Annotated in this window: 45 protein-coding genes and 1 tRNA gene; 31 read left to right on the top strand and 15 right to left on the bottom strand. The window is 72.0% G+C overall.

All coding sequences use genetic code 11. From position 1 onward, the window contains the following. Positions 1–432, top strand: a 432-nt coding sequence (locus tag ACIPLC_RS20055; protein WP_400474331.1) for a transposase, incomplete at its 5' end; no start/stop codon positions are given. Positions 433–574: 142 nt separating this feature from the next. Here ACIPLC_RS20055 and ACIPLC_RS20050 read toward each other — a convergent pair. Further along, positions 575–1,633, bottom strand: a complete 1,059-nt coding sequence (locus ACIPLC_RS20050; protein ID WP_400474330.1) for an IS630 family transposase — start codon at positions 1,631–1,633, stop codon at positions 575–577. Between the two features lie 105 nt (positions 1,634–1,738). Here ACIPLC_RS20050 and ACIPLC_RS20045 point away from each other — a divergent pair, with 105 nt between their 5' ends. Then, entirely contained in the window at positions 1,739–2,359 is a 621-nt protein-coding gene (locus tag ACIPLC_RS20045; protein ID WP_400474329.1) for a plasmid pRiA4b ORF-3 family protein, read from the top strand. A gap of 97 nt (positions 2,360–2,456) precedes the next feature. On the opposite strand, the gene ACIPLC_RS20040 is transcribed toward ACIPLC_RS20045, so the two are convergent. Further along, positions 2,457–2,927, bottom strand: coding sequence for a type II toxin-antitoxin system PemK/MazF family toxin (locus ACIPLC_RS20040; protein ID WP_400474328.1), 471 nt, complete (start codon positions 2,925–2,927; stop codon positions 2,457–2,459). Positions 2,928–3,114: 187 nt separating this feature from the next. On the opposite strand from ACIPLC_RS20040, the gene ACIPLC_RS20035 reads away from it, so the two are divergent. Then, on the top strand, positions 3,115–3,306 hold the full coding sequence (locus tag ACIPLC_RS20035; RefSeq protein ID WP_400474327.1) for a MerR family transcriptional regulator: 192 nt from the start codon (positions 3,115–3,117) through the stop codon (positions 3,304–3,306). Between the two features lie 199 nt (positions 3,307–3,505). After that, the gene (locus ACIPLC_RS20030) at positions 3,506–4,252 is read left to right on the top strand and encodes an MBL fold metallo-hydrolase (protein ID WP_400474326.1); all 747 of its coding nucleotides are present in this window, start codon (positions 3,506–3,508) and stop codon (positions 4,250–4,252) included. 186 nt (positions 4,253–4,438) lie between these two features. Here ACIPLC_RS20030 and ACIPLC_RS20025 read toward each other — a convergent pair whose 3' ends face one another. The 4 genes from ACIPLC_RS20025 to ACIPLC_RS20010 form a co-directional block, all read right to left on the bottom strand. Next, positions 4,439–5,725 carry an LLM class flavin-dependent oxidoreductase gene (locus ACIPLC_RS20025; RefSeq protein ID WP_400474325.1) on the bottom strand — a complete coding sequence of 429 codons (1,287 nt, stop codon included), beginning with the start codon at positions 5,723–5,725 and terminating at the stop codon, positions 4,439–4,441. After that, positions 5,722–6,762, bottom strand: a complete 1,041-nt coding sequence (locus ACIPLC_RS20020; protein ID WP_400474324.1) for an LLM class flavin-dependent oxidoreductase — start codon at positions 6,760–6,762, stop codon at positions 5,722–5,724. The genes ACIPLC_RS20025 and ACIPLC_RS20020 overlap by 4 nt, the downstream gene beginning before the upstream one ends. 461 nt (positions 6,763–7,223) lie before the next feature. Further along, entirely contained in the window at positions 7,224–8,501 is a 1,278-nt protein-coding gene (locus ACIPLC_RS20015) for a PTS transporter subunit EIIC (protein WP_400474323.1), read from the bottom strand. A gap of 849 nt (positions 8,502–9,350) precedes the next feature. Next, the gene (locus ACIPLC_RS20010; RefSeq protein WP_400474322.1) at positions 9,351–10,652 is read right to left on the bottom strand and encodes a PTS transporter subunit EIIC; all 1,302 of its coding nucleotides are present in this window, start codon (positions 10,650–10,652) and stop codon (positions 9,351–9,353) included. 399 nt (positions 10,653–11,051) lie between these two features. Between ACIPLC_RS20010 and ACIPLC_RS20005 the strand changes: the two genes are divergently transcribed. From ACIPLC_RS20005 to rdgB, 4 genes are all read left to right on the top strand, one after another. Then, positions 11,052–11,285, top strand: a complete 234-nt coding sequence (locus ACIPLC_RS20005; protein ID WP_063349220.1) for a glucose PTS transporter subunit EIIB — start codon at positions 11,052–11,054, stop codon at positions 11,283–11,285. Between the two features lie 139 nt (positions 11,286–11,424). Beyond that, complete coding sequence (rph, locus tag ACIPLC_RS20000) at positions 11,425–12,150, top strand: ribonuclease PH (RefSeq protein WP_400474321.1); 726 nt, start codon at positions 11,425–11,427, stop codon at positions 12,148–12,150. Between the two features lie 160 nt (positions 12,151–12,310). Next, the gene (locus tag ACIPLC_RS19995; RefSeq protein WP_400474320.1) at positions 12,311–12,700 is read left to right on the top strand and encodes a hypothetical protein; all 390 of its coding nucleotides are present in this window, start codon (positions 12,311–12,313) and stop codon (positions 12,698–12,700) included. A 31-nt stretch (positions 12,701–12,731) separates the two neighbouring features. Next, positions 12,732–13,337: an RdgB/HAM1 family non-canonical purine NTP pyrophosphatase gene (gene rdgB, locus ACIPLC_RS19990; RefSeq protein ID WP_400474319.1), complete on the top strand. Its 606-nt coding sequence runs from the start codon at positions 12,732–12,734 to the stop codon at positions 13,335–13,337. A gap of 69 nt (positions 13,338–13,406) precedes the next feature. On the opposite strand, the gene ACIPLC_RS19985 is transcribed toward rdgB, so the two are convergent. Beyond that, positions 13,407–13,490: transfer RNA gene (locus ACIPLC_RS19985), tRNA-Leu, on the bottom strand. 321 nt (positions 13,491–13,811) lie between these two features. Here ACIPLC_RS19985 and ACIPLC_RS19980 point away from each other — a divergent pair. Continuing rightward, complete coding sequence (locus tag ACIPLC_RS19980) at positions 13,812–16,313, top strand: chitinase C-terminal domain-containing protein (RefSeq protein ID WP_400474318.1); 2,502 nt, start codon at positions 13,812–13,814, stop codon at positions 16,311–16,313. Positions 16,314–16,422: 109 nt separating this feature from the next. Here the strand turns inward: ACIPLC_RS19980 and bcp are convergent, their stop codons facing one another. Then, positions 16,423–16,899: a thioredoxin-dependent thiol peroxidase gene (gene bcp, locus ACIPLC_RS19975; protein WP_063349225.1), complete on the bottom strand. Its 477-nt coding sequence runs from the start codon at positions 16,897–16,899 to the stop codon at positions 16,423–16,425. 146 nt (positions 16,900–17,045) lie between these two features. Here bcp and ACIPLC_RS19970 point away from each other — a divergent pair, with 146 nt between their 5' ends. The 3 genes from ACIPLC_RS19970 (at position 17,046) to ACIPLC_RS19960 (ending at position 19,268) form a co-directional block, all read left to right on the top strand. Then, a complete protein-coding gene (locus ACIPLC_RS19970; RefSeq protein WP_400474317.1) occupies positions 17,046–17,387 on the top strand; it encodes a DUF3618 domain-containing protein in 342 nt (113 codons plus the stop codon). A gap of 229 nt (positions 17,388–17,616) precedes the next feature. After that, positions 17,617–17,919: a co-chaperone GroES gene (locus ACIPLC_RS19965; RefSeq protein ID WP_079136310.1), complete on the top strand. Its 303-nt coding sequence runs from the start codon at positions 17,617–17,619 to the stop codon at positions 17,917–17,919. A 170-nt stretch (positions 17,920–18,089) separates the two neighbouring features. Next, the gene (locus ACIPLC_RS19960) at positions 18,090–19,268 is read left to right on the top strand and encodes a winged helix DNA-binding domain-containing protein (RefSeq protein WP_400474316.1); all 1,179 of its coding nucleotides are present in this window, start codon (positions 18,090–18,092) and stop codon (positions 19,266–19,268) included. Between the two features lie 75 nt (positions 19,269–19,343). Here the strand turns inward: ACIPLC_RS19960 and ACIPLC_RS19955 are convergent, their stop codons facing one another. Then, positions 19,344–21,683: a transglycosylase domain-containing protein gene (locus ACIPLC_RS19955; protein WP_400474315.1), complete on the bottom strand. Its 2,340-nt coding sequence runs from the start codon at positions 21,681–21,683 to the stop codon at positions 19,344–19,346. 256 nt (positions 21,684–21,939) lie between these two features. On the opposite strand from ACIPLC_RS19955, the gene ACIPLC_RS19950 reads away from it, so the two are divergent. The 12 genes from ACIPLC_RS19950 to ACIPLC_RS19895 all read left to right on the top strand — a co-directional run bounded on the left by ACIPLC_RS19950 (position 21,940) and on the right by ACIPLC_RS19895 (position 34,220). Continuing rightward, positions 21,940–22,809, top strand: a complete 870-nt coding sequence (locus ACIPLC_RS19950; RefSeq protein WP_400474314.1) for an ABC transporter permease — start codon at positions 21,940–21,942, stop codon at positions 22,807–22,809. Beyond that, a complete protein-coding gene (locus ACIPLC_RS19945) occupies positions 22,802–23,629 on the top strand; it encodes an ABC transporter permease (RefSeq protein ID WP_400474313.1) in 828 nt (275 codons plus the stop codon). The genes ACIPLC_RS19950 and ACIPLC_RS19945 overlap by 8 nt, the downstream gene beginning before the upstream one ends. 25 nt (positions 23,630–23,654) lie before the next feature. Then, the gene (locus tag ACIPLC_RS19940; protein WP_400474312.1) at positions 23,655–24,614 is read left to right on the top strand and encodes an ATP-binding cassette domain-containing protein; all 960 of its coding nucleotides are present in this window, start codon (positions 23,655–23,657) and stop codon (positions 24,612–24,614) included. A 202-nt stretch (positions 24,615–24,816) separates the two neighbouring features. Beyond that, on the top strand, positions 24,817–26,049 hold the full coding sequence (locus ACIPLC_RS19935; protein WP_400474311.1) for a glycosyltransferase family 2 protein: 1,233 nt from the start codon (positions 24,817–24,819) through the stop codon (positions 26,047–26,049). Between the two features lie 107 nt (positions 26,050–26,156). Next, on the top strand, positions 26,157–27,452 hold the full coding sequence (locus ACIPLC_RS19930; RefSeq protein WP_400474340.1) for a nucleotide sugar dehydrogenase: 1,296 nt from the start codon (positions 26,157–26,159) through the stop codon (positions 27,450–27,452). 216 nt (positions 27,453–27,668) lie between these two features. Continuing rightward, the gene (locus ACIPLC_RS19925; RefSeq protein WP_400474310.1) at positions 27,669–28,964 is read left to right on the top strand and encodes a DUF445 domain-containing protein; all 1,296 of its coding nucleotides are present in this window, start codon (positions 27,669–27,671) and stop codon (positions 28,962–28,964) included. Between the two features lie 64 nt (positions 28,965–29,028). Next, a complete protein-coding gene (locus tag ACIPLC_RS19920; RefSeq protein ID WP_400474309.1) occupies positions 29,029–30,096 on the top strand; it encodes an adenosine deaminase in 1,068 nt (355 codons plus the stop codon). A gap of 160 nt (positions 30,097–30,256) precedes the next feature. Beyond that, entirely contained in the window at positions 30,257–30,820 is a 564-nt protein-coding gene (locus ACIPLC_RS19915; RefSeq protein WP_400474308.1) for a toxin-antitoxin system HicB family antitoxin, read from the top strand. 103 nt (positions 30,821–30,923) lie between these two features. Beyond that, positions 30,924–31,760, top strand: a complete 837-nt coding sequence (locus ACIPLC_RS19910; protein ID WP_400474307.1) for a DUF4097 family beta strand repeat-containing protein — start codon at positions 30,924–30,926, stop codon at positions 31,758–31,760. After that, the gene (locus ACIPLC_RS19905; protein WP_400474306.1) at positions 31,760–32,686 is read left to right on the top strand and encodes an ATP-binding cassette domain-containing protein; all 927 of its coding nucleotides are present in this window, start codon (positions 31,760–31,762) and stop codon (positions 32,684–32,686) included. The genes ACIPLC_RS19910 and ACIPLC_RS19905 overlap by 1 nt, the downstream gene beginning before the upstream one ends. Continuing rightward, positions 32,683–33,453 (top strand): ABC transporter permease, encoded by a 771-nt coding sequence (locus ACIPLC_RS19900; protein ID WP_400474305.1) that lies wholly within the window; start codon positions 32,683–32,685, stop codon positions 33,451–33,453. Before ACIPLC_RS19905 ends, ACIPLC_RS19900 begins: the two co-directional genes overlap by 4 nt. A 167-nt stretch (positions 33,454–33,620) precedes the next feature. Beyond that, positions 33,621–34,220 carry a hypothetical protein gene (locus ACIPLC_RS19895; protein ID WP_400474304.1) on the top strand — a complete coding sequence of 200 codons (600 nt, stop codon included), beginning with the start codon at positions 33,621–33,623 and terminating at the stop codon, positions 34,218–34,220. A gap of 50 nt (positions 34,221–34,270) precedes the next feature. Here ACIPLC_RS19895 and ACIPLC_RS19890 read toward each other — a convergent pair whose 3' ends face one another. The 3 genes from ACIPLC_RS19890 to ACIPLC_RS19880 all read right to left on the bottom strand — a co-directional run bounded on the left by ACIPLC_RS19890 (position 34,271) and on the right by ACIPLC_RS19880 (position 35,984). Beyond that, positions 34,271–34,675, bottom strand: a complete 405-nt coding sequence (locus ACIPLC_RS19890; RefSeq protein WP_400474303.1) for a hypothetical protein — start codon at positions 34,673–34,675, stop codon at positions 34,271–34,273. 267 nt (positions 34,676–34,942) lie between these two features. Further along, positions 34,943–35,128: a DUF397 domain-containing protein gene (locus ACIPLC_RS19885; RefSeq protein ID WP_400474302.1), complete on the bottom strand. Its 186-nt coding sequence runs from the start codon at positions 35,126–35,128 to the stop codon at positions 34,943–34,945. A 4-nt stretch (positions 35,129–35,132) separates the two neighbouring features. After that, a complete protein-coding gene (locus tag ACIPLC_RS19880) occupies positions 35,133–35,984 on the bottom strand; it encodes a helix-turn-helix domain-containing protein (RefSeq protein ID WP_400331549.1) in 852 nt (283 codons plus the stop codon). A 178-nt stretch (positions 35,985–36,162) separates the two neighbouring features. Here ACIPLC_RS19880 and ACIPLC_RS19875 point away from each other — a divergent pair, with 178 nt between their 5' ends. From ACIPLC_RS19875 to ACIPLC_RS19850, 6 genes are all read left to right on the top strand, one after another. Next, positions 36,163–36,525 (top strand): ATP-binding protein, encoded by a 363-nt coding sequence (locus ACIPLC_RS19875; RefSeq protein WP_400474301.1) that lies wholly within the window; start codon positions 36,163–36,165, stop codon positions 36,523–36,525. Further along, complete coding sequence (locus ACIPLC_RS19870; RefSeq protein ID WP_400474300.1) at positions 36,522–36,779, top strand: hypothetical protein; 258 nt, start codon at positions 36,522–36,524, stop codon at positions 36,777–36,779. Before ACIPLC_RS19875 ends, ACIPLC_RS19870 begins: the two co-directional genes overlap by 4 nt. Before the next feature lie 178 nt (positions 36,780–36,957). Continuing rightward, a complete protein-coding gene (locus ACIPLC_RS19865) occupies positions 36,958–37,806 on the top strand; it encodes a helix-turn-helix domain-containing protein (RefSeq protein WP_400474299.1) in 849 nt (282 codons plus the stop codon). Positions 37,807–38,060: 254 nt separating this feature from the next. After that, positions 38,061–39,218: a methyltransferase domain-containing protein gene (locus ACIPLC_RS19860; protein ID WP_400474298.1), complete on the top strand. Its 1,158-nt coding sequence runs from the start codon at positions 38,061–38,063 to the stop codon at positions 39,216–39,218. A gap of 169 nt (positions 39,219–39,387) precedes the next feature. Beyond that, entirely contained in the window at positions 39,388–40,539 is a 1,152-nt protein-coding gene (locus tag ACIPLC_RS19855; protein WP_400474297.1) for a PQQ-binding-like beta-propeller repeat protein, read from the top strand. A gap of 129 nt (positions 40,540–40,668) precedes the next feature. Then, entirely contained in the window at positions 40,669–41,511 is an 843-nt protein-coding gene (locus ACIPLC_RS19850; protein ID WP_400474296.1) for a putative adhesin, read from the top strand. An 82-nt stretch (positions 41,512–41,593) separates the two neighbouring features. Here ACIPLC_RS19850 and ACIPLC_RS19845 read toward each other — a convergent pair whose 3' ends face one another. Beyond that, on the bottom strand, positions 41,594–42,583 hold the full coding sequence (locus ACIPLC_RS19845; RefSeq protein WP_400474295.1) for a zinc-binding alcohol dehydrogenase family protein: 990 nt from the start codon (positions 42,581–42,583) through the stop codon (positions 41,594–41,596). A gap of 109 nt (positions 42,584–42,692) precedes the next feature. On the opposite strand from ACIPLC_RS19845, the gene ACIPLC_RS19840 reads away from it, so the two are divergent. Then, the gene (locus ACIPLC_RS19840; RefSeq protein WP_400474294.1) at positions 42,693–43,052 is read left to right on the top strand and encodes an ArsR/SmtB family transcription factor; all 360 of its coding nucleotides are present in this window, start codon (positions 42,693–42,695) and stop codon (positions 43,050–43,052) included. Positions 43,053–43,102: 50 nt separating this feature from the next. Here the strand turns inward: ACIPLC_RS19840 and ACIPLC_RS19835 are convergent, their stop codons facing one another. Together ACIPLC_RS19835 and ACIPLC_RS19830 are read right to left on the bottom strand one after the other, a co-directional pair. Beyond that, on the bottom strand, positions 43,103–43,870 hold the full coding sequence (locus ACIPLC_RS19835; RefSeq protein ID WP_400474293.1) for a DUF4232 domain-containing protein: 768 nt from the start codon (positions 43,868–43,870) through the stop codon (positions 43,103–43,105). A 385-nt stretch (positions 43,871–44,255) separates the two neighbouring features. Continuing rightward, positions 44,256–45,023 (bottom strand): CDP-alcohol phosphatidyltransferase family protein, encoded by a 768-nt coding sequence (locus ACIPLC_RS19830; RefSeq protein WP_400474292.1) that lies wholly within the window; start codon positions 45,021–45,023, stop codon positions 44,256–44,258. Between the last annotated feature and the right edge of the window lie 64 nt (positions 45,024–45,087).

The following is a 45,087-nucleotide window of genomic DNA, read 5'->3' as shown; positions in this document are numbered from 1 at the left end:
GCCAAGCCTGTGCAGTGGCGCGAAGGGTCCCGCCCCGGCACCGGACGCACCGGCCACAAGCGCATGTACTCGCGCTTCGTGGCCCTGCGGATCCGCCCCGCCGGACGGGAGATCCGCGACGCCACCGAGGGCGTGGAACTCGCCGAGTGCTGGGTGCTGGCCGAATGGCCCGCCAAGGAGTCCGAACCGGTCCAGTTCTGGCTCTCCGACCTGCCCGCCGACACCCCGCTGACCACCCTGGTCCGGCTGGCCAAACTGCGCTGGCGCATCGAGCACGACTACCGCGAGATGAAGCAGGCCCTGGGCCTGGCTCACTTCGAGGGCCGCACCTTCAACGGCTGGCACCACCACGTCACCCTGGTCTCCCTCGCCCACGCCTTCTGCACCCTGCGCAGACTGGCCACCGCCCCAAAAGACACGGCGCCGGCCTGAGCCTCTACCAAGTCGTCCGGGAGCTGCAGTTACTCCTCGCCACCTGGGCCGGCGCCTGCCCCACCTGCCATCGCGACATCCGCATACCCACACGGACCTGACCAAGCACTACTAGTGCAGCGCCACACTGATCCTGCGAGGGTCAGGTGGCCTTGAGCGGGGTGCCGTCGTAGGTCCATCGGAAGGGGCGGGCTTCGTTGTCGTAGGCAAGGGTGAAGTCGCGGACCTGGTCTATGAGGTCGTCCCGGGAGGTGAACTCGCCGCGTCGTAGTAGTCGGCGGGCCAGGATCGAGAAGAAGATCTCGACCTGGTTCAACCACGAGGCGTGTTTGGGCGTGTGGTGGACGATGAACCTCGGGTGGGCCGCGAGCCAGGCCCGCGTGGCCTTCGAGACATGTGACGATCCGTTGTCGAGGACCAGATGGATCGTCAGGGCAGGGTCGATACTCCCGTCCAGAAGCCGAAGGAACCGGATAAAGGTGACGGAGTCGTTGCGGGCGATGTCCTCGACCAGGACCTGTCCGGTGTGCACGTCCAGGGCCGCGACGATGGACGCGGTGCCGTGGCGCCGGTACTCGAACTCGCGGCGCTCGGCGTCACCGGGCCGTGCCGGCCTGGTGGGATGGCGACGCGAGCGGGCCTGCATGGCGGTCTTCTCGTCCACGCTGAGCACGACCGACCCCGGCGGGCGGTGCAGGTAGAGGGCGCACACCTCGGCGGCCTTGGCGTGGAAGTCCGGGTCGTCGGGGCGGGTGAGCCAGCCACGCACGAGGTGGGGTTTGAGGTCCAGGTCCGCCAGGATTCGCCCGACCTGGGAGGCGGAGATCCCATGGGCGGCAAGGGACTTGGCGATCGACCTGTGGGTCCATTGACTGTCGGGGGCCGGTTTGACGGAAGTCACCGTGGCGACGATCGCAAGGTGTACCTCGGGCCCGTACCGGCGTGGGCGGCCGGGCCTGCTGCGGTCCTCCAGAGCGGCCATGCCCTCGTGGTGGAACCGCTTGCGCCAGCGCCTGACGGTAGCGATGTGCAACCGGTGGCTGCGGGCGATGGCCGCGTTGGAGACACCGTCGCCGGCGGCCAGGGCCACCGCAGCTCGCTGGATGCGCCGCAGAGGGGCGGTGCGCGAGTGGACCAACTGCTCCAGAGCCGCCCGCTGGTTCTTGTCCCAGACCACTGTGAACGGGCTGTGCGCCGACATGACCCCACCCCTGGATTCGACGAGCGTCGGTCATTGTCGCGCGGACGGATGGGGTCGGCGGCGGACAGCCCCGCGGGGGCCGGGGCCGGTGGCAGGATGACCGCCATGGCGAACACCCGGCGCGCGAAGCCGATCTCCCGCTCCCGGACGACACCCGGAAACGTCGTCCACACGATCAAGGTCACCCTGCGTGGTTCCCGGCCCCCGATCTGGCGCCGCCTGGAAGTGCCGTCGGGCACCACGCTGCAGCAGCTCCACCACCTCATCCAGGCAGCCTTCGGCTGGGAGGACTGCCACATGTGGGCCTTCGAGACCCCGCAGGACCGGTACGGGGTGGCCGACCGGGAACTGGGAATCCGCAGCGCGGTGTCCAGGCGGCTCGACCAGGCCGCCCCGAGCGTCGGCGACCGGCTCGGCTACACCTACGACTTCGGTGACGACTGGGAGCACGACATCCTCGTCGAGGCCGTCACCGACGCCGAACCGGGTATCGCCTACCCCCGCTGCCTCACCGGCCGCCGTGCCTGCCCGCCCGAGGACTGCGGCGGGATGTGGGGGTACGAGTACCTCATCGAGATCCTCGCCGATCCCGGCCATGAAGAGCACGACGAACGCCTCGAATGGCTCGGCCTCGATACCGCCGACCAGTTCGATCCTGCTGCCTTCGACCTGGCGGAGATCAACAGCGCACTGTCCGGCTTCGCGGCCATCCTGATCGAGAACTGACGCCCCACGATGTGGCATCGATCGCCCCGGCCACCACGGCCGGGGCGATCCTGACCCTCGCAGGATCAGTGCAGCGCTGCACTAGCCCTCCCTAGCCCTAGCCGCGTTGCAGGGCCTGCTGCGCGCGGGACCAGACCCGCCGGTCCACCGTGCCGGCCCGGCGGCGGAAGGCCGACAGCGGCACCTCGCGCAGTTCGTCGGTCTCCAGCCAACTGGTGCGGCCCTGCCGGTCGCCCACCGAAGCGGGCGGCAGCGGCAGCACGCCCGGGCGGTCGGCGTGGTGCTTGCTGGTGATCTTCGCGACGGTGGCGGTGCGGCCGTGCACCCGCAGCACCAGGCACGGGCGGTCCTTCGACCCCGGGCCGTCCTCGAACGGCACCTCCGCCCACCAGACCTCCTGCGGCTGCGGCCCCGGGCGGCCCTTGGCCGCCGGGCGCGGGCGCGGGGCCGTCGGCCCGGCCGGGCGCGGCGCCGGGCGGGTGCGCCGGACCAGCGCCCCCACGACGGCGGCCAGCAGCGCGACGCCCGCCACCGCCAGGACCACCCAGACCCCGGTCGTACTGTTCATGGCGCGAACCGTACCGGGCCCGTGGCGGGCCCCACCACCGTGAGTGCCGTGACAGCCGGGTATTTGTCCGCACCATGCTCCCGGTTCGTCACGGAATGACCACGGTGCCCGTTCTGCGGCGAAGAGTCGCCGACACCCGGACAGGCTGCCTCACGAAAGCCCGCCCCCGCCCCTCCGGAGGTGCCTCGTGGGGAGAAGCTCCGAGTTGTGGTCCTACGCCGAGATCGCCCGCCACATCAACGTCCAGCCCGAGACCGTCCGCAACTACCGGCGGCACGGGCTGCTGCCCGACCCGGACGTCCTCGACGGCAGCGGCCACCCCCGCTGGTACCCCGACACGATCAGGGCCTGGGCCCGCAACCGCCCCCGCCACCGCTGACCCGGCGGCACCCGAACGGACGGCACCGCCCCCGCCCCGGCGTTCTGGTGATTCCAGCCACAGCCCGGCACGGGGACGGGGGCAAAGTGCCGCTCCGCCCTTACTCTCGACACGCGAAGCAGTGCTACCGGCCGGTTTCACCGGCCCGGCCTGCCGTTTTCCAGCAGCAGCCAGGACGTGTCGGGGCGGAGGGGCTCGGATGAAACTGACCGTGGTGGGGTGCTCGGGGAGCTTCCCGTCCGCCGACTCGCCCTGCTCCAGCTACCTCGTCGAGGCCGACGGCTACCGCGTCGTGCTCGACCTCGGCAACGGCGCCCTCGGCGCCCTGCAGAAGTACGTCAGCCTCTACGAGGTCGACGCCGTCCTGCTCAGCCACCTGCACGCCGACCACTGCGTCGACCTGTGCGCCTACTGGGTCGCCCGCAACTACCGCGCCGAGGGCTGCCCCGACCCGATGCCCGTCTACGGCCCGGCCGGCACCGCCGAACGGCTCGCCCGCGCCTACGACATGCCGGAGAACCCGGGGATGAAGGAGGTGTTCGACTTCCACACCCTCACCCCCGGCGCCTTCGACCTCGGCCCGTTCCGGATCGAGGTCGCCCAGGTCAACCACCCCGTCGACGCCTTCGCCTTCCGCCTCGAACACGACGGCCGCGCGCTCGTCTACTCCGGCGACACCGGCGAGAGCGCCGAACTCGTCGAACTCGCCCGCGACGCCGACCTCTTCCTCTGCGAGGCCGCCTACATCGACGGCCGGGACACCTACCAGGCCGTCCACCTCAACGGCCGGGAGGCCGGCGAGCACGCCGCCGCCGCCCGCGTCCGCCGGCTCGTCCTCACCCACATCCCCCCGTGGACCGACGCCGAGCACAACCGCCGCGACGCCGCCGCCGCGTACCCGGGCCCCGTCGAGGTCGCCCGGGCCGGTGCGGTGTACCGGATCTGAGCAGGCGGGCGAGCGCCGGCGGCACCCCGTCGCGGGCGGTGCGCCGGCTGGTCGCCGAACCGACCGTCGGCCTGGGAGCGGAGAGCCGCTTCCAGGCCGGCGTGCACGCGGCCCGGCTGGGGGTGGATCCAACTGGGTTCAGCCCCGGCCGGTTTCAGCCCCGGCCGGTTTCAGCCTCGGCCGGTTTCAGTGCCGGCCGGGGACCGGCAGGCCGAGGTGGTCGCGCAGGGTCGTCCCGCTGTAGTCGGTGCGGAACACCCCGCGTTCCTGGAGCAGCGGCACCACGCGGTCGACGAACGCGTCCAGGCCGCCCGGGGTCAGGTGGGGGACGAGGATGAAGCCGTCGGCCGCGTCGTTCTGCACGAAGAAGTCGATCTGCTCGGCGACCGTCGCGGGGGAGCCGACGAAGGACTGCCGGCCGGTCACCTCGATCACCAGGTCGCGGCTGGTGAGTTTCTTCTCGGCGGCCAGCGCCCGCCACCGGGCGGCGACGGCCAGCGGGTCGCCGATCCGGACCCGGCCCTGGGCCAGCGCGCCGTCCGGGTCGGGGTCGACGGCGGGCAGCGGGCCGTCCGGGTCGTGGTCGGACAGGTCGATGCCCCAGACCTGTTCGAGGAAGGCGATCGTGGTCTGCGGCCCGACCTGGGCCCGGCGGATCCCGGCGGCGAGTTCGGCGGCCTCGGCGTCGGTGTCGCCGAGGGCGAAGGTGACACCGGGCATGATCTTCAGCTCGTCCGGCTTGCGGCCGTACGCGGCGAGTCGGCGCTTGACGTCCGCGTGGAAGGCCTGGCCGTCGGCGAGGGTGGAGTGCCGGCTGAAGACGACGTCGGCGGTCGCGGCGGCGAACTCCCGGCCCTCGTCGGAGTCCCCGGCCTGGATGACCACCGGGTGGCCCTGCGGCGGTCGGGGCAGCGAGAGCCGGCCCTCGACCTCGAACTGCGGGCCGCGGTGCCGGACGGTCTCCGCCCCGCCGTCCCAGAACTCCCGGGCCAGCTGGACGAATTCGGCGGCCCGGGTGTAGCGGTCGGCGCGGTCGAGGTAGCCGCCGCGGCGGAAGTTCTCCCCGGTGAAGGCGTCCGAGGAGGTGACCACGTTCCAGGCCGCCCGCCCGCCGGAGAGGTGGTCCAACGAGGCGAACCGGCGGGCCAGTTCGTACGGTTCGTTGAAGGTGGCGTTGACGGTGCCGGCCAGCCCGAGGCGGGTGGTGACGGCGGCCAGCGCGTTCAGCACGGTGATCGACTCGGGGCGGCCGACCACGTCCAGGTCGTGGATGCGGCCCTTGTTCTCGCGCAGCCGCAGGCCCTCGGCGAGGAAGAAGAAGTCGAACTTCCCGCGCTCGGCGGTCTCCGCGAGGTGGCGGAAGGAGGCGAACTCGATGTGGCTGCCGGAGTCCGGGTCGCTCCACACCGTGGTGTTGTTGACGCCGGGGAAGTGCGCGGCGAGGTGGATCTGCTTGAGCGGACGGTCCGTCATCGGGTCACCTCGGCGAGAGCGGCATCGGACGGGGCGGTGGTGGCGGCGTAGCGGCTGGCCGGGCGGGCCAGGCCGAGGTGGTCGCGCAGGGTGCGGCCGGCGGCGTACCCGGCGCGGAACAGTCCTTGGGCGCGCAGCACCGGGACGACCCGTTCGGCGAGGGCGGCGAGGTCCCGTCCGGGCTCGGCGGGGACGAGGTGGAAGCCGTCGACGCCGGTGCCGATCCCGGCGAGGTCGGCGAGCAGCCGGTCGACCGCGGCGGTGTCGGGCAGGGCGGCGTCGGTCCGGGCGAGGATGCGCAGGTGCTCGCCCGCGCGCAGCCGCAGCTCGGTGGCGGCGGCCAGCCGGGCGGCGTGGTCGGGGGCGTCGAGCAGGACGACGTCGGCGTACCGGATCGCGGTCGTGACCCGGGCGCGTCCGCCGGGGGAGGCGTACGGGGTGAGGTCGACGGCGGACACCGGGACGGCGACGACCGGGCGGCCCTGCGGTGGGCGCGGGGTGATCGACGGGCCGCGGACGGAGAAGTGCGGGCCCTCGAAGTCGACGTAGTGCAGCTTGTCGCGGTCGATGAACCGCCCGGTGGCGGTGTCGCGGATCTCGGCGTCGTCCTCCCAGCTGTCCCAGAGCCGGGCGGCGACCTCGGCGGCGTCGGCGGCCTCGGTCCAGAGCGCGTCGGCGGGGGCGGTCGGGCGGCGGCCGAAGGCCTTGGCCTCGGCCTCGGTGGCGGAGACGCCGACCAGCCAGCCGGCCCGGCCGTGGCTCACCCAGTCCAGGGTGTTGACCGCGATCGAGGTGTGGAACGGCTCGGTGTGGGTGGTGGTGACGGTGGGCACCAGCCCGACCCGCTCGGTCAGCGGGGCGATCCGGGCGAGGGTGGCGAGGGCGTCGGGGCGGCGAGGTTCGGGGGCGAAGGAGTCGTCGAGGGTGACGAAGTCGAGGGTGGCCCGCTCGGCGAGGCGGGCGAGGGCGGCGTAGTGCCCGGCGTCGAGGTGGCCGGGGCTGTCCAGGGCGGCGGAGAGGTGCAGCTGGCGGGGCATGGTGAGGCCTGACTTTCCTCGTGCGGACGCGTACGGCCGCGTGCGGGCGACGCCGGCGAACCCGCACAAGGGGTGTGCGGGTGCGTGCGGCCGCGCGCGGGTGCGCGGTGACGGCCCGGAGGCGGGCGGGGCCCGCGCGGGCGGGAGGGGAGGAGCGGCGCCGGGCGGGAGGTCAGCCGGGCGGCGGGGGGAACGGTCGGCTCAGCCGCGACACGCCGCGGACCACACGCGACCGAAGTCGATGTGGCTGCGGGTCACCAGCGGGCAGGAGGCGTTCACCGCTTCAGTTGACCAGTGCTTCCGCCGGTTCGTCAACCGCCGTTCCCGCCGACCCGGGGCGGGGTGCAGAACGCCCCCGGGGCGGAACGCGCGATGGCCCCGGGCGGGATACGCGACGACCCCGCCCCGCCGCTGGGTGAGCAGCGGCGGGGCGGGGTCGTGGAGTGCGGACGGGCGGGGCCTCAGGCCTTGGTCACGTCCTCGATCTCGTCGTCGTCCTCGCGACCGGGGGTCTTGAGGTCGAACTTGGTGATCGCGAAGCGGAAGAGGAAGTAGTACAGCGCGGCGAAGACCAGGCCGATCGGGATGATCAGCCACGGGTCGGTGGCCTTGCTCCAGGCCAGCGCGTAGTCGATCAGGCCGCCGGAGAAGGTGAAGCCGTCGTGCACGCCGAGCGCCCAGGTGACGGTCATCGAGACGGCGGTGAGCACCGCGTGGATGACGTACAGGGCCGGGGCGATGAAGACGAAGGCGAACTCGATCGGCTCGGTGACACCGGTGACGAAGGAGGTCAGGGCCAGCGAGACCATCATGCCGGTGATGGCCTTGCGGCGGTGCGGCTTGGCGGTGTGGGCGATGGCCAGTGCGGCGGCGGGCAGCGCGAACATCATGATCGGGAAGAAGCCGGACATGAACTGGCCGGCGGTCGGGTCGCCGGCGAAGAAGCGCGGGATGTCGCCGTGCACGATGGTGCCGTCGGCCTTGGTGAAGTCACCGGTCTGGAACCAGGCGTAGGAGTTCACGAACTGGTGCATGCCGACCGGCAGCAGGCCGCGGTTGACCAGGCCGAAGGCGCCCGCGCCGAGCGCGCCGGCACCGATCAGGGTGTCGTTCAGGCTCTTGATGGCGTCGCCGACCGGGCCCCAGGTCAGGGCGAACAGGACACCGATGCCGGTGCCGACGAAGGCCATCAGGATCGGCACCAGGCGGCGGCCGTTGAAGAAGCCGAGCCAGTCGACCAGCTTGGTGCGGTGGTACTTCTGCCACAGGACGGCGGCCAGCAGGCCGATCACGATGCCGCCGAGGACACCCGGGTTCTGGTAGGTCGGGGCGACCCACTTGCCGTCGGCGATGTGGCCTTCGGCGATCGGGAACGCGGTCAGCACGTTCTTGTAGACCAGGAAGCCGACCAGGGCGGCGAGGGCGGTGGAGCCGTCCGCCTTCTTGGCGAAGCCGATCGCGATACCCACCGCGAACAGCAGCGGCAGGTTGTCGAAGACCCCGCTACCGGCGGTGTTGAACACCGCGGCGACCTTGTCCCAGCCGAGGCCGTCCTTGCCGAACACGTCGTCCTGGCCGAGGCGCATCAGCAGACCGGCGGCGGGGAGCACGGCGATGGGCAGCTGGAGGCTGCGGCCGATCTTCTGCAGGCCCTGGAGGAGGTTCTGGCCGAACTTCTTGACGGGGCTTGGCGTGGCCGGAGCCGTGGCGGGCGCCGGTGCCTGCGCTGACTGACTCATTGGGGTGGGTTCCTAACGGCATGGCGGTCGGGGGAGGGGCACAGGGGGCCGAACCGCGAACTGGTCTACACCACGTGTGGTGTAGACCAGTTTTGTAGCACGGGTGGAGAAGGGGGGGAACCCCGGAAAGCGCTACCGCCGGGAAGTGCTATGAAATCGAAACCTAGTTGCGGGCGGCGATCATGATTACCGGCCGGGATTGGGATTTTGGCTATTTGCGCAACAAAAAGGCCCGGCCCTGCCGGGGCGGCCCGACGAGGCCTCGGGGTGCGCGAACGGGCGCCGGGCCGACGGGGTTCGCGGGCGGGCGTGCCGGGGCCCCGGGCGGGGGTCGGGGTCGCGGTCCCCGGGGTGGCCCGCCGGGGAGCCGGCGTGGCGCGGGCGGGGTGCCGGCGGGGTGCCGGCGGCGGATCGCCGGGGAGTCCGCCGGGAGTCGGTGGGGTGTCGGACATCACGGACGGCCGGCGGGCGGGAGGAATCCGGGCCCCACCCCGCCCGTCTTCGGGTCATCCGCGGCTTTCCGCCCTCCGCGCCGCGCCTCCGGGGCCGACCGGAAACGGCGGCGGCTGATTGCGGAACGCCGCCCCCGCCGGGCGGCGGCGGCCTTTCCCCGCCCCCGGCCCACCCCCGGCCCGCCCCCGCCCGAAGGCGCCGCGGCCGGGTGGTGCGGGTCGCCCAGGCCCCGGCTGGCCCGGCGGAGAGCTCAGTGGACGGCCCGGCCGGGAATCCTCGGGCCCGATATCGGAATTGTTTTACCGACCGGGTATTTGGTCCTTTCCGGAAATGCCGAAGGCCCCCGGGCGGTCGGGTCCGGGGGCCAGTGCGGATCAGGCCCGGTGGCGCTCGGTTTCAGAGCTTGGTGACGTCCTCGACCTCGCTCTCGTCCTCCCGCCCGGGTGTTTTCAGATCGAATTTGACGATGATGAACCGGAAGAGCGCGTAGTACACCACGGCGAAGCAGAGCCCGATGGGGATGATCAGCCACGGTTTGGTGGCGAGTCCCCAGTTGATCACGTAGTCGATCAGGCCGGCCGAGAAGCTGAAGCCGTCGTGCACCCCGAGCCCCCAGGTGACGGCCATCGAGGCGCCCGTCAGCAGCGCGTGCACGCCGTACAGGGCCGGCGCGACATAGGCGAAGGAGTACTCCAGCGGTTCGGTGACGCCGGTGACCAGGGAGGTCAGGGCCAGCGAGACCATCATGCCGGTGATGGCCTTGCGGCGGTGTGGTTTCGCCGCGTGCGCCATCGCCAGTGCGGCGGCGGGCAGCGCGAACATCATGATCGGGAAGAATCCGGACTGGAACTGGCCGGCCGTCGGATCTCCCGCCAGGAAGCGCGGGATGTCGCCGTGCACGATCGTGCCGTCCGGCTTGATGAACTCGCCGAACTGGAACCACACGAAGGTGTTCAGCAGCTGGTGCATGCCGATCAGCAGCAGCGCGCGGTTGAAGAGGCCGAATACGCCCGCACCGCCGGCGCCGAGGTCGGCCAGCTGCTGGCTGAAGTCGTTGAGCCCCCGGCCGATCGGCGGCCAGACCCAGACCGCGACGCAGGCGGCGGCCAGGCCCACCACGGCGGTGATCATCGGCACCAGGCGGCGGCCGTTGAAGAAGCCCAGCCAGTCGACCAGCTTGGTGCGGTGGAACCGGACCCAGAGCCAGGCCGACATCAGGCCGATCAGGATGCCGCCCAGCACGCCCGGGTTCTGGTACGTCGCGGCGGCCGCCTTGGCCGAGCTGTAGTCCACGCACTGGCCGGTCCAGGCGTCGCTGATCAGGACCGTCCCGTTCTTGCAGCTCTCCGGGAACGCGTGCAGGACCTTGTAGTAGACGAGGAAGCCCACCACGGCGGCCAGTGCGGTCGAGCCGTCCGCCTTCTTCGCCATGCCGATCGCCACGCCGACGCAGAACAGCAGCGGCAGTCCGAAGGACGAGTCCAGCAGGGCGCCGCCGGCCGAGGCGAAGACCTTGGCGACGTCGTTCCAGCCGAGGCCGTCCTGGCCGAAGACGTCGGGCTGGCCGAGCCGGTTGAGGATGCCGGCCGCGGGGAGCACCGCCACCGGAAGCTGCAGGGAACGGCCCATCTTCTGGAGGCCGCCGTAGAAGGTGTGCCACCACACGTGCTGCGGGGCCGTGGCGCCTGCCGAACTCATCCTTCGCCCTCCGAGAGCAGTTGCCGGCCGGTGGCCCCCGGCGGGACCCTCGGGCGGGGCCCTGGAACACCCGGGGTCCTTTCTGCGTTCATCGGAGTACACATATATTGGTGTAGACCACTTTGGGACGCAGGCCGCACGCCGGGCATGAGCCCGCTGCTCGTCATCCTCTGGTGGCGGTCGGGACCGTGCGCGCCGGAGTGGGCCAAAAGTGGACTAACGTGGCAGATCGGACCGGAGCGGGTGATGCTGGTCGCGCTGCCCGGCGGCGCGACCGCGGCTGAACCCGCGTCAGCACCGGTACCGACCACGCCGGCCACCGGTCGGCGGACACCCCAGCACAGCGCAGGACGGCACCCGGCAGAGCGGCCGGCGGGCCGAGACAGAGGGAGAAATCAGATGGCCAGCAAGGCTGAGAAGATCGTCGCCGGTCTGGGCGGCATCGACAACATCGAAGAGGTCGAGGGCTGCATCACCCGCCTTCGCACCGAGGTCAAGGACGCCTCCCTGGTCAACGAGGCCGCCCTCAAGGCCGCCGGCGCCCACGGCGTCGTCAAGATGGGCACCGCCATCCAGGTCGTCATCGGCACCGACGCCGACCCGATCGCCGCTGACATCGAGGACATGATGTGAGCTGAGCCACCAGGCTCACCCCACCCCCGGCCCGCCGCCCCACCCCGGAACGGCGGGCCGAGGCGCACCCCGGCGGGCCGGCGCAACCGGGCCGAGGCGCCACCGGAACACCCGCTCCGAGCGACTACGCTCAGTGCCTATGTCACGCATCGACGGCCGCACCCCCGACCAGCTCCGCCCCGTCACCATCGAACGGGGCTGGAGCAAGCACGCCGAAGGATCCGTCCTCATCTCCTACGGCGACACCAAGGTGCTGTGCACCGCCAGCGTCACCGAGGGCGTCCCCCGCTGGCGCAAGGGCAGCGGCGAAGGCTGGGTCACCGCCGAGTACTCCATGCTCCCGCGCGCCACCAACACCCGCGGCGACCGTGAGGCCGTCAAGGGCCGGATCGGCGGCCGTACCCACGAGATCAGCCGGCTCATCGGCCGCTCGCTGCGCGCCGTCGTCGACCACCGCGCCCTCGCCGAGAACACCATCGTCCTCGACTGCGACGTCCTCCAGGCCGACGGCGGCACCCGCACCGCCGCCATCACCGGCGCCTACGTCGCCCTCGCCGACGCCGTCGCCTGGGCCCGTGACCGCAAGCTCCTGCGCGCCAAGGGCCAGCCCATCACCGGCGGCGTCAGCGCGGTCAGCGTCGGCATCATCGACGGCGTCCCGATGCTCGACCTCCAGTACGAGGAGGACGTCCGCGCCGAGACCGACATGAACATCGTCTGCACCTCCGACGGCCGCTTCGTCGAGGTCCAGGGCACCGCCGAGGGCGCCCCCTTCGACCGCGCCCTGCTCGACCGCCTGCTCGACCTCGGCACCCTGGGCTGCGCCGAGCTCGACGAGATCCAGCGCAAGGCCCTGGAGGCCTGAACCGGTTCGGCCCGCGGGGATGTACCCGCCGCCGTACGGGCCGCTGTACACGCCGGGCCCGGAGCCCGTACGGTTCCCGCAGCACCCCTGCTGCGGGAACCGCGCACCCCCCGGCGCGCGTCCCGTCCCACGGAACCCGCGCGCCCCACAGGAGGACCGGATGCCGTCCAGCATCGCCCGCCCCACCGCCCTCGCCGTGGCCGGCCTGATCGCGATCCTCCCGCTCAGCATGGTCAGTTGCTCCGCGGCGCAGAAGGCGATCGACTGCGGCAACACGGCGGTCAGGATCACCGGCGACCTCGCCGACGTCACCAGCGCCTACGGCAACGCGAGCAACGACTCGGCGGCCGCCGCGAAGGCGCTGGAGAAGCTCAGGAACGACCTCAACCAGGTCGGCAAGAACTCCAAGAACACCGACGTCGCCAAGGCCGTCGCCGACCTGCAGAAGCAGGCCGACAAGGTCCAGCAGGCCGTCGACAAGAAGGAGGTCCCCGACCTCAAGCCGCTCGGCGACGCGGCCGGCAACCTCACCTCGGTCTGCACCGGCTGACGCCGGGACGGCTGCCGATAGGGTGGGCGATATGTCCACCCGATTGATCCTCGCCACCCGTAACCAGCACAAGGTCGCCGAACTCCGCGCCATCCTCGGCGAGGCCGGCCTGGACGTCGAACTCGTCGGCGCCGACGCCTACCCCGAGATCCCGGACGTCCCGGAGACCGGCGTCACCTTCGCCGAGAACGCGCTCCTCAAGGCCCACGCCCTCGCCCGCGCCACCGGCCTGCCCGCCGTGGCCGACGACTCCGGCCTCTGCGTCGACGTCCTGAACGGCGCCCCCGGCATCTTCTCCGCCCGCTGGGCCGGCAAGCACGGCGACGACCGCGCCAACCTCGACCTGCTGCTCGCCCAGCTCTCCGACATCGCCGACCCGCACCGCGGCGCCCACTTCTTCTGCGCCGCCGCCCTCGCCCTCCCCGACGGCACCGAGCGCGTCGTCGAGGGCCGCCTCCTCGGTACCCTGCGCACCGCCCCCTCCGGCGACGGCGGCTTCGGCTACGACCCGATCCTCCAGCCCCTCGGCGAGACCCGCACCTGCGCCGAACTCACCCCCGCCGAGAAGAACGCCATCAGCCACCGCGGCCTGGCCTTCCGCGGCCTCGCCCCGGTCGTCAAGGACCTCCTGGGCTGACGGCCGGTCGGAGAACGCCGAAGGCCCGCCCCGGATCATTCCGGGGCGGGCCTTCGAATCTAAGGCTAGTGCGGCCTGAGGGACTTGAACCCTCACGGGATTTCTCCCACGGGCACCTAAAACCCGGGCGTCTGCCGATTCCGCCAAGGCCGCATGGCCTCTAGTCTAGGGCTTCGCCCGTGCCGGGGCACCGTCCTTTCCGGTGCGGCACCGTCCCGGACGCGGGCGGGCGGTGGTGTCGAGGGGTTCGGCGGGTTCGGCGGGGGGCGTTCGGTCGCGGGGTGACGGGGTTTCGGCCAGGGGGTGACGTGTTGTCGTCGGTGGGGTGACCGGCGGAGTTGGGGGTTTGATGACCAATTGGTACAGACCTATTGACCTATGTGGTTCAGACCACATAACTTCAGCGCCAATTGCAATCCCCCACGTGCGTGCTCCCCCACAGGCACGCGCCGACACTCTCTCCCGGAGGACCGAGTGTTGATCCGAAACACGGCGGAGCGGCGTCCCACCGCCGCACTCCGCCGCAAGAGCCCTGCTGCCCGGGCGGGCGCGGTCGCGCTGGCGGCGGCCGGTCTGGCCGGTCTGCTGCTGTCGACGCTGGGCGCGGCGCCCTCGCAGGCGTCCGCGACCGTCGACAACGGGGCCTGTCGCCCCGACGGCCTGTACCAGACGCCCGGGGTGGACGTCCCGTACTGCTCGGTCTACGACACCGGTGGCCGCGAGAAGATGGGCGCGGACCACCAGCGCCGCATCATCGGCTACTTCACCGGCTGGCGCACCGGCAAGAACGGCGACCAGCCCTACCTGGTGAACGATGTCCCCTGGGACAAGGTCACCCACCTCAACTACGCGTTCGGCCACGTCGGCGGTGACAACAAGCTCTCCGTCGGCACCGACGGCCCGACGAACGAGGCCACCGGGATCTCCTTCCCGGGCGTGCCCGGCGCCGAGTTGGACCCGACGCTGCCCTACCAGGGCCACTTCAATCTGCTGACGAAGTTCAAGAAGCAGTACCCGAACGTCAAGACCCTGATCTCGGTCGGTGGTTGGACCGAGACGGGCGGCTACTTCGGGGACGACGGCAAGCGCGTCAACTCCGGCGGCTTCTACTCGATGACCGTCAACCCGGACGGCAGCGTCAACCAGGCGGGCATCGACACCTTCGCCGCCTCGTCCGTCGACTTCATCCGCAAGTACGGTTTCAACGGCGTCGACATCGACTACGAGTACCCGACCTCGATGAAGGACGCCGGCAACCCGCTGGACTGGCAGCTCGCCAACTCCAAGCGCGGCTCGCTGGCGAAGGGCTACGCGGCGCTGATGAAGACGCTGCGCGAGAACCTGGACCGGGCCGGCGCCGCCGACGGCAGGCACTACCTGCTGTCGGTCGCGGCCCCGTCGTCCGGTTACCTGCTGCGCGGCATGGAGACCTTCCAGGTGGCGCGGTACCTGGACTACGTCAACATCATGTCGTACGACCTGCACGGCGCCTGGAACAAGTACGTCGGCCCGAACGCCTCGCTGTACGACGACGGCAAGGACGGCGAACTGGCGGCGGCCAACGTGTACGGCACCGGCCAGTACGGCGGCATCGGCTACTTGAACGCCGACTGGTCGTACCACTACTTCCGCGGCGCGATGCCGGGGGGCCGGATCAACGTCGGCCTGCCGTACTACACCCGAGGCTTCAAGAACGTCACGGGCGGCACCAACGGCCTCTGGGGCACCGCGGCGGCGACCACCTGCCCGGTCGGCTCCGGCCTGACCTCCTGCGGTGACGGCGCGGTCGGCATCGACAACATCTGGAACGACAAGGACGACGCGGGCAAGGAGTCCCCGGCCGGGTCGAACCCGATGTGGCACGCGAAGAACCTGGAGAAGGGCATCCTGCCCGACTACCTGGCCAAGTACGGCGTGACGGACACCGCGCTGCAGGGCACCTACGCCCGCAACTACAGCAGCAGCCTGGTGGCGCCGTGGCTGTGGAACGACGCCAAGAAGGTGTTCCTCTCCACCGAGGACGAGCAGTCGGTGGGTGCCAAGGCGGACTACATCGTCAACCAGGGCGCCGGCGGCGCGATGATCTGGGAGCTCGCGGGCGACTACAAGTGGGACGCGACCGCCAACGGCGGCAAGGGCGAGTACGTGCCCGGTTCGACGCTGACCTCGCTGATGTACGACAAGTTCAAGGCGGCCACGCCGTACGGCGCGACCCGTTCGACGATCACGCTGCCCCAGCAGACCCTGCCGATCGACGTGTCGTTCACCAACTTCGCGCTGGGCGACTCGAACTACCCGATCAACCCGAAGATCCACATCGTCAACAACTCGACGACGACCCTGCCGGGCGGCACCGAGTTCCAGTTCGACTACGGCAACTCGGCTCCGGGCAACGCCAAGGACCAGTCCGGCTTCGGCCTCCAGGTCATCAGGCAGGACAACCCCGGTCCGGGCAACGTGGGCGGCCTGAAGGGCACCTACAACCGGGTGTCGGTCAAGCTGCCGGGCTGGCAGTCGCTGGCTCCGGGCGCCTCGGTGGACCTGGACTTCGTCTACTACCTGCCGGTCTCGACCCCGTCGAACTGGACGGTCAACGTGAACGGCACGCTGTACGGGCTCAAGGGCGACCTGACCCGGGGAGCGGTGGACGGTGGCACGCCGACCCCGACCCCGACGCCGACCGGGACCGCTTCGCCGACGGCCACCGCCTCCCCGACGGCGACGGCCTCCCCGACCGCCACGGCGTCACCGACTGCCACGGCGTCACCGACCGCGACGGCCACGGCCACCGCGACCGCCACCCCGACCTCGGGGGCCTGCACGGCCGCCCCGAGCTGGGACGCGGGCACCACCTACGCGGCCACCACCAAGGTGTCGTGGAAGGGCCACTACTACCAGAACAAGTGGTGGACCAAGGGCGACGACCCCGCGGCCGGCGGCGCGTGGGGCGTCTGGAGCGACCTCGGGCCCTGCTGAAGGCACCCTGAGGTGAGAGACGGCGGTGGCGGCGCACCCGGTCGGGGGGTGTGCCGCCACCGCTTCGTTCGCCGGGGTGCCGGGGTGCCGAGCGTCAGGCCGTCGAGCGTCAGGCCGTCTCGACCTTGAGGTCGCGCAGCAGCTTGGCGACGTGCCCGGTGGCCTTCACGTTGTACAGCGCGCGCTCGACCTTGCCCTGCTCGTCCACGATCACGGTGGAGCGGATCACGCCGACGTAGGTGCGGCCGTAGTTCTGCTTCTCGCCGTAGGCGCCGTAGGCCTCCAGGACCTGGTGGTCCGGGTCGGACACCAGGGTGACCTTGAGGTTCTCGGCCTCGCGGAACTTGCCGAGCTTCTCCGGCTTGTCCGGGGAGACGCCGATGACGTCGTAGCCGGCGCCGGCGAGGACCTCCAGGTTGTCGGTGAAGTCGCAGGCCTGCTTGGTGCAGCCGGGGGTGAGCGCGGCCGGGTAGAAGTAGACGATGACCTTGCGGCCCAGGTGGTCGGCGAGGGACACCTGGTTGCCGTCGGCGTCGGACAGGCTGAAGGCGGGCGCGGTGTCGCCGGGCTGGAGACGCTCACTCACGGGTAAATCTCCTGTTGCTGGGGCGGGCGGTCGTACCACGGCAAACTTACCTCCGATGGTGGGTGGGGTCGCGCGGCCGTGCTCGGCAACTGACAGACTGGGTCAGTCGCACAGGACAACATCAGCAAGTGAATGGGGTGGCCCGAGTGGGCGAGGCGAGCACGAAGGACAAGTCGGCGCGGACGACCGCCCAGATCGAGGCGGACATCGCCCGGACCCGCACCCAGCTGGCGGCCACCCTGGACGAGCTGGCCGTGCGCGTCCACCCGAGCACCATCGGTGCCCAGGTGAAGGCGAAGGCCGCGGCCGCCGTCGAGGAGAAGGCCGGCCGGGCGTACGTGGCCGCCAACGGCGTGGTGGAGAAGGTGCGGGCGCAGTTCGTGGACGAGAAGGGGCAGCCGCGCAAGGAGCGGATCGTCCCGGCCGCGCTGGTCGGCGTGGGCGTGCTGCTGCTGGTGGCTTCCGGTCGTAAGCGCCGCAAGGGCTGAACGGGCGCGGGGTGAGGGCCGGGCGCGGGAGGCGTCCGGCCTTCGGTGTGCCCGGCCCTCCGGGGGCCGCGGCTTCCCGCATGCCGGGCCAGCGTCACACCGCGCGCCCGGGGGCGGTACCTTCGGGACCGTGAGTACGAACGACGAACCGACCCCGCAGGCCGCCTCCGCGGCGCCCGAGTACGACGTGCCGCGGCACGACCGGCTGGGCGAGAAGCTGCCGATCCGGATGCTGCACGACCGCGTGCTGGTGCGGATCGAGGGCAGCGAGGGCGAGCGCCGCTCGACCGGCGGCATCCTGATCCCCGCGACCGCCGAGCTGTCCAAGCGCTGTACCTGGGCGGAGGCCGTCGCGGTGGGCCAGAGCGTCCGCTCGGTGGAGCCGGGCGACCGGGTGCTGTACGACCCGGAGGACAAGCTGGAGGTCGAGGTCCGCGGCGCCACCTACGTGCTGCTGCGCGAGCGTGACCTGCACGCGGTGGCGGCGACCCGCTTCGGCGACACGGAGGGTTCGACCGGGCTCTACCTCTGAGGACGGGCGTGTCCGAGGGCGGACGCGCCTGAGGACGGACGTGTTGCGAGCCGGTCGGGGCGCTGCCCCGGCCGGCTCCTTGCGTCGGGGCCTGAGGGGGCCTGAGGAAGGCCGGAGGGTGTCGGCGCTGGTCGCCGGGGCCTGTCGGTGGTGGGCGCTAGGGTCCGGGCATGACGAGGCGTGTGCCGGTGATCGGCGAGGGTGAGCGGCGGGCCCGGGTGGGGCGGCGGCAGTTGCTGGCGCCGTCGGTGCGGGTGGCGCGGGTGGAGCAGGTGGCGGACGCGGTGGTGGGACTGCACGCGTCGGACCCCGCGACGGTGTACCTGTCGGCGTGCGCGCGGCTGGCCGAGCCGTCGGCGGCGGAGGTGGAGCGGGCGCTGTACGAGGACGTCACGCTGGTGAAGCTGCTGTCGATGCGGCGGACGCTGTTCGCGGTGACGGAGGGCTTCGCGCCGCACGTGAGTTCGTCGACGGCGCGGGCGATCGCGGCGAAGGAGCGGGCGACGCTGCTCAAGCACCTGCGGGACCACGCGGAGGGCTGGGACGAGGCGCGGCTGGCCGGGGCGGAGCGCGCGGTGCTGGCCGCCGTGGCCCGGCGCGGCGAGGCGACGACGAAGGAACTCGGCGACGACGTACCGGAGTTGCGCGAGACGATGGTGATGTCGGCGGGCAAGCCGTACGAGGCGAAGCAGAGCGTGGGCAGTCGGCTGCTGCGGCTGCTGGCCGCGGACGGGCACGTGCGGCGGGGCCGACCGCGCGGGTCGTGGCTGAGCAACGTCTATCCGTGGGCGCCGGTGCCGCAGTGGCCGGAGGTGCCGGTGCGGGAGGCGAAGGCGGAGGTGGTGCGGCGCTGGCTGGCCGGGTACGGGCCGGCGACCGTCGAGGACGTGAAGTGGTGGACGGGCTGGACGCTGGGGGACACCCGCCGGGCGCTGGCGGACGTGGGCGCCGAGGACGTGGAGCTGGCGGGCGGGGCGGCGGCGCTGGTGCTGCCGGGGGACGCCGGGCCGGTGGCGGAGCCGGAGCCGTGGGCGGCGCTGCTGCCGGCGCTGGATCCGACGGTGATGGGCTGGCGGGGGCGGGACTGGTACCTGCGGCCGGAGGACGTACCGGCGCTGTTCGACCGGGCGGGCAACGCCGGGCCGACGGTGTGGTGGTGCGGCCGGGTGGTGGGCGGCTGGGCGCAGCGGCCGGACGGCGAGGTGGTGTGGCGGCTGTTCGGTGATGTCGGGGCGGAGGCCGGGGCGGCGATCGCGGCGGAGGCGGCGCGCCTGGCGGGCTGGCTGGGGGAGGTGCGGGTGACGCCGCGGTTCCGGACGCCGCTGGAGCGGGAGTTGGCGGCGGGGTAGCTCACCGTCCGGCGGGACGACTCGCCGGGCCGACGGGGTGGTTCACCGTCCGGCGGGACGACTCGCCGGGCCGGCTCACTGCGCCGGCGGTGTCGCGCTCGTCACCGGGTTGGTGGCGGCGGTGGTGGCGCTGGGCGGTGTGGTCGGGTGGGTGGGCCGGGTCTGGGTGGGGCGGGGGCTGGGGCTGGACTGCTCCTGGGTGGTGGTGGGCCGGGGCGCCTGCGGGCTGGGGGTGGTGGGGCCGGGGGCGGGTTCGCCGGTGGGGGCGGGGGCGCTGGGGGTGTGGGTGGGGGTGTCGGGCACGGGGGTGCTGCCGGGGGGTTCCTCGCTGCCGGTGGTGGGGGTGGTGGCGGTGGGGCTGGGGGTGGTGGTGGCGCTGCTGGTGGGGCTGAAGCTGGGGGCGGGGGTGTCGCGGCCGGTCTGGAGGTCGAACGGCCGGGTGTCGGTGCCGTCGAGGGCGGCGGTCATGTAGGCGGTCCAGATCCGGGTGGGGAAGGTGCCGCCGTTGATCCGGGTGAGTCCGGCGGTGCCGGCCAGCGGCTCCTTGGCGTGGGTCTTCGGGTTTTCGCGGAACAGGCCGACGGTGGTGGCGAGTTCGGGGGTGTAGCCGGCGAACCAGGCGGAGAGGTTGGAGTCGGTGGTGCCGGTCTTGCCGGCGGCGGGGCGGCCGAGGTCGAGGGCGGCGGCGCCGGTGCCGCGGGGGCTGACGACGTCGCGCAGGACGTCGGTGACGGTGTCGGCGTAGGACCGGTCGATGGCGTCGACGGGGGTGTGGTCGGGCATCTTGGGGACGTCGACGGTGCCGCCGGTGTGGACGCGTTCCAGTTTGAGGACGGACCACGGGGCGTTCGCCTGGCCGTGGTTGGCGAGGGTGGCGTAGGCGCCGGCCAGGTCGAGGGCGCTGGGGGTGGCGGTGCCGAGGGTCATCGAGGTGTTGGCCGGGTCCATGCCGCGGACGGTGTCGGGGATGCCGAGCTTGACGGCGGTGTCGCGGACGCGGGTGAGGCCGGCGTCGACGCCCTCCTGCGCGTACACGGAGTTGACGGACTTCACCATGGCGTAGCGCAGGGTGATGTTGCCGTAGTCGACGTCGTCCTCGTTGGGCGGCGCGTAGGGGGTGGGGCCGCCGGTGACGGGGCGTTCGCTGGTGCCGTCGTAGCGGGTGTCGGGGGTGATCGGTCGGCCGTCGAGGGTGTGCTGGGCGATGAGGCCGGCGGCGAGGTCGACGGGTTTGAAGGTGGAGCCGATCTGGTTGTCCTGGCGCAGTGCGTCGTTGTAGGGCTGCTTGGCGTAGTCGGGACCGCCGTAGACGGCGACGACGCGGCCGGTGGCGGTTTCGACGGAGGCGCCGGCGACCCGGACGTCGGTGTCGGTGGCGGGGCGGGTCCGGGGGTCGAGTTCGTCGGTGAGTTCGTCCTGGACGGCCTGGTGGAAGGCGTCCTGTTTGGGCTTGTCGAAGGTGGTGGTGATGCGCCAGCCGCCGGCCTTGAGGGTGGCGGCGTCGATGATGCCGGCGGAGACGAGGTAGTCGTCGGCGACGCCGACGAGGTAGCCGGCCTGGCCGGCGAGGCCGGTGGCGGGCTGGGGGTCGATCGGGTCGGGGAAGGTGGTGGCGGTGCGTTCGGCGTCGGTGAGGAAGCCGAGTTGGACCATGCCGTCGAGGGTGTAGTGCCAGCGGGCGATGGCCTTCTCGCGGTTGGCGGGGGTGGCGGTCTTGACGTCGTAGCTGCTGGGGGCCTGGAGGAGGGAGGCGAGGTAGGCGCCCTGGGCGAGGGTGAGGGCGGAGACGTCGACGCCGTAGTAGGCGTGGGCGGCGCTCTGGATGCCGTAGGCGCCGCGGCCGAAGTAGCTGCTGTTGAGGTAGCCGGCGAGGATGTCCGGCTTGTCGCGCTGCTGGTCGACCTTGAGGGCGATGAAGAGTTCACGGCCCTTGCGTTCGATGGTCTTGTCCTGCGTCAGGTAGTAGTTCTTGACGTACTGCTGGGTGATGGTGGAGCCGCCCTGCGTGCCCTTGCCGGTGAGGGTGTTCCAGCCGGCCCGGAGCATGCCCTTGAGGTCGATGCCGCGGTTGCGGTAGAAGGTGCGGTCCTCGGCGGAGACGACGGCGTGCTGGGTCTGCGGGGGGATCTGGTCGATGGTGACGTCGGTGCGGTTGACGGCGCCGGTGCGGGCGATCTCGGTGGTGTCGTCGGCGTAGAGGTAGATGTTGTTCTGGGCGACGGCGTGGGCGTTGGGGTCGGGCACCGGGACGATGACGTAGAGCACGGCGAAGGCGCCGACGGTGAGCAGGAGCACGGCGGTGAGGGTGCCGAGCGTGACGCGCCAGGTGGGCAGGAGCCGGCGCCAGCGGGGGAGGGCTCGGCGGGCCGCGCGGCGGGCGGCTCGTTTGGCCTGGCGTCGGGTGCTCAAGGTCATGCCGCGATTATGTGCTATTTGACGGGCGATCAGGGAGTGATCGGGGGGCGGTCGGGGGTTGGCGTGCTCGGGGAAACCGGGTGCGGCGGCTGATCGTCGGCGGTACGGTGAAAGGTGCAAACCGCATAGCGCACCCAGTTCCGTCAGCTCCGCCCGTTCGGCCCGGTACCCCCGGGTTCGGCCGGTCGGAGCCACTGGAGTGTGCGCGGACGTCGGCGGGCATTCAGCTGCCCGTATTTGTCGACAAGGAGACAATATGCTGAACCTCGCACCCGTGGAGGAGCAGGTCGCACGCCCTCCCGATCCCACCGGACCCCTCCCCGCCCTCGGGCTCTACGCGGCCGTCGCCCGCGGCGCCTTCCGCCGCTACTCCACCTACCGGGCCGCCACCCTGGCCGGCACCTTCACCAACACCGTCTTCGGCATCATCCTGGCCTCCTCCTTCCTCGCCCTCTGGCAGGCCCGCCCCAGCCTCGGCGGCTACGACCAGAGCCAGGCCGTCACCTACATCTGGGTCAGCCAGTCCCTGCTGGTCACCGTCGCGGTGTGGGGCGGCGGCTTCCAGGACGACCTCCAGGACCGCTTCCGCAGCGGGGACATCGCCGTCGACCTCTACCGCCCGGTCGACTTCCAGGGCTGGTGGCTGGCCACCGACCTCGGCCGGGCCGCCTTCCAACTGCTGATCCGCGGCACCCTGCCGCTGCTGGTCGGCGCGCTGGTGTTCCGCATCCGGATGCCCGAGCAGCCGGTGACCTGGGCGTTCTTCCTGCTCTCGGTGCTGCTCGCGGAGGTGGTCAGCTTCGGGCTGCGCTTCCTGGTCTCGATCACCGGCTTCTGGCTGCACGACTCGGACGGGCTGCGCTCGGTGACGCTGGTGGTCTCGATGTTCTTCTCCGGGATGCTGCTGCCGATCGCGCTCTTCCCCGGCCTGCTCGGCGACCTCGCCCCGGTGCTGCCCTGGGCGGCGCTGATCAAGGTGCCCACCGACGTCTTCCTGGAGCGCGCCACCGGCGCCGGTCTGCTCGGCGCGCTCGGCTTCCAGCTCGCCTGGGCCGTCGCCCTGCTCGCCGCGGGCCGGGGTGCCCAGTGGCTGGCGACCCGCAGGGTGGTGGTGCAGGGTGGCTGAGCCGATCGTCGCCCGCACCGCGTGGGCGGTCCGTTCCTGGTGGCTGTGCGCCCGGATGTGGATGCGCTCGATGATGGCCTACCGGGCCTCCTTCGTGCTGAACCTGGCGGCCAGCCTGGTCACGCACTCGCTGGACTTCGTGGTGCTGGTGCTGATGTTCCGGCACACCGACCAGCTGGGCGGCTGGCGCCTGCCGGAGATCGCCTTCCTCTACGCCACCGCGACCTTCGCCCTCGGCGTGGCCAACATGCTGGTCGGCTCGGTCGAGGGCCTCGGTGTGCGGATCGTCAACGGGTCGCTGGACACCATGCTGATCCGGCCCGCGCCCGCGCTCGCCCAACTGTGCGCCGAACGCTTCTCGTTGCGCCGGGTCGGCCGCCCGCTCCAGGCCGTGGCGGTGCTCGTCTGGTCGCTGGCCACCCTGGACGTGCACTGGACCTGGGACCGGGTGCTGCTGGTGCCCGTCCTGCTCGTCTGCGGCAGCGTCATCTTCGGCGCGATCTACGTCGGCGGCGCCACCGTGCAGTTCTGGTGGGGGGAGTCGAAGGAGATCCAGAACTCCTTCACCTACGGCGGCGCGACCCTGCTGCACTTCCCGCCGACCATCTTCGCCAAGGAACTGGTGGCCGGCGTGGTCTTCGGCGTCCCGCTGGCCTTCGTCAACTGGCTGCCCGCCCTGCACATCCTCGGCCGGCCCGACCCGCTCGGCCTGCCCACCGCCTTCCAGTACGCCTCCCCGCTCGCCGCCGCGCTCTGCGTCGCCGCCGCCGGGCTCGCCTGGCGGGCCGGGCTGCGCGCCTACCGCGGCACCGGCAGCTGAACCCCCACCTACGCGAGGAACCCCCATGGCACTGATCGAACTCGAGGACGTCCGCCGCACCTTCACCGTGCGGGCCCGCACCGGCCGGTTCAGCCGGGTCAAGCGCGAGGTGCGCGCGGTGGACGGGCTGAGCTTCACCGTCGAGGCCGGCGAGTGCGTCGGCTACATCGGCCCCAACGGCGCCGGAAAGTCGACCACCATCAAGATGCTCACCGGCATCCTCGTGCCCAGCGGCGGGCGGCTGCGCGTCGCCGGGGTGGACCCGGCCCGCGAACGCGTCGCGCTGGCCCGCCGGATCGGCGTCGTCTTCGGCCAGCGCACCACGCTCTGGTGGGACCTCCCGCTGCGCGACTCCTTCGAACTCGCCCGCCGGATCTACCGCATCCCCGACCGCCGATATCGCGAGAACCTCGGCCGCTGCGTCGAACTGCTCGACCTGGAAGGGCTGCTGGACACCCCTGTCCGCCAGCTCTCGCTCGGCCAGCGGATGCGCGGCGACCTCACGGCGGCGCTGCTGCACGACCCGCAGGTGCTCTACCTGGACGAGCCGACCATCGGCCTGGACGTGGTCAGCAAGGGCAGGGTGCGCGAGTTCCTGCGCGAGGTGAACCGGGACCGGGGCACCACCGTGCTGCTCACCACGCACGACCTGACCGACATCGAGCAGCTCTGCGGCCGGGTGATGGTGATCGACCACGGCCGGGTCGTCTACGACGGCGGGCTGGACGGCCTGCACGCCACCGGGCGCAGCGAGCGCACCCTGGTGGTCGACCTGGCCGAGGCCCGGCCCGCGATCGAGGTGGCCGGCGCCCGGGTGGTGAAGGTCGAGGGGCCCCGGCAGTGGCTGGCCTTCCCGGCGCAGCAGAGCGCCGCGCCGATCGTGGCGGCGGTGGCCGAGCGCTATCCGCTGGTGGACCTGTCGGTGCGCGAGCCGGCGATCGAGGACGTGATCGCGCGGATGTACGCGGAGGTGGCGATCGGCTGAGCTCCCTGAACCGGCTGGGCGCCCTCAACAGGCCGGACGGGCTGAACCGGTTGAACGGGCTGAACGGGCTGAACGGGCTGAGCACCTGAACGCCCGTGCGGGCGCCGTCACCCGTCCGGGGAGGGCACGTGACTCCCCGGCGGGTGGCCGAGTTGACGTTGCATCGCTCGGCGAACAGCACACCGGAGGGCAACGCTTCTCGATGACCGGACCCGATGTGACCGTGGTGGTCGCGGTCTACAACACCATGCCCTACCTCACCGCCTGCCTGGACTCGCTGGTCGGGCAGACCCTGGCGCCCGGGCGGCTGGAGGTGGTGGTCGTCGACGACGGCTCCACGGACGGCGGCGAGGCCGTCCTGGACGACTACGCCGCCCGCCACCCCGGGCTGTTCCGGGTGGTGCACCAGCCCAACTCGGGCGGCCCGGCGGCCCCCACCAACCGGGGCCTGGCGCTGGCCCGCGGCCGCTACGTGCTGTTCCTCGGCGCGGACGACTGGCTCGGCGCGGAGGCGCTGGAGCGGCTGGTCACGGCGGCCGACGCCTGGGGTTCGGACGTGCTGGTGCCCAAGCAGGTCGGGGTGAACGGGCGGCTGGTGCCGCAGGGGATCTTCCACGCCAACGCCGAGTCCGTCGGCTTCACCGACTCGGCGCTGGCCTGGGCGCTGTCCGACACCAAGCTGTTCCGGATGGACCTCGTCCGGCGCCACGGGCTGCGCCGCGACGAGGGGTTGAAGGTCTTCTCGGACCAGCCGTTCACCCTGGAGGCCTGCCTGCGGGCGGGCCGGGTCTCCGTCCTCGCCGACTACGACTGCTACTTCCTGGTGCTGCGCGAGGACTTGGGCAACGTCACCCAGCGGGCCGGGGCGCTGGACCGGTTGCGCGGGATCGCGGCGTTGCAGCAGGTCGCCGCCGATCTGGCCGCGCCGGGCGGGGAGTTGGACGCGATCCGGGCCCGCAGCTTCGCCTGGGACGTGCCGCGGCTGCTCCAGGACGACTTCCTGCTGCTCGACGGCGCCGTCCAGGAGCAGGTCTGCGCCGAGGTCGGCCGGCTGGTCGAGCGCTTCGGTGCCCGCGCGGTCTACCCGCGGCTGCCCGTCGCCGAGCGGTTGCGGCTCGAACTCGCCGCCGCCGTCCGGCCGGAGGCGCTGCGCGACCTGATCCGGTACGAGGCCGCGCACGGCGATCCGCCGGTGGTCGTCGACGGGCGTCGGCACTACGCGGGCTACCCGGCCTTCCGGGACGCCCGGTTGGGCCTGCCGGACGAGGTGTTCCTGCTGGGCGAGGAGCCGGTGCGGCTGCCGGTGGAGGTTCCGCCGCTCAACCTGGCCCAGCAGCTGTGGCGCGGCGCCGTGCCGGTCCAGCTGCGGCGCGGGCTGCGGCGCTACCCGGCGTGGCGCCGGCTCGCCAACACGGTGAACGGGGGGCGGGGATGACGCGGAGGACGTCGGAGGACGGGGTGCGGGGATGGGCTGGGGACGTCGGAGGACGGGGACGGACGGGGACGGACGGGGACGGACGGGGTGCGGGGATGAGCTGGGCGATGGACGTCTGCGTGGTCGGGCTGGGCAAGCTGGGACTGCCGCTGGCCGTGCAGTTCGCGTCGAAGGGGCACCGGGTGACCGGGGCGGACATCGCCCCCGGGGTCGTCCACAGCGTCAACCGGGGCCTGCCGCCGTTCCCCCGGGAGGCCGGTCTGGACGAGGCACTGAAGCGGGTGGTCGCCGAGGGCAGGCTGCGGGCCACCACCGACACCACGGCCGCCGTCGCCGCCGCCGAGGCCGTGGTGCTGGTCGTCCCGCTGGTCACCGCCGCCGACGGCACCCCGGACTTCGGCCTGCTCGACGCGGCCACCGATGCCGTCGCCGCCGGGCTGCGCCGGGGCACCCTGGTCAGCTACGAGACCACCCTGCCGGTCGGCGTCACCCGGGGCCGCTGGGCGCCCCGGCTGGCGGCCGGCTCCGGGCTCGCCGCCGGGGCGGACTTCGCGCTGGTGTTCAGCCCGGAACGGGTCCGCACCGGGCGGGTCTTCGCCGACCTGCGGCGCTACCCCAAGCTGGTCGGCGGCGTGGACGCCGCCTCGACCCGGCGCGGCGCCGAGTTCTACCGGGCCGCGCTGGACTTCGACCCGCGCCCCGACCTGCCCCGGCCCAACGGCGTCTGGGAGCTGGCCTCGGTGGAGGCGGCGGAGTTCGCCAAGCTCGCCGAGACCACCTACCGGGACGTCAACATCGCGCTGGCCAACCAGTTCGCCCGGTACGCCGACCGGGTCGGGGTGGACTTCGCGGAGATCGCCGACGCGTGCAACTCGCAGCCGTACAGCCACCTGCACCGGCCCGGCATCGCGGTCGGCGGGCACTGCATCCCGGTGTACCCGAGGCTGTACCTGTGGAACGACCCGGGCGCGACGGTCGTGCGGGCCGCCCGGGAGGCCAACCTGGAGATGCCCGGCTACGCGGTCGGGGTGCTGGACGGCGCGCTGGCGGGCGGGATCGCCGGGCAGGGCGTGCTGGTGCTCGGCGCGGCGTACCGGGGCGGGGTCAAGGAGACCGCGTACTCGGGGGTGTTCCCGCTGGTCGAGGCGGTGCGGGCGGCGGGGGCGCGGCCGTACGTCAGCGATCCGCTGTACCGGGGCGGGGAGCTGGCGGCGCTCGGGCTGCCCCCGTACGACGGGGAGCCGGTGGTGGCGGCGGTGCTTCAGGCGGACCACCCGGAGTACCGGGGGCTGGCGCCGGAGGACCTGCCGGGGGTGCGGGTGCTGCTGGACGGGCGGCGGTGCACGGATCCGGCGCCGTGGGCGGTCGAGGGGGTGCGGCGGATCGTGCTGGGCGGGGCGTGAGGGGCTGCGGGACAGAGCCTGAGGGCGGGCCCGAGCGGCGCGTGGGACGGGGCGCGCGGCGTGCCGGGTCGGCGGGCGCGGTGTCCCGCACGCGGCGTGAGTGGGCGGGTACGGGGTGTGCGCCTGGTCGCGCGCGAGGCGTGCCCGGGCGCGCAACCGGGCGCGTGATCACGGGGCGCGCCCTCGTTCGCACCGGGCAGCGGGCAGACTGGCGGGGTGAGTGACGAAGCCTTCAGCGGAACGGGCCCCGGGGTCCGGTTCACCGCCGCCGACGAGCAGAAGAGACGTGGCGTCCGCCGGATGAAGACCATCGCGACCGGCCTGCTGGCCTTCGCGACCCTGGTCTTCGTCCTCGCCACCTGGGCCAAGGCGGCCGGCGCCGGGGCCTGGGCCGGGTACGTGGCGGCGGCCGCCGAGGCGGGCATGGTCGGCGCGCTGGCCGACTGGTTCGCGGTGACCGCGCTGTTCCGCCGTCCGTTCGGCCTGCCGATCCCGCACACCGCGATCATCCCGACCAAGAAGGACGCCTTCGGGCGCTCGCTCGGCGACTTCGTCGGCGAGAACTTCCTCTCCGGCCAGGTGGTGCGCGGCCGCCTCGCGTCGCTGGGCATCGCCCGGCGGCTGGGGGAGTGGCTGGCCGCGCCGGGCAGCGCCGAGCGGGTCACCAAGGAGGCCTCGGCGGCGCTGCGCGGGGTGCTCGCGGTGCTCCGGGACGACGACGTGCAGGCGGTCGTCGCCGAGGCCGTGACCAGGCGGGCGGCGGCCACCTCGGTGGCCGAGCCGATGGGCCGGATGCTGGGCAAGGTGGTCGCGGACGGCGGGCACCGCGGCGTGGTCGACCTGGTGGCCGTCCGGGCGCACGGCTGGCTGACCGCCAACCACGAGGAGGTGGTCCAGCGGGTCAGCCAGAAGACCCCGGGCTGGACGCCCAAGTTCATCGACCACCAGGTCGGCGAGCGGGTCTACAAGGAGCTGATGCGGTTCGTCACCGACATCCGGGACGATCCCGACCACCCGGCCCGCGGCGCCATCGACAACTTCCTCGCCGACTTCGCGACCGAACTGCAGACCGACCCGGAGACCATCGCCCGGGTGGAGCGGGCCAAGGTGGAGCTGCTGGCCCGGCCCGAGGTGCAGGACCTGATCGCCTCCACCTGGGCGGCCGTCCGCACCCTGGTGGTCAACGCGGCCGAGGACGAGGACAGCGAACTGCGCCGGCGCATCCGCGACGGCGTGAGCGGCTTCGGCGCGCGCCTGGCCACCGACGCCAAGCTCCAGGCCAAGGTGGACGGCTGGCTGCAGGACGCCGCGCAGTACCTGGTGGACACCTACCGCGCCGAGATCACCTCGCTGATCTCCGAGACGGTGGCGGGCTGGGACGCCGACGACGCCTCCCGCAAGATCGAGGCCAACGTGGGCCGCGACCTGCAGTTCATCCGGATCAACGGCACCGTGGTCGGCGCCATGGCCGGGCTGCTCATCCACGCCGTCGCGACCGCCCTCGGAGGCTGATCCAGGGGCGGCCTATCCTTGCCAGCACCTGTCGGTACGCGCGTAGAGGAAGTAGGGAACCACCGTGGTCCAGCCGGGCGGAAGTCGGATCGGGAACCCCAGCAGCCAGGGGGGCATCGAGGCGTTCATCGCCGGGATGCCCAAGGCGGAGCTGCACGTCCACCACGTGGGCTCGGCCTCGCCGCGCGTCGTCGCCGAACTGGCCGCCCGCCACCGCGGCCGGTCGAAGGTGCCGACCGACCCGGCGGCGCTCGCCGAGTACTTCACCTTCACCGACTTCGCGCACTTCATCGAGGTCTACCTGAGCGTCGTGGACCTGATCCGCGACGCCGAGGACGTCCGCGCGCTCACCTACGGGGTGGCCGAGGACATGGCGCGCCAGAACATCCGGTACGCCGAGCTGACCATCACCCCGTACTCCTCGGTCAAGCGGGGCATCCCGGACGTCGCCTTCATGGAGGCGATCGAGGACGCCCGGCTGCGCGCCGAGAAGGAGCTCGGGGTCGTGCTGCGCTGGTGCTTCGACATCCCCGGCGAGGCCGGTCTGGAGGCCGCCGAGGAGACCGCCCGGCTCGCCGTCGACCTGGCCCCCGAGGGCCTGGTCAGCTTCGGCCTCGGCGGCCCGGAGGTCGGCGTGCCGCGCCCGCAGTTCAAGCCGTACTTCGACCGGGCGCGGGCGGCCGGCCTGCGCAGCGTCCCGCACGCGGGCGAGACCACCGGGCCGGAGACGGTCTGGGACGCGATCCGGGTGCTCGGCGCCGAGCGCATCGGGCACGGCACGCAGTCGGTGAAGGACCCGGCGCTGCTGGACCACCTGGGCGAGCACCGGATCCCGCTGGAGGTCTGCCCGACCTCCAACATCGCCACCCGGGCGGTGGAGCGGATCGAGGAGCACCCGATCAAGCGGATGGTGGACGCCGGGCTGCTGGTCACGGTCAACAGCGACGACCCGCCGATGTTCGGCACCGACCTCAACACCGAGTACGCCGTCGCGGCGCGGCTGCTGGACCTGGACGAGTCCGGGGTGGCGGCGCTGGCGCGCAACGCGGTCGAGGCGTCCTTCCTGGACGTGGCGGGCAAGGCGCGGCTGGCGGGCGAGATCGACGCGTACCTGGCGGGCTGGAAGGCCTGAATCCCGGCGTCCGCCCTGGTGGACCGCTCCGTGAAGCACCCGTGAACCGCCCCGCCGGCAGCTGCCGGCGGGGCGGTTTTCCGTTCCCACTCGGGGCGTGGTGCCAAAGTGGCGCCATTAATGGCTCGACATGGCACCACCGCTGTGCCATGCTGAAGCCATGGACCTCACGCCGTACGTCGAAAACCTTCGGAACGAGCTCGCGGTGGCCGCGGGCACGGGCGGGGACGAAGCCCGCGCGCTGGCCGAGCGGCTGACGCTGCCGCTGGACTCGGCCGTGCGGCTCACCCTGCTCAACGCGCTCTCGGCCGCGATGGGCGAAGTCACCCGCGACCTCGCCCCCGGCTCGGTGGACGTGCGGCTGCGCGGGCTCGACCCCGAGTTCGTGGTCACCGTACCGCCCGCCGCCGACACCTTCCACGGCGACATGGCACCCGTGGTGCCACCGGTGGCGCCGGTGGTGCCAGTGGCGCCACCCGTGGTGCCGGAGTCGGACGAGACGGGCACCGCCCGGATCAACCTGCGCCTGCCCGCCCACCTCAAGGCCCGGGCGGAGGAGGCCGCCGGGCAGGAGGGCCTCTCCCTCAACGCCTGGCTGGCCCGGGCCGTCGCCAGCGCGCTGGAGGGCGGCGAGCCGGCCGCCCGCCCGGCCGCCCCGCAGGCCCCCCAGCCGACGATCCGCGCGCGTCGCGGCGGCCAGGGCTACACCGGCTGGGTCCACTAACGCTTCCGCCCGCTCCATCCGTTCCATCCGCTCCATCCGCAACGACGTCACCCCCGCTCCGACCAGCGGGAACACCCATCAGAGTCAAGAGGACGGGACAGTCATGCCTACGTACGAGACCGACGGACCGATCTCCGCCATCTTCGAGTTCGAGATCGGCTCGGTGCGGATCAGCGCGAGCAAGCGCACCGACACCGTGATCGAGGTCCGGCCCGCCAACGCCGCCGAGGAGGCGGACGTCAGGGCCGTCCAGCAGACCCAGGTCGCCTTCGCCGGCGGGCAGCTCACGCTCAAGGGGCCGAAGAAGCGCAGCCCGTTCGGCCGGATCGGCTCGATCGACATCCTGGTCGAGCTGCCGGCCGGTTCCGAGGTCGAGGCCAAGGCCCCGCTGGCGAACTTCGCCACCGAGGGGCCCCTCGGGGACTGCCGGCTGAAGACCTCGCTCGGCCGGATCCAGGTCGAGCAGGCCGCGAGCGTGCGGCTCAAGACCGACCACGGGGAGGTCCGGGTGGACTCGGTCGCCGGGGACGCGGAGGTCTCCGGGCTCGGCCGGGTCGCGGTCGGCACGGTCGGGGGCACGCTGACGGTCAAGAACAGCAACGGCGACACGGAGGTCCGCGAGGTCCGCGGCGCGCTCAAGGCCAACTCCTCCTTCGGCCGGATCGAGGTCGGCACCGCCCACGCGGGGGTGGACGCCAAGACGGCGCACGGCCCGATCCGGATCGGCCGGGTGGTGCGCGGCCAGGTCACGATGGAGACGGCCCTGGGGGACTTGGAGGTCGGCATCGCGGAGGGCACGGCGGCCTGGCTCGACGTGCACAGCAAGGTCGGCACCGTGCGCAACGCCCTCGGGGCGACGGAGGGCCCGGGCGAGGCCCGGGAGACCGTCGAGGTCCGCGGCCGCACCCAGCTCGGCGACGTCGTGATCCGGAGGGCGTGATGGCGGCGATCTCTGCGGTCGGACTGACCAAGTCCTACGGCGACAAGGCCGTACTGAACGGCATCGACCTGGACATCCCGGCGGGCAGCGTGTTCGCCCTGCTCGGGCCGAACGGCGCCGGCAAGACCACCACCGTGCAGATCCTCTCCACCCTGATCCCGGCCGACGGCGGGGTGGCCCGGGTGGCCGGGCACGATGTGGCCGAGCAGGCCGCCGGGGTGCGGGCGGCGATCGGCGTCACCGGCCAGTTCTCGGCGGTGGACAACCTGCTCACCGCCGAGGAGAACCTGCTGCTGATGGCGGACCTCAACCACCTCCCCCGTCGGGAGGGGCGGAGGCGGACTGAGGACCTGCTGCGGCGGTTCGACCTCACGGAGGCGGCGCGCAAGCCGGTCGTCACCTTCTCCGGCGGCATGCGGCGCAAGCTCGACCTGGCGATGACGCTGGTCGGCGATCCACGGGTGATCTTCCTCGACGAGCCGACCACCGGGCTGGACCCGCGCAGTCGGCGGACGATGTGGGAGATCATCCGGAGGCTGGTCGCCGACCACGGGGTGACGATCTTCCTCACCACCCAGTACCTGGAGGAGGCCGACGAACTCGCCGACCGGATCGCCGTCCTGGACGGCGGGCGGATCGTCGCCGAGGGCACGGCGGACGAGCTGAAGCGGATCGTCCCCGGCGGGCGGATCCGGCTCCAGTTCGCGGACGCCGCCCAGCTGGGCGCCGCCGCCGGGCTGTTCGACTACGCGGCGGTCGACACCGAGGCGCTGCGGCTGGACATCCCGGGGGACAACTCCGTCGTCACCGTGCAGGCGGTGCTGGACGCGCTCGACAACGCCTCGATTCGGGCCGAGTCGCTGGTCGTGGAGACGGCCGATCTGGACGACGTGTTCCTCACCCTGACCGGGGAGGGCGTCCGATGAGCGCCTCGGTGAGCTACGCGGTCAGTGACTCGCTGACCATGTTGCGACGGAACCTCAAGCACGCGCTGCGGTACCCGTCCCTGACCTTCGCGGTCGTGGTCATGCCGGTGATGATGCTGCTGCTGTTCAACTACGCCTACGGCGGCGCGCTCGGCGCGGGCATCGGCGGCGGCAGCTACATCGACTACGTGACGCCCGGCATCCTGCTGATGGCGGCCGCCTCGGGGTCGCTGGTCACGGCGATCGGGGTCTGCGTCGACATGACGGAAGGCATCGTCAACCGCTTCCGCACGATGGCGATCTCGCGCTCGGCCTTCTTGGCCGGGCACGTGGTCGGCAGCGTGATACAGACCATGCTCGGTCTGGTCCTGGTGATCGGCGCGGCCCTCGCGATGGGCTTCCGGCCCGATGCCGGGCCGGTGGAGTGGCTGGCGGCCGTCGGACTGCTGCTGTTCGTCACCATCGCGCTGACCTGGATATCGGCGGGCATCGGGCTGGTCGCCAAGACGGTGGAGAGCGCCAGCAACATGCCGATGCCGCTCCAGTTCCTGCCCTTCATCGGCAGCGCCATCGTCCCGCCCGACTCGATGCCGACCGCCCTGCGGTGGTTCGCCGAGTACCAGCCGTTCACGCCGATCATCGAGACCCTGCGGGGGCTGCTGATGGGCACCCCGATCGGCAACAGCGCCTGGAGCGCGCTGGCGTGGTGCACCGGGCTGACGCTGATCGGCTACTTCTGGTCGAGGAGCGTCTTCTACCGGCGGTGACGGGGGTACGGCCGGTAGCGGGAGGCCCGGGCGGGCAGCGATGTCCGCCCGGGCCGTCTCGGTGCCACGGCCGGCACCGGTAGCCGCCCCGGGCCTGGGACCGCCGTCCCGACCGTCGGGCACCCGGTAGTAAAGTCCCGGCAAAGGATCGCCGGGGGGAGACGAACATGGCGGCGGCACGGCACAGGCGGATCGCGTGGTGGCTCAGAGGTGTGGCCCTGGCGGCGCTCCTGGCCTACCTGCCGGGCTATCAGGCCTCGCGCTCGGGTGGGCTGGTGGAGGTCGAGCGCTGGTTCAACCATCCGGTGCCGCTGCTCGGCACCGCGGTCGTGTTGACCGTGGTCTCGACGGTGGTCGGGTTCGAGTTCCGCTCCTGGTGGTCGCAGGTCGGCGGCGTGGCCGTCCTGGTGGCGCTCGCCTTCCTCGGGTTTCCGATTGTGTTCATGTCGTCCATGTCGTCCCTGACCGGCGCTGGTGACGGACAGCCGGTCGGTCGGAAGGTCCACCCGGACCATCCGGACCGCGTGTTGACCGTGACGAACGTCGCCTTCTCGATCGACCCGGTCTACCGCCTGGAGCTGCTGACCGGCAGCGGCTGGTCCGCCCGTCACTGGGACCTGGGCGAATGGGACAGCCGGAGCGGCGAGTTCAGCACGGTCGAGTGGTCCGGGCCGGACCGGATCACGGTGACCGGGGTGACGGAGGCCGCAGTGTTCACCGTGGACTCGGACGGTCGGCCGACCAGGCAGCGGGCAGGGCCCCGGTAGGCCCTCGCGCGGCGGGGTCGCCGCGCGAGGGCCTACCGGGGCGTGGGGTGTCACCAGGTGTCGATGCCCATCTTCTTGGCCGCGTCGTGGACGGCCTTGTAGTGGGCGAGCGACATGCCGGACTTCTTGTCCTTCTCGGGCAGGTTCTTGTCCGTCGCCCGGAACTCGTCACGGGCCTCGGCGAGCAGGCTCGTGCCGTGGGAGACGGGGACGTCCTTGACGCCGTGGGCCGGGTGGGTCTTCTCGGCCGTCTTGCTGCCCGCCTTGATCAGGATGTCGCGGGCCTTGTTGAAGTCGTCGGCCTTGACCGTCTTCGGGTTGCTGAGCTGCGCCTGCACCCTGGCGGTCGGCTGGGCCTGCTCGGTGCCTGCGGCCATGGCGGGGGCGGCGGCAGCGGCGCCGAGGGCGCCGGCGGTCGCGACCGCCACGAGGGCGTTCCGGAGGGTCCTGTTCATGGATGTCGATCCCTTCGCAATGTCTAAAGATCAGTACCCGCACCGGACTTGGAGTCCGTGGGAGTGCGAACTCCTCGGCACTACCCCGGCCTTCCTCGGCGGCAAACCGGCGTCGGTTCGGGGGTGGTTGGGGAGGGGCGGGATCAGGCCGTCTTGTGATTATCGGACGGCTGGTCAGCGGGGGCGGAAGGGTCTCAAGGGGGGACGGCCAGGACCGGGTGTGCGGAGGGCGGGCCGTTCGACGAACGGCCCGCCCGCTGCGGTGGATCAGACCTCGAACTCCCCAGCGCGGATGGCGGAGAGAAGGTCGCGCCATTCGGTGACATCGAGTTGGGCGATGGCGTCGGGCCGGAGGTTGCTGCGGACATAGACGGCGTCGGAGGTGACGGCCACCTCCGGGCAGCTCGCGCCCTCACCGCAAGCCTCTGGGCGCTGCCAGTCGAGTATTTCCATGGCTCTAGATCTCCTTCTTGATAAGCCTGATGGCGTCACGAGACTGGCTTTCGGTGAGCGATCGCTCTGTCATCCTGTCGATGATGTGGCGATAGTTCTCCATCAACTTCTGCTCGTGAAGGAACATCGGGCCGTTGGCAGTGTCGAGCTGAACTGTGTCCAGGCGGGGCACTGGCCCGCTCGCGTGGATGATTCCTTGACCTGCACCCATGAAGCCATTGGTGCTGAAGGTGATCACCCGAAGCGTCACGTGGGGAAGTTCCGAGTACTCAAGTAGCTGGTCCATCTGTCGCTTTGCGGCGTCACGGCCGCCGAACAGCATGCGCAGAGCGGCCTCGTGGACCAACGCGGAGTACGGCGCTGCTCCGTCTCTCATCAGGAACGCCGAACGCTGAACTCGATGCTCAACGCGGGCTTCCACGTGACGGGGTGAGAGCGTCGGGTGGACATCCTTGAAGATGGCTCTCCCGTATTCCTCCGTCTGCATAGCGCCGGGGACGTGCGAGATCTGGTACGTGAGCAGTCCCCTGGAGAAGTACTCCATCTCGGCGATGTTGAGGAAGCCAGGCGGCACGGACCCTCGGTAGTCCTCCCACCAACCCTTATGGCGTTCCTCGGCCATGGCCGCGAGCGCTTCCACGAAGGCGCGATCGCTCTCCTCATAGTCGCAAGCGAGCATGCGTACCCGCTCGGCGCTGATCGGGTACTGCCCCTTCTCGATCTGAGTGATCTTCGGCCGGGCGAATCCGAACAACGCGGCGGCTTCGGCAGTTGTGCGGCCCGCGCAGTCGCGCATCTTCCGCAGCTCAGTGCCTACTCGTTCCTGCCTGGCTGACGGGGTGGTTCGTGGTGGCATGCCCCAAGCATCCATCGCGATCCCGCGAAGGGTCCAGCAATCCATCGATCGAGTGAAGAGTGGGGTAGAAGTACCCTGACATGTACCACCAGTGCCCTACAGTCGGTGATGCACCGATCACCGAACCGGGCGTCAGTGTCCCGCTCGGCATTTCCCTTCGCCTCTCCGGGAGATCCCTGTGCGTAACCTCAACTCCCCCTCCCTCACCCTCGCTCGCGAGACCCTCCGCGACGGCATGACCCGCGTCGGCTGGCCGCCCTCCTCCATCGCGGACGCCGAGCTCGCCCTCGTCGAACTGATCGTCAACGCCTGGCGTCACGGGGAGACGACCTCCCCCGTCGTCCTCATCCACTTCCTCTCGAATACTCTCCGCGTCACCGTCGCGGACCGCTCCTCCGCCCTCCCCGAGCAGCGAACGCCCTGCCCGCTCGCCGAGTCCGGCCGGGGCCTCCAGCTGGTCGCCGGCCTCACCCACCGCTGGGGCGTCGACCCCCTGAAGCTGGGCAAAATCGTCTGGTTCGAGCTGGACGGTGTCGCGTGAGCGCCCACCACCCCATCCACCCGGCCGATCCGGCGCTGCGCCACCTCACGGCCCGCCAGATCACCGGACTCATCATCGAACTCCGCACCGAGGGTCGCGAGTTCGGACTCCTCTGGCCCTCCGCCCAGCCCGGCGAGACCAACCTCGACGGCCGCGCCCTCGTCTCCCTCGGCAACATCCCGGCCAGCACCCTCATCAACCTCCTCGCCCTCCTCCGCGAGTACAAGCGCGAGCGGGACCGCCGCCGATGCTAGGCCTCCTGACCTTCAACCTCCTGGCCTCCCTCCTCGGCGCCCTCTGCGAAACCCGCGCCCGTCACCTCCAGGGCCGCGAGGACACCCGCGCAGTGCTTTCCTCATGCCAAGCCTGCGATGCCGCAAGGCACTTCGCGGTTCCGATGTGCGAGTTCAGTCGGCAGGTAGCCTCCGGGTGGTGAGTACCGATTTTCAGCAGGCCCGGCTGTCCCTCGGTGTGCGGCTACGGGAGTTGCGCACCGAGGCGGGCGTGAACGGTCGCGACCTCGCCGGACGACTGGGCTGGTCGGCGTCGAAGATTTCGAAGCTGGAGAACGGCAAGCAGACGGCCACTCCCGCGGATCTTCAGGCGTGGGCCGAAGCGTTGGGGCGTCCGGAGGCCGCTGTCGAGTTGAAAGGCAGGCTGCAAGGCCTGGAGTCCCGCTATCGGGGATGGAAGCGGGTGCTGGCCGGCGGGCACCGGGTGCGCGAGGAAGCCGGAGTCAGGCACGGCCGGGGGACGGCGGTGACCATCGGCTACGAACCTGCCATCATCCCGGACATTTTCCAGATCGCGGAATACGCCCGCCACGTCCTGACTCACGCAACCGATCTGGATGACGGGCCACGTGACATCGAGGAAGGAGTATGTGCCCGGCTGAAGCGTCAGGAGTCCCTCTACCAGCGAGGGAAGCGCTTCCGCTTCATCATGTCCGAGGCCGCACTGTACGTGCAGATCTGTCCGCCCGACATCCTGGCTGCCCAACTCGACCGACTGGGAGGCCTGCTGGGGCTCGGCACGGTTGAGGTGGGAATCGTTCCGCTCGGGGCTCCGGTGACAGTCATTCCCAAGCACGGTTTCTGGATCTACGACGACAGGCTCGCGATCGTCGAGACGTGGAACGCCGAGCTGCGGCTCGACGAACCCGCCGACATCGCGCTGTACCGGAAGGTCTGGGGAAAGCTGCACGATGCTGCGGTGTACGGCCCTACGGCACACCGGCTGATCGCCCGTGCGCGCTCGACGCTGGCACTGGCAGCCACCTGAGAAACCTGCGGAAGCCTCGCCGCGCACAGGAGAAATGCGGAGAAATGCGGCTCACGCCAGCTTGGTTGGGCCTCTACCGTGCTGGACAGGACCTTGCCGGCACCCGAATGGCCGGCACCGATCGAGAGGAGCCGGAATGGGCGAGCACGGAGACGGCAAGGGTGGCGAGGACGGGGACAAGAAGCAGTCCCCGAAGGAGTCCGACGGCCAGTGGACCAAGCCCGTGAAGCCGCTGAAGAAGTGAGCGCCAACTGATGGACGAATACGCGCAGTTGCTGACCCGGATGGAATCGGCGGGGGCGCTGGGCGAGGGGTGGCGGGGCGCGTTCGAGCGTGCCCCGCGCTCTTCCTTCGTCCCGGACTCCGTCTGGGCCCCGGACGACGACAGCCCGACCGGGTACGGCCGCATCACCCGGGCCGACCACCCGGACACCTGGTGGGCCCTGGTGAACGCCGACGAGGTGGTGGTCACCCAGATTGATGACGGCCTCGATACCGGGCCGGGCATCGCTACCTCCTCGGCCTCCATGCCGTCCCTCGTCGCGAGAATGCTCCGGCACCTGGACGTTGCCGACGGGAACACCGCGCTCGACATCGGCACCGGCACCGGATGGACGAGCGCACTCCTCTCCGCCAGGCTCGGCGACGCCCGCGTGACCACCGTCGAGGTCGATCGAGCGGTCGCTGCCGCAGCGGCCCGGCGACTCACCGCAGCAGGCTTCCATCCCAACTGCTCGACCGGCGACGGCCTTGGAGGCCAGCCCCTCCGGGCGCCTTACGATCGCATCCATTCCACGGCGGCGGTTCGCCGACTGCCGCGCGCCTGGCTCGAACAGACCCGCCCCGGCGGCGTGATCGTCACCCCCTGGGGCACGCCCTACGCCAACGCCGGACTCCTGCGCCTGGTGGTCGGCGAGCCGGGGGCGCCCTCCCACGGCGGGTTCGTGGACAACGTCAGCTTCATGTGGGTCCGCAGCCAGCGCCCCGACCCGGTGACCGAGCCGACCGGTCAGCCGATCCACCGGAGCTCGTCGCCGATCGACCCGGAGCTGGCGCTGGAGAACGTGGACGCGGCGTTCGCCGTCGGCCTCCGGGTGCCCGGCGTTCGGTATCAACACACCTGGGACGACACGGACCCCGGCGGCACCTATCGCATGCAGCTCTCCGACGGCGCCGGTTCCTGGGCGTCCGTCCGCCACCACGACTGGGACACCGCCGACGCCGTCCAGCAGGCCGGGCCGCGCCGCCTGTGGGAGGAGATCGTCCGCGCCCGCCGACGATGGCTCGCCGACGGCAAACCGGGCCTCACCCGCTTCGGCATGACGATGACGCCGACCGGCGAACAGCACGTGTGGCTCGACGAGCCCGGCAACCTGATCGGAAGCGACCCCGCGCCACCGCTTCCTTCCTGACCGGGTCCGGACGGGTAACGACGGCTCGGAACCCTGCGATCGTGAGCGGGACCGCCGCCGGTGCTAGGCCTCCTGACCCTCAACTTCCTGGCCGCCCTCCTCGGCGCCTGCTGTGAAGATCGCGCCCGCGCGGTGGAACCGGCGGCAGGCGCAAGCGGTCACCATCTGTGTGACCTCGAACGAATCGCAGACCGATCCCGTCCGCCGCCCGATCAGCCGTAGGCGACTGCTGCTGAGCGTGGCCGGTGTGGCGGGGGCCGCCGCCGTGACCGCAGGAGGGGTCGGCTGGTGGGCGAGGCGGGACGCCGACACCAGTCACCGCGTCTGGAGCAGGACCGGCACCGGTAGCCGGGTCGCCCTGCCGGCCACCCCCCGGTCCGACCTCTACGTCGCGGACTTCGACGGCACGGTCAGCGCCCTCGACCTGCGGACCGGCACCCCGCGCTGGAGCGGCAAGGTCGCCTCGAACAAACCCGCCGACGACATGTTCGGCTGGCCGATAGCCGCAGGTGACGGACTGGTCTGCGTGACCACCGACTCCCACGTCCACGCCCTGGACGCGGCGACTGGAGCCGTGCGGTGGGCCGCCCCGGCGCCGGAGGCCTTCCTGTCCGGGGCGATGGACGGCCCCACCATCAGCGGGGACGTGTTCGTGAACTACGACTCCCGCGTCCACTCCTACGACGCGGCCACCGGCGCCGCCCGGTGGAGCAGCCCGCTGGAGGTCTACGGCGTGCCAGCCGTCGTCGGCGACACCGTGTATCTCGCCGCCCTCACGGGTGGGATCTCCGCCCTCGACGCGAAGAGCGGCGAGCGGCGCTGGGAGCAACCAGCCGTCGGCAAGCTCACCGAACAGCCCGCAGTCCACCAGGATGTCCTCTACACGGCAGCCTCCGGCGCGGGCTCCTCGTCCGTCTCCGCCCTGGAGGCGGCGACCGGCCGGGTGCTCTGGCAGCGCGACGATCTCGGCCACTGCGGTGTCCGGCCCACCTCCGTCGCCGACGGGACGCTCTGCCTCCTCGGCAATGACCGGGTCGTCGCCGTGGACGCGGCCACGGGCCGGAGCCGGTGGACCTCCTCGGTGCCGGCCGGCCTGGGCGCCGGCATGAGCACCATGGCCGTCGCCGACGGCCGGGTCTACGTCGCGCTGAACGACGGCCGACTGCACGCCCTCGACCTCGCCACCGGCGGGCTTCAATGGCGGGACGATCCGGCCGAGTTCGGCACCGAGTACACCGGCCTCTCGCTGACCGCCTTCGGTGGCGTCGCCTACCGTGGCAGCCGGGTCGGCGTCTACGCGGCGGGCATACCCACGGCCTGATCTCCCCCACGGGCGCCGGGGCACCGCGCGGTGCGTCTTCAGGCAGTGGGGACTGCCCGTACGGACCTGGCGCCAGAGCCGAATTCACCGATATCCAGGAGAGCGAGCTTTCGAGTCGAGAGGGGGACGATGCACGCCCACGACAAGACCAAGGGTGTCGCCGGCAAGGCCCGCACGCCGACCCGTACTCCGGAGTCGGCGACGAGGAGCCCGAACCGGGCGCAGGCCGCCTCTCAGTCGCTCCTCGCCCTCCAGGGCACCCACGGCAACGCGGCCGTCGTGCAGATGCTCCGCGCGACCGGAAACCCGCGGGCCGCGATCCAGCGCGCGTCCGAGCAGAACCGGCCCATGATCACGCACCAGGACCCGGCCGACGACTGGGAGGCCGACAACACCGCGCCGGCCCGCGCGGGCGGTCTCGTCCTCAGCGGTCACGGCGCCTGGCGGCCCGCGAACGGCGATTTCCGGGTGCCTGCGGGGACACGGGTGCACTTCTACACGCAGCACGGGATGGTCCTCCCCGACGACCTGGGCGGGCAGGTGGAGAACGGCACCAATCAGCGCGGCAGCGTGGAACAGGGGCAACAGCGCGGCGCCTCGCGCACCGTGGTGGGCGGGCGGAGCCTGCGGAACTACACCATCTCCTACCCCAGCGGCCTCAGAATCCAAGGGAACCCGGCGATCGCCACCCCGGTGGCGGGCGGCTACGAGGTCGAACTCGACCCGGAGACCCAGAACGTGGACCACATCAACGTCACCACGCTGACCGACGCCCGGCTCGCGGGACACTCGATCGTCTTCAGCGGGGACGTGCTGCTGAGCGCCATCCTGCAGCCCAACATGGGCGACGTGCACTTCGCCGCCTGCCGCTTCGTCGAGACCGGCAGGCCCGGGACGCGGAACCAGGGCCGACCGCCGGGCCACAACCACGCCGGTGACCCCGGCGAAGCCGGTGGCCTCTACAACCCCTGACCTGCCCCGGCCTGGTCTGCGGCTCCGCGCAGGAAGTCGGCCCGGTCGACTTCCTGCGCAGGCGGAGCCGTCCCGATCGGGCTCAACCGGCCACGCGCACCACGTACTTGCCGGTGGCCCGCCCCTCCGCCATGGCGTCGTGGGCGGCGGGGACGTCGGCCAGGTCGGGCAGTTCGGTGACCGGCAGCGTGAGGTCGCCGGCGGCGAGCAGGTCGAGGACCGTGCGGATGGCGCGGGCGAGCCGCTCCGGGGCGGTGGCGGCCATGGCGCGGTGGCTGAAGCCGGTGACGGACAGGTTCCCGGTCATCAGGCGGCTGAGCGGCGGTAGATCGGAGACGGCGTCGCCGCCCGCGTTGCCGAACAGGACGATCCGGCCGCCGGGTGCGGCGAGTTCGAGGTCGAGGGCCAGGGCCTCGGTGCCCAGCGGGTCCAGCACGAGGTCGACGCCCCGGCCCCCGGTCGCGGCCCGGACGGCCTCGGACAGCGCCTCGTCCCTGGCGAAGGCGTGGTGGTAGCCGGAGGCGACGGCGGCCGCCGCCTTCTCCGGGCGGCCCACCGTGCCGATCAACCGGCCGCCGCCCCCGACCAGCGGGACCAGTTGGGCGACGGCGTGGCCGATCCCGCCGCCGGCCGAGTGCACCAGGACGGTGTCCCCGGCGGTGAGGCGGCCCGCGTCCGTGAGCAGCAGCAGCGCGGTGGCCAGGCCCAGTGGGGCGGCGGCGGCCTCGCGCAGCGCCAGCCCGTCCGGGACGGGAACGGTGAGCGTGGCCTCGGCGAGCGCCACCTCGGCCAGGCCGCCGCCGACCGGCGCGGCGGCCACCCGGTCGCCCACCGCCAGTCCGGTGACGCCCTCGCCGATCGCCCGTACGGTGCCGGCCACCTCCTTGCCCGGCCGGTACGGCCAGGCGGTGACGTACCCGGCGTCGCCCCGGCGGCCCATCACATCGACGAAGTTCAGCCCGGCGTAGGCGACGTCGACCGCCACCTGGCCGGGGCCGGGGCGCGGCGCCTCGACCTCCCGGATCTCCGTGTGCTCAGCTCCACCGGGTGCGGTCATCACCAGTGCGCGCATGTCGGTCCCCCTCGGCTACGATGTTCGACGAACAACGAAATTGACGTGCGGCAGTGGTACCACGCAACTTCGATGATTGTCGAACATCGCAGATCAGGGAGGTTGGATCATGCCCCGCAGCACCCGGCGCCGACCGGCGCTCGCCCACCCCGCGACCGAGGAGATCGACCTGCTCGACGTCCTGCACGCGCTCTCCGACCCCACCCGGATGACCATCGTGCGCATCCTGCGCGCCGAACCCGAACGGGCCTGCGGCACCTTCCCGGTGGACGTCGCCCCCTCGACCCTCAGTCACCATTTCAAGGTGCTGCGCGAGTCCGGCCTGATCCGCCAGCGCGAGGAGGCCAACCGCAAGTTCTCCGCGCTGCGCACCGTCGACCTGGAACAGCGCTTCCCCGGCCTGCTCGACACCATCCTCGCCGCCCACGTCCAGGCCGCCGCCGGGGGCGGGGCGGGGCCGCAGCTCTAGGAGCCGTCGTCAAAGTGCCACGCGCGCATCGGGGGTGAGGCGAATGCGGGTCACTCGCCCTGGCCGGCGCTGCCCATCGGGCCGATCTTCACCGGGGAGCCGTTGCCGTTCGTGGCGGGCAGCGTGCCGGCGCCCGGCCAGGGGAGGGTGACCGACTTCGTCTCGTCCGGCGGGGTCACCACCAGCCCTGTGACGCGGACGCCGGAGCCGCCCGACGCGTTGATCGGGTAGCTGATGCCGAAGAAGGTCGACTTCCCGTTCTTGAGGACGTCCGGGACGACCGGCTCGCCGGATCGCTGGGCGGAGAGCGACCCGGCGTTGGTCTTCAGGTCGACGCCCGCGTACCCGGAGATCGCGCAGTCATGGCCGCTGTGGTTCTTCAACTCCACCACGACGGTACGGTCGCGGTCGCCGTCGATGGTGCGGTCCACGGCCGTGATCGCCAGGTCGTCGGTCCGGCACTTGCCGCCCTTGTCGCTCTCGGCGGAACTCGTCCCGGCAGCCGTGCCCGTCCCGCTGGGGGCCGTCCCGCCGGAGGCCGTTCCGCTGCCCTGACCCGAACCGCCCGAGGCCGAACCACCGGAGGCCGTTCCGCTGGAGCCCGTCCCGCTGGGTGCCGTTCCGCTGGGTGCCGTTCCGCTGCCCTGGCTCGAACTGCCCGAGGCCGAACCGCCGCCCGGGGAAGAAGCGGTGGACACGGACGGCGCCGACGACGGCTTGCTCTGCGCCGCGCTTCCGCCGTCGTCGCCCTGGCAGGCCGTGAGCGAGAGGCTCGCGGCAACGGCCAGGGCGGCGAAGGTGAGCTTGTGAACGCGCATCGTGTCTTCCTCAGTATCGGGTGGCAGTGCCGGGTGCTCGGTACGGGTCGGGTACGAGCGGGCGTTTCTGGTGATCAGGACCGCCCGGCCAGGCGAACCGTTCCGCCCAACCAGCCCCCAATACAGTGCTGTTACACGCACGGCCGAGCGCGACGCGCGCCACCACCGGGCGCACCGCGCCGAGGTGCGCTGCCGGCCAGCCGGGACGGCGGTTTCCCGCCGCGGTTCCACGCCCGTTCGCGGCCGTCGTCCGCTGGGACGGACCCGTGACCCGGCGGATCTTGACCACAGCCGTGGGCGTGCCTTGACGTGGGCGGGCGTGGGCGTGCGCGTGGGCGGCGCGGGCGCGGGCGGCCCCGCTGAGGCGGGGCCGCGCCGCAGTCCGTCAGCGCAGGCGCGAGGAGGACAGGATCGACGCCAGGTGCGCCACCACCATGCCCCAGGTGATCACCGCGATCCCCGCGACCGTCGCCCGGGTCGCGTCCAGGTTGCCGAGCGCCGCGTCCACCGCGGCCGCCGCCAGCAGCACCAGGGAGGCCTCGATGCCGTTCGTCACCCGGTGGATCTTGAACACCGAGGCGAGCCGGCGCGCGGTCGCGATGCCCTGCGAGCGCGGCTGGGTGGACTCCTCGTCCGCCGGCGCCTGCCCGCTGCGGGCCCGGGCCACGTCCACCAGGTCCGTCGAGGCCTTGAGCAGCACCACGCCCAGCGCGGCCGCCAGGCCCACCGACACCCACAGCTCCGACCCGCCCCGGGCCGCCCGCACACCCGCGCCGATCATCAACGCCGCGTCCGCCAGATAGGCGCCGAGCCGGTCCACGTACACCCCGGCCATGCTGAACTGGCGCTTCCAGCGCGCCACTTCGCCGTCGACGCAGTCGAAGAGCAGGAACAGCTGGAACAGCACCGCCGCCAGCACGGCACCGGTCAGGCCGGGGATCAGCAGGGCCGCCCCACCACCGACCCCGCAGACCACCATCACCCAGGTGAGGGTGTTCGGCGACACCGACGTCCGCACCAACTGCCGGGTCGTGCGCAGCGAGAGGCGGCGCATGTACAGCCGTCCCGCCCAGTGCTCACCGTTGCGGCTCTGCAGCTTGGCCTGCGGCTGGCACACCTCGCGCAAGTCCGCGAGCGCCGGAGCAGCCACCATGACGACATCCCTCCACCTGTCCCGAAACGATCACCACAGGCTACGGCCTCCCGGACACCGCCCC

The sequence above is a fragment of the Kitasatospora sp. NPDC086801 genome (assembly GCF_044745805.1).
In the GTDB taxonomy this organism is placed as follows: Bacteria; Actinomycetota; Actinomycetes; order Streptomycetales; family Streptomycetaceae; genus Kitasatospora.
The sequence above is the reverse complement of the archived record's forward strand: the minus strand, read 5'-3'. Positions and strand labels throughout refer to the sequence as shown.

Coding starts and splice junctions, on each gene's coding strand:
- ACIPLC_RS20050 (WP_400474330.1), bottom strand. CDS start 1,633: ATGTCGGCGCACAGCCCGTTCACAGTGGTCTGGGACAAGAACCAGCGG.
- ACIPLC_RS20045 (WP_400474329.1), top strand. CDS start 1,739: ATGGCGAACACCCGGCGCGCGAAGCCGATCTCCCGCTCCCGGACGACA.
- ACIPLC_RS20040 (WP_400474328.1), bottom strand. CDS start 2,927: ATGAACAGTACGACCGGGGTCTGGGTGGTCCTGGCGGTGGCGGGCGTC.
- ACIPLC_RS20030 (WP_400474326.1), top strand. CDS start 3,506: ATGAAACTGACCGTGGTGGGGTGCTCGGGGAGCTTCCCGTCCGCCGAC.
- ACIPLC_RS20025 (WP_400474325.1), bottom strand. CDS start 5,725: ATGACGGACCGTCCGCTCAAGCAGATCCACCTCGCCGCGCACTTCCCC.
- ACIPLC_RS20020 (WP_400474324.1), bottom strand. CDS start 6,762: ATGCCCCGCCAGCTGCACCTCTCCGCCGCCCTGGACAGCCCCGGCCAC.
- ACIPLC_RS20015 (WP_400474323.1), bottom strand. CDS start 8,501: ATGAGTCAGTCAGCGCAGGCACCGGCGCCCGCCACGGCTCCGGCCACG.
- ACIPLC_RS20010 (WP_400474322.1), bottom strand. CDS start 10,652: ATGAGTTCGGCAGGCGCCACGGCCCCGCAGCACGTGTGGTGGCACACC.
- ACIPLC_RS20005 (WP_063349220.1), top strand. CDS start 11,052: ATGGCCAGCAAGGCTGAGAAGATCGTCGCCGGTCTGGGCGGCATCGAC.
- rph (WP_400474321.1), top strand. CDS start 11,425: ATGTCACGCATCGACGGCCGCACCCCCGACCAGCTCCGCCCCGTCACC.
- ACIPLC_RS19995 (WP_400474320.1), top strand. CDS start 12,311: ATGCCGTCCAGCATCGCCCGCCCCACCGCCCTCGCCGTGGCCGGCCTG.
- rdgB (WP_400474319.1), top strand. CDS start 12,732: ATGTCCACCCGATTGATCCTCGCCACCCGTAACCAGCACAAGGTCGCC.
- ACIPLC_RS19965 (WP_079136310.1), top strand. CDS start 17,617: ATGCTGCACGACCGCGTGCTGGTGCGGATCGAGGGCAGCGAGGGCGAG.
- ACIPLC_RS19960 (WP_400474316.1), top strand. CDS start 18,090: ATGACGAGGCGTGTGCCGGTGATCGGCGAGGGTGAGCGGCGGGCCCGG.
- ACIPLC_RS19955 (WP_400474315.1), bottom strand. CDS start 21,683: ATGACCTTGAGCACCCGACGCCAGGCCAAACGAGCCGCCCGCCGCGCG.
- ACIPLC_RS19950 (WP_400474314.1), top strand. CDS start 21,940: ATGCTGAACCTCGCACCCGTGGAGGAGCAGGTCGCACGCCCTCCCGAT.
- ACIPLC_RS19940 (WP_400474312.1), top strand. CDS start 23,655: ATGGCACTGATCGAACTCGAGGACGTCCGCCGCACCTTCACCGTGCGG.
- ACIPLC_RS19935 (WP_400474311.1), top strand. CDS start 24,817: ATGACCGGACCCGATGTGACCGTGGTGGTCGCGGTCTACAACACCATG.
- ACIPLC_RS19930 (WP_400474340.1), top strand. CDS start 26,157: ATGGACGTCTGCGTGGTCGGGCTGGGCAAGCTGGGACTGCCGCTGGCC.
- ACIPLC_RS19915 (WP_400474308.1), top strand. CDS start 30,257: ATGGACCTCACGCCGTACGTCGAAAACCTTCGGAACGAGCTCGCGGTG.
- ACIPLC_RS19910 (WP_400474307.1), top strand. CDS start 30,924: ATGCCTACGTACGAGACCGACGGACCGATCTCCGCCATCTTCGAGTTC.
- ACIPLC_RS19905 (WP_400474306.1), top strand. CDS start 31,760: ATGGCGGCGATCTCTGCGGTCGGACTGACCAAGTCCTACGGCGACAAG.
- ACIPLC_RS19900 (WP_400474305.1), top strand. CDS start 32,683: ATGAGCGCCTCGGTGAGCTACGCGGTCAGTGACTCGCTGACCATGTTG.
- ACIPLC_RS19895 (WP_400474304.1), top strand. CDS start 33,621: ATGGCGGCGGCACGGCACAGGCGGATCGCGTGGTGGCTCAGAGGTGTG.
- ACIPLC_RS19890 (WP_400474303.1), bottom strand. CDS start 34,675: ATGAACAGGACCCTCCGGAACGCCCTCGTGGCGGTCGCGACCGCCGGC.
- ACIPLC_RS19885 (WP_400474302.1), bottom strand. CDS start 35,128: ATGGAAATACTCGACTGGCAGCGCCCAGAGGCTTGCGGTGAGGGCGCG.
- ACIPLC_RS19880 (WP_400331549.1), bottom strand. CDS start 35,984: ATGCCACCACGAACCACCCCGTCAGCCAGGCAGGAACGAGTAGGCACT.
- ACIPLC_RS19860 (WP_400474298.1), top strand. CDS start 38,061: ATGGACGAATACGCGCAGTTGCTGACCCGGATGGAATCGGCGGGGGCG.
- ACIPLC_RS19850 (WP_400474296.1), top strand. CDS start 40,669: ATGCACGCCCACGACAAGACCAAGGGTGTCGCCGGCAAGGCCCGCACG.
- ACIPLC_RS19845 (WP_400474295.1), bottom strand. CDS start 42,583: ATGCGCGCACTGGTGATGACCGCACCCGGTGGAGCTGAGCACACGGAG.
- ACIPLC_RS19840 (WP_400474294.1), top strand. CDS start 42,693: ATGCCCCGCAGCACCCGGCGCCGACCGGCGCTCGCCCACCCCGCGACC.
- ACIPLC_RS19835 (WP_400474293.1), bottom strand. CDS start 43,870: ATGCGCGTTCACAAGCTCACCTTCGCCGCCCTGGCCGTTGCCGCGAGC.
- ACIPLC_RS19830 (WP_400474292.1), bottom strand. CDS start 45,023: ATGGTGGCTGCTCCGGCGCTCGCGGACTTGCGCGAGGTGTGCCAGCCG.